At 57.0% G+C, this 55,670-nt stretch carries 58 protein-coding genes and 1 pseudogene (1 of these 59 only partly in view); 23 read left to right on the top strand and 36 right to left on the bottom strand.

Features of this window, described 5'->3' with window-relative positions:
- Nucleotides 1-107: 107 nt before the first annotated feature.
- The 6 genes from CE636_RS25270 to CE636_RS25245 form a co-directional block, all read right to left on the bottom strand.
- The gene (locus tag CE636_RS25270; protein WP_017898973.1) at nucleotides 108-707 is read right to left on the bottom strand and encodes a TIR domain-containing protein; all 600 of its coding nucleotides are present in this window, start codon (nucleotides 705-707) and stop codon (nucleotides 108-110) included.
- Between the two features lie 404 nt (nucleotides 708-1,111).
- The gene (locus CE636_RS25265; protein WP_017898972.1) at nucleotides 1,112-1,552 is read right to left on the bottom strand and encodes a PerC family transcriptional regulator; all 441 of its coding nucleotides are present in this window, start codon (nucleotides 1,550-1,552) and stop codon (nucleotides 1,112-1,114) included.
- A gap of 13 nt (nucleotides 1,553-1,565) precedes the next feature.
- Nucleotides 1,566-2,111, bottom strand: coding sequence for a replication protein P (locus tag CE636_RS25260; protein WP_162889620.1), 546 nt, complete (start codon nucleotides 2,109-2,111; stop codon nucleotides 1,566-1,568).
- Nucleotides 2,023-3,006, bottom strand: a complete 984-nt coding sequence (locus CE636_RS29455) for a DnaT-like ssDNA-binding domain-containing protein (protein ID WP_017898970.1) — start codon at nucleotides 3,004-3,006, stop codon at nucleotides 2,023-2,025. Before CE636_RS29455 ends, CE636_RS25260 begins: the two co-directional genes overlap by 89 nt.
- 51 nt (nucleotides 3,007-3,057) lie before the next feature.
- A complete protein-coding gene (locus tag CE636_RS25250) occupies nucleotides 3,058-3,612 on the bottom strand; it encodes a toxin YdaT family protein (protein ID WP_017898969.1) in 555 nt (184 codons plus the stop codon).
- 2 nt (nucleotides 3,613-3,614) lie between these two features.
- Complete coding sequence (locus tag CE636_RS25245) at nucleotides 3,615-3,836, bottom strand: transcriptional regulator (protein WP_004147982.1); 222 nt, start codon at nucleotides 3,834-3,836, stop codon at nucleotides 3,615-3,617.
- Nucleotides 3,837-4,016: 180 nt separating this feature from the next.
- Here CE636_RS25245 and CE636_RS25240 point away from each other — a divergent pair, with 180 nt between their 5' ends.
- A complete protein-coding gene (locus CE636_RS25240; protein ID WP_223168509.1) occupies nucleotides 4,017-4,361 on the top strand; it encodes a transcriptional regulator in 345 nt (114 codons plus the stop codon).
- Between the two features lie 320 nt (nucleotides 4,362-4,681).
- Here CE636_RS25240 and CE636_RS25235 read toward each other — a convergent pair whose 3' ends face one another.
- Nucleotides 4,682-5,140 carry a hypothetical protein gene (locus CE636_RS25235; protein ID WP_227661664.1) on the bottom strand — a complete coding sequence of 153 codons (459 nt, stop codon included), beginning with the start codon at nucleotides 5,138-5,140 and terminating at the stop codon, nucleotides 4,682-4,684.
- 246 nt (nucleotides 5,141-5,386) lie between these two features.
- On the opposite strand from CE636_RS25235, the gene CE636_RS25225 reads away from it, so the two are divergent.
- From CE636_RS25225 to CE636_RS25205, 5 genes are all read left to right on the top strand, one after another.
- On the top strand, nucleotides 5,387-5,581 hold the full coding sequence (locus CE636_RS25225; RefSeq protein WP_016160636.1) for a DUF1482 family protein: 195 nt from the start codon (nucleotides 5,387-5,389) through the stop codon (nucleotides 5,579-5,581).
- A 42-nt stretch (nucleotides 5,582-5,623) separates the two neighbouring features.
- Nucleotides 5,624-5,968: an Rrf2 family transcriptional regulator gene (locus CE636_RS25220; RefSeq protein ID WP_014228879.1), complete on the top strand. Its 345-nt coding sequence runs from the start codon at nucleotides 5,624-5,626 to the stop codon at nucleotides 5,966-5,968.
- Between the two features lie 141 nt (nucleotides 5,969-6,109).
- A complete protein-coding gene (locus tag CE636_RS25215; RefSeq protein ID WP_025999127.1) occupies nucleotides 6,110-8,248 on the top strand; it encodes an exonuclease in 2,139 nt (712 codons plus the stop codon).
- Nucleotides 8,249-8,300: 52 nt separating this feature from the next.
- Nucleotides 8,301-8,546: an excisionase gene (locus CE636_RS25210; RefSeq protein ID WP_012542206.1), complete on the top strand. Its 246-nt coding sequence runs from the start codon at nucleotides 8,301-8,303 to the stop codon at nucleotides 8,544-8,546.
- Nucleotides 8,527-9,654 (top strand): site-specific integrase, encoded by a 1,128-nt coding sequence (locus CE636_RS25205; protein WP_017898966.1) that lies wholly within the window; start codon nucleotides 8,527-8,529, stop codon nucleotides 9,652-9,654. Before CE636_RS25210 ends, CE636_RS25205 begins: the two co-directional genes overlap by 20 nt.
- A gap of 117 nt (nucleotides 9,655-9,771) precedes the next feature.
- Here the strand turns inward: CE636_RS25205 and icd are convergent, their stop codons facing one another.
- The gene (gene icd, locus CE636_RS25200; RefSeq protein WP_004150800.1) at nucleotides 9,772-11,022 is read right to left on the bottom strand and encodes an NADP-dependent isocitrate dehydrogenase; all 1,251 of its coding nucleotides are present in this window, start codon (nucleotides 11,020-11,022) and stop codon (nucleotides 9,772-9,774) included.
- 240 nt (nucleotides 11,023-11,262) lie between these two features.
- Between icd and rluE the strand changes: the two genes are divergently transcribed.
- The 5 genes from rluE to purB are packed head-to-tail and all read left to right on the top strand — an operon-like array spanning nucleotide 11,263 to nucleotide 15,621.
- Complete coding sequence (gene rluE / locus CE636_RS25195) at nucleotides 11,263-11,913, top strand: 23S rRNA pseudouridine(2457) synthase RluE (protein WP_017898965.1); 651 nt, start codon at nucleotides 11,263-11,265, stop codon at nucleotides 11,911-11,913.
- A 16-nt stretch (nucleotides 11,914-11,929) separates the two neighbouring features.
- Nucleotides 11,930-12,388, top strand: a complete 459-nt coding sequence (locus tag CE636_RS25190) for an NUDIX hydrolase (protein ID WP_004206639.1) — start codon at nucleotides 11,930-11,932, stop codon at nucleotides 12,386-12,388.
- A 56-nt stretch (nucleotides 12,389-12,444) separates the two neighbouring features.
- Nucleotides 12,445-13,551: a tRNA 2-thiouridine(34) synthase MnmA gene (gene mnmA / locus CE636_RS25185; RefSeq protein WP_012542211.1), complete on the top strand. Its 1,107-nt coding sequence runs from the start codon at nucleotides 12,445-12,447 to the stop codon at nucleotides 13,549-13,551.
- 54 nt (nucleotides 13,552-13,605) lie between these two features.
- A complete protein-coding gene (hflD, locus tag CE636_RS25180; protein ID WP_004140557.1) occupies nucleotides 13,606-14,247 on the top strand; it encodes a high frequency lysogenization protein HflD in 642 nt (213 codons plus the stop codon).
- A gap of 3 nt (nucleotides 14,248-14,250) precedes the next feature.
- Nucleotides 14,251-15,621, top strand: coding sequence for an adenylosuccinate lyase (purB, locus tag CE636_RS25175; protein WP_004150804.1), 1,371 nt, complete (start codon nucleotides 14,251-14,253; stop codon nucleotides 15,619-15,621).
- Nucleotides 15,622-15,675: 54 nt separating this feature from the next.
- Here purB and CE636_RS25170 read toward each other — a convergent pair whose 3' ends face one another.
- Together CE636_RS25170 and CE636_RS25165 are read right to left on the bottom strand one after the other, a co-directional pair.
- A complete protein-coding gene (locus CE636_RS25170; RefSeq protein ID WP_004206638.1) occupies nucleotides 15,676-16,038 on the bottom strand; it encodes a cupin domain-containing protein in 363 nt (120 codons plus the stop codon).
- An 83-nt stretch (nucleotides 16,039-16,121) separates the two neighbouring features.
- A complete protein-coding gene (locus CE636_RS25165; protein WP_004206637.1) occupies nucleotides 16,122-16,928 on the bottom strand; it encodes an AraC family transcriptional regulator in 807 nt (268 codons plus the stop codon).
- A gap of 282 nt (nucleotides 16,929-17,210) precedes the next feature.
- Here CE636_RS25165 and phoP point away from each other — a divergent pair, with 282 nt between their 5' ends.
- The 3 genes from phoP (at nucleotide 17,211) to CE636_RS25150 (ending at nucleotide 20,555) form a co-directional block, all read left to right on the top strand.
- Complete coding sequence (phoP, locus tag CE636_RS25160; RefSeq protein ID WP_004206636.1) at nucleotides 17,211-17,882, top strand: two-component system response regulator PhoP; 672 nt, start codon at nucleotides 17,211-17,213, stop codon at nucleotides 17,880-17,882.
- Complete coding sequence (gene phoQ, locus CE636_RS25155) at nucleotides 17,882-19,348, top strand: two-component system sensor histidine kinase PhoQ (protein WP_004206635.1); 1,467 nt, start codon at nucleotides 17,882-17,884, stop codon at nucleotides 19,346-19,348. Before phoP ends, phoQ begins: the two co-directional genes overlap by 1 nt.
- An 85-nt stretch (nucleotides 19,349-19,433) precedes the next feature.
- Nucleotides 19,434-20,555, top strand: coding sequence for a cupin domain-containing protein (locus CE636_RS25150; protein WP_004206634.1), 1,122 nt, complete (start codon nucleotides 19,434-19,436; stop codon nucleotides 20,553-20,555).
- Nucleotides 20,556-20,694: 139 nt separating this feature from the next.
- On the opposite strand, the gene pepT is transcribed toward CE636_RS25150, so the two are convergent.
- Nucleotides 20,695-21,927 (bottom strand): peptidase T, encoded by a 1,233-nt coding sequence (pepT, locus tag CE636_RS25145; RefSeq protein WP_004206633.1) that lies wholly within the window; start codon nucleotides 21,925-21,927, stop codon nucleotides 20,695-20,697.
- 257 nt (nucleotides 21,928-22,184) lie between these two features.
- On the opposite strand from pepT, the gene potA reads away from it, so the two are divergent.
- Genes potA through potD form a run of 4 tightly spaced genes read left to right on the top strand, consistent with a single transcriptional unit; the run spans nucleotide 22,185 to nucleotide 25,987 of the window.
- Nucleotides 22,185-23,321, top strand: coding sequence for a spermidine/putrescine ABC transporter ATP-binding protein PotA (gene potA / locus CE636_RS25140; protein WP_017898964.1), 1,137 nt, complete (start codon nucleotides 22,185-22,187; stop codon nucleotides 23,319-23,321).
- Nucleotides 23,305-24,162 carry a spermidine/putrescine ABC transporter permease PotB gene (gene potB, locus CE636_RS25135; protein WP_004150812.1) on the top strand — a complete coding sequence of 286 codons (858 nt, stop codon included), beginning with the start codon at nucleotides 23,305-23,307 and terminating at the stop codon, nucleotides 24,160-24,162. Before potA ends, potB begins: the two co-directional genes overlap by 17 nt.
- Nucleotides 24,159-24,938 (top strand): spermidine/putrescine ABC transporter permease PotC, encoded by a 780-nt coding sequence (potC, locus tag CE636_RS25130; RefSeq protein WP_017898963.1) that lies wholly within the window; start codon nucleotides 24,159-24,161, stop codon nucleotides 24,936-24,938. The genes potB and potC overlap by 4 nt, the downstream gene beginning before the upstream one ends.
- A 2-nt stretch (nucleotides 24,939-24,940) precedes the next feature.
- Complete coding sequence (gene potD, locus CE636_RS25125) at nucleotides 24,941-25,987, top strand: spermidine/putrescine ABC transporter substrate-binding protein PotD (RefSeq protein WP_017898962.1); 1,047 nt, start codon at nucleotides 24,941-24,943, stop codon at nucleotides 25,985-25,987.
- Between the two features lie 45 nt (nucleotides 25,988-26,032).
- Here the strand turns inward: potD and CE636_RS25120 are convergent, their stop codons facing one another.
- The 9 genes and pseudogenes from CE636_RS25120 to CE636_RS29035 all read right to left on the bottom strand — a co-directional run bounded on the left by CE636_RS25120 (nucleotide 26,033) and on the right by CE636_RS29035 (nucleotide 35,306).
- Complete coding sequence (locus tag CE636_RS25120; RefSeq protein WP_017898961.1) at nucleotides 26,033-27,757, bottom strand: aldehyde dehydrogenase family protein; 1,725 nt, start codon at nucleotides 27,755-27,757, stop codon at nucleotides 26,033-26,035.
- Nucleotides 27,754-29,381, bottom strand: a pseudogene (locus tag CE636_RS25115) (long-chain fatty acid--CoA ligase). The gene CE636_RS25120 and the pseudogene CE636_RS25115 overlap by 4 nt, the downstream one beginning before the upstream one ends.
- 282 nt (nucleotides 29,382-29,663) lie before the next feature.
- A complete protein-coding gene (locus CE636_RS25110) occupies nucleotides 29,664-30,008 on the bottom strand; it encodes a hypothetical protein (protein WP_017898960.1) in 345 nt (114 codons plus the stop codon).
- A 90-nt stretch (nucleotides 30,009-30,098) separates the two neighbouring features.
- Nucleotides 30,099-30,929: a Sir2 family NAD+-dependent deacetylase gene (cobB, locus tag CE636_RS25105; RefSeq protein ID WP_017898959.1), complete on the bottom strand. Its 831-nt coding sequence runs from the start codon at nucleotides 30,927-30,929 to the stop codon at nucleotides 30,099-30,101.
- Nucleotides 30,930-30,943: 14 nt separating this feature from the next.
- Nucleotides 30,944-31,855 (bottom strand): N-acetylglucosamine kinase, encoded by a 912-nt coding sequence (nagK, locus tag CE636_RS25100; RefSeq protein WP_004204591.1) that lies wholly within the window; start codon nucleotides 31,853-31,855, stop codon nucleotides 30,944-30,946.
- A gap of 48 nt (nucleotides 31,856-31,903) precedes the next feature.
- Nucleotides 31,904-33,148: a lipoprotein-releasing ABC transporter permease subunit LolE gene (gene lolE / locus CE636_RS25095; protein WP_017898958.1), complete on the bottom strand. Its 1,245-nt coding sequence runs from the start codon at nucleotides 33,146-33,148 to the stop codon at nucleotides 31,904-31,906.
- Nucleotides 33,148-33,849: a lipoprotein-releasing ABC transporter ATP-binding protein LolD gene (gene lolD / locus CE636_RS25090; RefSeq protein ID WP_004204584.1), complete on the bottom strand. Its 702-nt coding sequence runs from the start codon at nucleotides 33,847-33,849 to the stop codon at nucleotides 33,148-33,150. The genes lolE and lolD overlap by 1 nt, the downstream gene beginning before the upstream one ends.
- Nucleotides 33,842-35,041 (bottom strand): lipoprotein-releasing ABC transporter permease subunit LolC, encoded by a 1,200-nt coding sequence (gene lolC / locus CE636_RS25085; protein WP_004204582.1) that lies wholly within the window; start codon nucleotides 35,039-35,041, stop codon nucleotides 33,842-33,844. The genes lolD and lolC overlap by 8 nt, the downstream gene beginning before the upstream one ends.
- A 133-nt stretch (nucleotides 35,042-35,174) precedes the next feature.
- Entirely contained in the window at nucleotides 35,175-35,306 is a 132-nt protein-coding gene (locus CE636_RS29035; RefSeq protein WP_004140630.1) for a hypothetical protein, read from the bottom strand.
- Nucleotides 35,307-35,345: 39 nt separating this feature from the next.
- On the opposite strand from CE636_RS29035, the gene mfd reads away from it, so the two are divergent.
- Entirely contained in the window at nucleotides 35,346-38,792 is a 3,447-nt protein-coding gene (gene mfd, locus CE636_RS25080; protein WP_017898956.1) for a transcription-repair coupling factor, read from the top strand.
- 164 nt (nucleotides 38,793-38,956) lie between these two features.
- Nucleotides 38,957-39,910 (top strand): L,D-transpeptidase LdtC, encoded by a 954-nt coding sequence (ldtC, locus tag CE636_RS25075; RefSeq protein ID WP_017898955.1) that lies wholly within the window; start codon nucleotides 38,957-38,959, stop codon nucleotides 39,908-39,910.
- Between the two features lie 128 nt (nucleotides 39,911-40,038).
- Here ldtC and bhsA read toward each other — a convergent pair whose 3' ends face one another.
- On the bottom strand, nucleotides 40,039-40,296 hold the full coding sequence (gene bhsA, locus CE636_RS25070) for a multiple stress resistance protein BhsA (RefSeq protein ID WP_002900788.1): 258 nt from the start codon (nucleotides 40,294-40,296) through the stop codon (nucleotides 40,039-40,041).
- Between the two features lie 133 nt (nucleotides 40,297-40,429).
- Here bhsA and CE636_RS29030 point away from each other — a divergent pair, with 133 nt between their 5' ends.
- Nucleotides 40,430-40,549 carry a hypothetical protein gene (locus CE636_RS29030; protein ID WP_048294479.1) on the top strand — a complete coding sequence of 40 codons (120 nt, stop codon included), beginning with the start codon at nucleotides 40,430-40,432 and terminating at the stop codon, nucleotides 40,547-40,549.
- Nucleotides 40,546-41,181 carry a TetR/AcrR family transcriptional regulator gene (locus tag CE636_RS25065; protein WP_004204579.1) on the top strand — a complete coding sequence of 212 codons (636 nt, stop codon included), beginning with the start codon at nucleotides 40,546-40,548 and terminating at the stop codon, nucleotides 41,179-41,181. The genes CE636_RS29030 and CE636_RS25065 overlap by 4 nt, the downstream gene beginning before the upstream one ends.
- Before the next feature lie 52 nt (nucleotides 41,182-41,233).
- Here the strand turns inward: CE636_RS25065 and CE636_RS29025 are convergent, their stop codons facing one another.
- Entirely contained in the window at nucleotides 41,234-41,356 is a 123-nt protein-coding gene (locus CE636_RS29025) for a hypothetical protein (protein WP_004140642.1), read from the bottom strand.
- 69 nt (nucleotides 41,357-41,425) lie between these two features.
- Here CE636_RS29025 and CE636_RS25055 point away from each other — a divergent pair, with 69 nt between their 5' ends.
- Nucleotides 41,426-43,615 (top strand): TonB-dependent siderophore receptor, encoded by a 2,190-nt coding sequence (locus tag CE636_RS25055; protein WP_017898954.1) that lies wholly within the window; start codon nucleotides 41,426-41,428, stop codon nucleotides 43,613-43,615.
- A gap of 57 nt (nucleotides 43,616-43,672) precedes the next feature.
- On the opposite strand, the gene CE636_RS25050 is transcribed toward CE636_RS25055, so the two are convergent.
- From CE636_RS25050 to pabC, 14 genes are all read right to left on the bottom strand, one after another.
- The gene (locus tag CE636_RS25050) at nucleotides 43,673-44,212 is read right to left on the bottom strand and encodes a glycine zipper 2TM domain-containing protein (protein ID WP_002900781.1); all 540 of its coding nucleotides are present in this window, start codon (nucleotides 44,210-44,212) and stop codon (nucleotides 43,673-43,675) included.
- 193 nt (nucleotides 44,213-44,405) lie between these two features.
- A complete protein-coding gene (locus CE636_RS25045) occupies nucleotides 44,406-45,710 on the bottom strand; it encodes an NAD(P)/FAD-dependent oxidoreductase (RefSeq protein ID WP_008805997.1) in 1,305 nt (434 codons plus the stop codon).
- A gap of 244 nt (nucleotides 45,711-45,954) precedes the next feature.
- A complete protein-coding gene (gene ycfP, locus CE636_RS25040; protein ID WP_002900775.1) occupies nucleotides 45,955-46,497 on the bottom strand; it encodes an alpha/beta hydrolase YcfP in 543 nt (180 codons plus the stop codon).
- 35 nt (nucleotides 46,498-46,532) lie between these two features.
- Nucleotides 46,533-47,543, bottom strand: a complete 1,011-nt coding sequence (gene nagZ / locus CE636_RS25035; RefSeq protein ID WP_072140424.1) for a beta-N-acetylhexosaminidase — start codon at nucleotides 47,541-47,543, stop codon at nucleotides 46,533-46,535.
- Between the two features lie 23 nt (nucleotides 47,544-47,566).
- On the bottom strand, nucleotides 47,567-48,394 hold the full coding sequence (gene thiK / locus CE636_RS25030; RefSeq protein ID WP_004204574.1) for a thiamine kinase: 828 nt from the start codon (nucleotides 48,392-48,394) through the stop codon (nucleotides 47,567-47,569).
- Nucleotides 48,375-49,013, bottom strand: coding sequence for a penicillin-binding protein activator LpoB (gene lpoB / locus CE636_RS25025; RefSeq protein ID WP_072096711.1), 639 nt, complete (start codon nucleotides 49,011-49,013; stop codon nucleotides 48,375-48,377). The genes thiK and lpoB overlap by 20 nt, the downstream gene beginning before the upstream one ends.
- Before the next feature lie 21 nt (nucleotides 49,014-49,034).
- On the bottom strand, nucleotides 49,035-49,409 hold the full coding sequence (locus tag CE636_RS25020) for a YcfL family protein (RefSeq protein WP_004204572.1): 375 nt from the start codon (nucleotides 49,407-49,409) through the stop codon (nucleotides 49,035-49,037).
- A gap of 4 nt (nucleotides 49,410-49,413) precedes the next feature.
- Nucleotides 49,414-49,770 carry a purine nucleoside phosphoramidase gene (gene hinT / locus CE636_RS25015; protein ID WP_004204571.1) on the bottom strand — a complete coding sequence of 119 codons (357 nt, stop codon included), beginning with the start codon at nucleotides 49,768-49,770 and terminating at the stop codon, nucleotides 49,414-49,416.
- Nucleotides 49,771-50,031: 261 nt separating this feature from the next.
- Nucleotides 50,032-51,465 (bottom strand): PTS glucose transporter subunit IIBC, encoded by a 1,434-nt coding sequence (gene ptsG / locus CE636_RS25010; protein WP_017898953.1) that lies wholly within the window; start codon nucleotides 51,463-51,465, stop codon nucleotides 50,032-50,034.
- Nucleotides 51,466-51,761: 296 nt separating this feature from the next.
- Nucleotides 51,762-52,556: a metal-dependent hydrolase gene (locus CE636_RS25005; RefSeq protein WP_004204569.1), complete on the bottom strand. Its 795-nt coding sequence runs from the start codon at nucleotides 52,554-52,556 to the stop codon at nucleotides 51,762-51,764.
- Between the two features lie 10 nt (nucleotides 52,557-52,566).
- Complete coding sequence (gene holB, locus CE636_RS25000; protein WP_017900729.1) at nucleotides 52,567-53,571, bottom strand: DNA polymerase III subunit delta'; 1,005 nt, start codon at nucleotides 53,569-53,571, stop codon at nucleotides 52,567-52,569.
- Nucleotides 53,568-54,209 (bottom strand): dTMP kinase, encoded by a 642-nt coding sequence (gene tmk / locus CE636_RS24995; protein WP_004204566.1) that lies wholly within the window; start codon nucleotides 54,207-54,209, stop codon nucleotides 53,568-53,570. The genes holB and tmk overlap by 4 nt, the downstream gene beginning before the upstream one ends.
- Nucleotides 54,199-55,221, bottom strand: a complete 1,023-nt coding sequence (gene yceG / locus CE636_RS24990; RefSeq protein ID WP_004204565.1) for a cell division protein YceG — start codon at nucleotides 55,219-55,221, stop codon at nucleotides 54,199-54,201. Before yceG ends, tmk begins: the two co-directional genes overlap by 11 nt.
- 1 nt (nucleotide 55,222) lies before the next feature.
- Nucleotides 55,223-55,670, bottom strand: the 3' portion of a protein-coding gene (gene pabC / locus CE636_RS24985; protein WP_017900730.1) for an aminodeoxychorismate lyase. It continues 362 nt past the right edge of the window; the window shows 448 of its 810 coding nt (coding positions 363-810); its start codon lies off the right edge, out of view — the gene reads right to left on this strand; it ends in the stop codon at nucleotides 55,223-55,225.

Below are 55,670 nucleotides of genomic sequence, written 5' to 3'. Positions count from 1 at the left end.
AAGGCATCATTGATTGCTCTAAGCCAAACATCTTATTCAGAATAAGGCGTCGCGCATATCCGACCGTTCATCGAGAGTTCCTCCAGCAAAGAGGAGGAGCGCATAGACTAGCGGCCAGCAACTACGGCAGCTGCTTCAATCCACGCGGATATGTTTTCTCTGCCGTTCTGAGCTGCGTAATCATATCTCAGACAATGGTCTGAGATTCTCGTTACGGCTAAGGTAGTAGGGGCTTCAAACCACAGGTCGGATGCAGGAATAGCCAAGGTATAGTCCTCGTACTTTACCCACTTATTATTTTTAATTTCAGCAAAGTAAATCAGTCCATTCGAACAGTAAACCCCAACTTGGGAAAGTGGATCAGTTCCTTTTACCCCCAAAACCTGCATACTGTTTTTTACGCCGTGAATATCAACTGTCAGTAGGCCATTTTTCTTCAAAACGCTGCGTACAATCTCATATCGAACCCAACGTCTGCTAGCAGTGTACTGACCAGCCAAAACGCAAGTAACCGATGTGTTTTTTAGCCCGTCGCGTAGAAAATCTTTCAGAACGTTGTCACCTTCCTTCTGTGATGCTTCGAAAACGCTAGCATCATAGAATCCCTCAGATTCTTTCTCTTTAGGAACAACCCAGCTGTTTCTGACATTCCACGCACGCCATACATCTTCTTGATAGTGAAAAGAAAAAAAAGTTTTTCTCGGCATACCTTACCTCGTTCCAGATGAATTTCTATCTACGTATTCAGAGCATCCACTGTAAATGGTCAATACAGATCTAGCGAGGTACCATAAGTATGCTGCCCTGTATTGATAAAGACTTAGTGTTTATAAGGTATCACTAACCATACTCCTGCGGCATCATTCAGGCACGCAATATTAAAAATTTTTGTGCGCGTTCCTGCATAGGGTAAATTCGCTTCTAGTCTTCTGTAACTAAGTGCTCACTGAAGTGAAAATGCGAATCGGTTATCCCTTTTATAAATATTGATGCAACTATGCCAGAACTTCCGTTTCATGCTCTTAACGAACATTTCAGCTTTGCCTTTCACCGGGCATATGGATTTAACCTGAACATCTCGGGCCAGTTACAATTACTTTTTTTGGTATAATCAATACCTCGCTGCATTGCGTAGGCATCGGTTGCGCATTCTGGCAAGTAACCTGAGCTCGTTTGCTGTTGTCGTCATTCCAAGCATCGATGTGTAAACAGTCGCAGCCCGGCGCCACAGCTTTTTGTCTTCCAGGGTCTTCGCCAGGGACAGTGCGTCCTGGACTTTTTTCACATCTTCTTCAGATAATTGTGTTGCAGCCTGCGGCACGGCAACATCGGGAACCTTAACGCCAGCAACCACTCGATAGACATACTGGTAGCCGTTATGGGTACGATGGAGTTTTCCCGCGGCATGGAGCTGCCGCAGCAAGTTACCTGCTGTACTGGCTTGCAAGTCCAGCGCATCGCAGACATCCTGCAGGACGCATTCTGGCGTCCGGCTAACGATGGCAAGCACCATCTGTGCTTTGGTTACTTTGGTTTTTGATTGTTTGGTCATGGTCAAAACTCGTTTACTTGGTTAAACCTGCCGCCTTGCGGCGTTTGTACTCTTCCATCAGAACCTGCGCTGGCGTCGGCCCTGCTGGATGCCTCGGTGCTGCCAACTGCCGACGAATCGGGGGAATCGAAAACCCGTTAGCCAGGTGTTTGGTCCATTTCGTGAGTAAGTTTTCTGCCAGTTTTTTCAGCTCTCCCTCCGTCAGGTTCCTCTCAACTCCAGTTCTGCGCATCTCAATGCAAATGTGATACAGAACATCCTGTTTCCATGGGTATTTGTCGCTGCCCGAGTATCGATAAGATTCGTTTCTCCAGCGTTTGTACTCCGCCATCACTGCATCGGATGTCAGATTGAATGGATTAGCACCGCTGGCTGACACCAGCGCAACGAACTCAGCAAGATCCGGCGGCCATGTGTTTCCCGCCGCACAGCGCTCCATACACTGCCTGCAGACCAGCATAATCTGGGCATCACTCATCGATCCAATCTGGGCAATCCACATATCCGAGGGCGCCGCCCCGTTCTTCTGGGTCCACCGGTTCGAGAATATCTCCCCCATTACCGTCCATAGCCGCCAAGCCGTATCCGCCGCCAGCAAGTCCGTTTTGCTTTTCCCAGCGCTCTCTGGCTGCCTGAATTTCCTGAACAGCCCGGGATGCGGTGTTAACTGGTTGAATTCCTGCATGGTCTTTACCTCCGGTTGCTGGTTGTGGTTTAGATTTGGCTCTGGCACTTATCACGCTGCGGGCAAATTTCTGCTCCCACTGAATCTGAGTGAACACTTTCCCCTCGGATTTCCAGTACGCGATGAACTCTGCCAGCTCTGTCGGCAGGTATGCCGGTTCGGGAAGCGCTATACCCCAGGTAGCAGCCAGCCGCGGCCAGTCCTGTGACGGCAGCCAAAGGTCGTGCATGGCGAATTTCCCGATCGGAATATCCACTCCAGGCAGATACTGAGGTTGCTGGGGAAAATTTCTCTCCTGCGCATAGAGAGTGGGGTTTGATCCTTTTCCTTTCCCTTCCCTTCCTTTTCCGTCAGTGAGTCCTCCATGAGGATTCACTGAGTCCTCACTGAGCCCTCCTTGATTAGGAGCTCTCTTTTCTTCCTTTCCTGCCTTAGACTCAGTGAATTCTGGCGGAAGAGGTATTTTTGAGGCCGAAGGCCTGTTTATTTTTTGATGCTTAAGGAAACCTTTAATCTGCAAATAGCAGACATCATTCACTGAATACTCAGTGAGTAATCCATGAGTAATCAGTTCCTGTATTAGTGGTTCGCAATCGAGCGCGTCCGCAGGGAAGATTTGCATCTTCAACCGTTTTGGCGAACGCTCAAGGCATCCCATATCGTTGGCGAAGTTGAACAACCCGATAAACAGGAGACGCGCTGGAATTGAACATTCCACCACCTTCTCATCTGTCCAGAATTCAGGTTTAACTGTTCTGATGCGGGCCATCTGAAACCTCTTATTAACCAGCTGGTGCTGGTGGTCATTGTCAAAACTCGATTAGAAAAACTGCGGCGCTACGGCGCTAATGCTCGCCAGAAGTGGTCCCGCCGCATCTGCAGGAAGCATGTTAAAAAGTGCAATTGCTGCCTCCCGAATTTCACGCTCTAACTTCTGCAACGGAGCACCAAGCAATTTTGCCTGGTGCGCTTCGCTACACTCTTTGATTGCTTGAGCCACCAGCTCGCTTTCAGTCAATCCACGTTTCAATCCGTGTTTGCGCGCAATCTCAATAGGCATCGCATCAGCGATCGCTCCTGAAAGCTGCATGACGTAGCTGGTGTACTTCTCTGATCCGGATTCGTTTTTCAGGTAGCGGTACAGATTCTGTTTATTGACGTTTATTCCGCGACCGTTTTGTTTTCTCCATTGCTCATCCACCAGCTGCGCGATGTGGTCCTGTGCACGTCCAGGTAAAGTCGACTCCCATTCCTGAACGGCAGCAAAAATTGCTCTACTCTTCATCCGAGCCCGGCGTAGACCGGAAAACTGATTTTCTGAGTTCAGTTGCAGGCCCATTACCGGGTTATGATTTTTAAAAGAGATGGTTTGCATGCTTACTCCTTCGGTAATCCATCCGTTGGGTTTGGGTAGAGATCTGGTCTGAGTTCATGCGGAGTAACTTTCCACTCCAATGCCTTACTGACTTTCAGAACCAACTCGCCGGGAACTTTATGTTTGAACCAACCATTTACTGTTTGTGCTCGCCGATTAAGCCGCCGTCCGATTTCCGATTGGCTACACACGGCAAGTAATTTTTTTTGAAGTGATGGCTTCATACGTTGCTCCACTAAAAACTGTAAATTTGAATTACAGTTTAATCAGTTTATTTCGATAGTGTCAAATCATTCGATATGAGGCCTGAAGAAAAAATCTGTATAATCTTTCTCATGTGTTTGTTTGGGTGGATGAAGATGAACTTTGGTGTTCGACTGCAACGAGTCTTAGATGAGATAGGAATGTCTCAATCAGAACTGGGGCGGAGGATCGGTGCGACATCCCAATCAGTGAATGGCTGGTGTCAGGCTGGAATCCTTCCCAGAAAAGAAATGCTTGAGCAACTTCCTGATATAACAGGAAAACCTTTGTATTGGTTTTTCATGACAGATGAAGACGAAGAGACGCTGCAGCCGCCAAGATCGGAAGATATCTATGTCCTTACCCCGGAGACCAAAAAGCTCATAGAAATTTACGATCAGCTTCCTCAAGTGGAGCAAGAACGATTCGTCGGGTTAATGCAGTTAAGGTTGGAAGAACTCGATGCTTTCATGAACGAATATTTAATGAAACGAAAGAAAGACTAGAACAGCCTTCCCCCCCTTCATAAGCGCCGCCTTCGGGCGGTTTTTTTGTGCCTGCTCCCCACCTCACATCCAATTCTGAAATTTAAATCATCAGTTTTAATTGACAGCTGTAGTTTATATCGATAATACTATCTCCGTCCTATGACGTCATCGAGGCAGGAAGCCCACGTAGTAGCTGCCGGCGGCATACGAAACACCGGATGAGATGACGACAAGAAGAATTCGCAGCAGGTTATAACGTTCCGCCGGCCGGCGTTACAGGCATGAGATAGGGCATCACTATGAGAATAGATATATCCAAGATAGGGAAAATTTACTTTTTACTCGTCTCCCCAATCAAACTCTCTGTCGCGCAGGAATTGGAGGCCCGATTCGGAGACCGCGTAATCATTGCAGCTTTTGGTACTGATATCACGTCCATGGGCCTGGCACCAGGTGATGAAATCGTAAGTGCTGGCTACCACCTTCACAGCCTGGATACCGCTGTTTTCGTAGCGCTCCACCATGCTATCGGTGCGGATACGCCAGTCGTGGTAGTCAAAGGGAAGGACGTAAGCATCTGAAAGGATTTTTTGGAATTCTTCGTAGTGAGCGGGATTTTCGTACCAGAAGACAGGTATAGGGCTACGAGACATTTTGCTCTCTTTTATTTGGCTGTGTGAGAGCGCCAAGAATACCACCGAGCCTGAAGTGGTGAAAAGACAGGCATGACGACTATCAGGCTTTTCAATGCGGTGAATGCGGCTATGCGCACGCGACACAGTTAAAAAAGTAAACATGGCGGTTATTCACACGTTGTGGGGAAAAAGTTGTCGGCGGTAGTTGTTAACTGGCTGCCGTCACCGGGAGGCACCCGGCGCCGCATTGCAAAACCACATCCTAATACTGAGTTAACTGGAGATAACTATGAAGGATTTTGCCCGAGTACCTACCGGGAACCAGGCGACCCGCCTGAACTGGTTCGAGGTGAGACTACGTCAGCTGTGTTACTTGCTGGCGCAGAAAGGAAACCCTGAGGCTGAGGCATGAATACCCTGTTTGCCCTTGTCATCAGCGTTTGTGCTCTCACTGGTGAATGCTCTGATGTTCTGATCGGTGTTTATCCATCAGAGGCCAGTTGCAACAGCAACGCCGATGAACAAAAAGTACAGGGCCAGTGCCTCCCCTACCGAAATGCACAAAACATGGCTGACGACCAACAGCCTGCAGTGAGTTTTTGAATCGAGTTTTGACCAATGGCCGTTACGGCCGGAGAAGTGATTATGGAATTTGGAATGAAACGCGTTCTGGCATCTGTCCAGGCCGCCGCCACTTTGAATAAGCTCTATGACGGCTCGCCCGTTTCACTGACGGCCATCAGTAAAGAGTCAAAGCTGTCTACTTCATACCTTGAGCAGATCTTCAAAAAGCTGCGGGCGGGTAACCTGGTTATTTCACAGCGTGGCCCAGGTGGTGGTTATAGCCCCCGCGGCGATGACATCACCGTTACAGAAGTGATCACTGCGGTATCTAAACTGCCAGCCCATAAAACTTTTGAGCCTATCCTGCGAGCGCTTGACGACGTTCGCGTATCACAGCTGCTACGGGGCGATTCGCCAGCCCCATAAAGCACAAAACCCGCGCAAGGCGGGTTAAGTACCCGGTCAGCCGACCAAAGCTTTCCGGAATCGAGTTTTGACCAATGACCACCACCAGGGCGGCTGCCATCAGCTGCCGGGTATCTTACAATCCAAAGGAGCCCAAACGCAATGAACAACTACCCGTATCTCATTAAAGCGAAGGCAAAAGCAAACGAAGCGAAAAGTCTCTTCTGCTGGTTCTCTGCTAAATCCGATTCTCGCGCCGAGCGCAAAATCCTGGACATCCTGGAAGACGCTGAAATTAACGTTGGCCGCGGCGCCAGCCATCAGCTGCCGATCCGCACCAACTGGCTCATCGTTGATGACTTACCGGAAGAAGGTGTACTGGATGACACCTGGTGCGATCGTTACGAGCTTGGTGGTGAAGACGGGCTGACATGGCAAAAAATCGTTGCGCCGGCGGCTGCTGAACCACAGCCCTCCAGTAAACCAGAAAACGATATCTCTCCTGCAAATAGCGATGAAGAGGACTATTCGAACAATGAAGAAGCACTCTTCAACCTGGCAGAAATGTCATTCCGCACGCAGCTGCTTGCCCAGTATATGGCCGACGAACGTCACGTATATCACATTAGCATTCCTCATCGAAACCGCCTTTCAGCGATGGAAATGGATACGGATAATCACGGTGTGCAGAATCTGCTGCTGACGGCAGAAAATATTCCGGAGCTTAAAAAATATGATATGCCTGGCCTGTGGAAATTTACCAGTGTATTTAAGAGCGTATTTCCTGTGGGGAAACGCCATGAGCTCGGCAAGCAAATTCAGTTCGCCAAATTGTGGCTTGAAACGTCACACATTGACCGCGGGATCCTTACCAAGGAATGGGCTGCTGGAAACTATATCACCTCAATAAACAAAACCGATAGCGGCGCCAATGCTGGTGGCGGAAACAAAACTGACCGCAATCCGGATTATCAGCATTCGCTGGATACTCTGGATATAGAGATCGCCCTTGCGACGATGCCTATGGATTTTGATATCTATAATTTTCCGGCATCAGTCCACCGCCGCGCGAAGGAAATAGTACAGAAGAAAGAAAGTCCATTTAAAGAATGGTCTGCAGCATTACGGAGCACACCAGGCATCCTTGATTATTCCCGTGCAGCGATTTTTGCACTGATCAGGGAAGCATCCAGTGGAATAACTCCTTTTCCAGATCGGTTGCGTGGCTACATCAACGCGAATCTGACTGAACATAAGCATGATACCCCGAGCGCTGAAACGCTTGCCAAGGCGGGGCATATTCCATCTGCAGCAGTCACTCTGGATGCAATAAACCAAGCAATCGCCGGAGAGGATAGCAGCGCAAACCTGGAAACACTCTCCTCCGACTTTAAAGCAGTTGGTACCGAACTGGTAAAAGAGGCTCAAAAGCAACGTCCAGACGCTAATCAGGTTCTGGCCTCCGAGCGCGGCGAATATGTTGAAGGGATTAGCGACCCTACGGATCCGAAGTGGGTAACCGAAGACCTTACCAAGACCAGGCAGCCTGAAGTTTCAAAAATTGGGGACGGAGTATTTTCCATTGACGGTCTTGTTGATGTTAAGGGCAAGGTTAACCAAAAAGAAAAAACAGATGAAGTTGTTCATCAAATGGATGCTGTAGATATTGAATCCGGTCATCATAATAAGGATGAAGATCAGCCAATTGATTATGTTCACGTTATGGTTGATCTGGAAACCATGGGTAAAAAACATAACGCCCCTATCGTCGCTATTGGTGCGGTTGTTTTTGACCCGGCAACCGGCTCTATTGGAGAAAGTTTCTATAAAGTCGTATGCCTTGAATCCTCTGTGAACTGGGGCGCCGTAATCGATCCCTCTACTGTTATCTGGTGGCTTAAGCAGTCCTCCGAAGCACGCTCTGCGATCGTAAATGATGATGCTATCCCGTTGCAGGATGCATTACTCCAGTTCAGAGAATTTGTTTCTGATAATGTCGCTGGTGGGAGCAAAAAGGCGCAGGTATGGGGTAACGGTGCGTCATTCGACAACTCTATTCTGCGTTCTTCTTACGATTGCATTGCTGAAGATTATCCGTGGGAATACTGGAACGATCGGGACGTACGAACAATGGTAGAGCTCGGCCAGGCCATTAGCTTCGACCCCAAAACAACGATCCCGTTTGAAGGGTCTCGTCACAATGCCCTCGCTGATGCTATTCATCAGGCCCGCTATGTATCAGCGATCTGGCAGCGAATAATTGCCGGCAATCAGGTGCTGCAAAAATTGATGCAAAACTGATTTTTTATTTTCAGATACTGGCCCAGCAATGGGCCATAATGAGGTAAAACACATGCTTCAGATGTTAACCCTTGAAGAGTGGGCAAACGAGAAATATAGAAGCAATCCTCCAAGCGTTTCCACTCTCAGGAATTATGCTAAACAGAATATGTTTTCTCCCCCAGCCAAAAAAGAAGGTCGATTCTGGCGCGTCAGGGAGGATGCTGAGTTGGTCGGTACATTGACCACTCCTGTAGTAAAGAAAAGCGACCCTGTTCTTTTGCAGAGGATTTTGAACGATGGCTGCCAGACCACGTAAAAATAATATATCTATTCCAAATTTATACCCGCTCTACAGTAGAAAGGTTAATAAAGTATACTGGCGTTATAAGCACCCGATAACTGGTAAGTTTCATAGTCTAGGAACAGATGAAGCAGAGGCCACGGCAATAGCTATTGAAGCAAATAAAAGACTGGCGGAACAACAAACCCGCCAGATAATGGCAATCACTGACAGAATTTCCACCAGCTCAGGAAAATCAATATCAACTAACACCTGGCTTGAACGTTACTGGAAGATTCAGCAAGAAAGATTAAAGTCCGGAGATATTAAAGAAAACACTATCAAACAAAAAGCAAAACCAGTATCTCTGCTTAAGGAGCGGGTAGGAATGAAATTAATATCCGCTGTCAATGTTCGAGATGTTGCGCAAATTCTTGATGAATATTTAGCGGAGGGACAACCCAGAATGGCTCAGGTCATTCGCTCTGTCCTAATAGATGTTTTTAAAGAAGCTCAGCATGCGGGAGAAGTACCTCCTGGTTATAACCCTGCACTAGCAACTAAACAACCTCGTAGAAAGATCACTCGCCAGCGCCTCACTCTTGAGGAATGGCAAAAGATTTTTGATATAGCCGATGAAAATCACAAATACATGGGGAACGCCATGCTTTTAGCCATAGTAACAGGACAGCGACTAGGTGATATATCCCGTATGAAATTCTCGGACATCTGGGACGATCATCTACACGTTGAACAAGAGAAAACCGGAAGCAAAATCGCTATACCATTAGCTCTGCGTTGCAACGCAATCAACTGGAGCCTCCGAGATGTAATCAGTCGTTGCCGGGATTATGCAGTAAGCCCTTATTTGGTTCATTTCTTTAGAACCACCTCACAGGCTGAGCGAGGAGCACAGGTGAAACCCAGAACACTGACCATGAATTTCAGCAAGGCAAGAGACAGTGCAGATATCGACTGGGGACAAGGTACACCGGCAACTTTCCATGAACAAAGATCGCTTTCCGAGCGGTTATATAAAGCCCAGGGTATAAACACGAAAGATTTACTTGGACATAAAACTCAACAACAAACGGATAGGTACCATGATGATCGAGGGAAGGGGTGGACAACGGTGGCCTTATGAAGTTTTTCGGGAGGGGTTTTGATAACTTGTTTTGATAAAATTTTGATAACCGTTCGAAAACTAATAATAAAAACGGGAACCACCAGGTTCCCGTTCTGACATAATCTGGGGGCCAGATTACATGTTCGCGATAATCGCGTCGCCAAACTCGCTACATTTCAGCAGTTTAGCGCCTTCCATCAGACGTTCAAAGTCATAGGTCACGGTCTTGGCGGCGATAGCGCCTTCCATGCCTTTGACAATCAGGTCTGCGGCTTCGAACCACTGCATGTGGCGCAGCATCATTTCTGCGGACAGGATGATGGAGCCCGGGTTCACTTTGTCCTGGCCAGCATACTTCGGCGCAGTACCGTGAGTCGCTTCGAACAGCGCGCACTCGTCGCCGATGTTGGCGCCCGGGGCGATACCGATACCGCCAACCTGTGCCGCCAGCGCGTCAGAGATGTAGTCGCCGTTGAGGTTCATACAGGCGATAACGTCGTATTCCGCCGGACGCAGCAGGATCTGCTGCAGGAAGGCGTCGGCGATCACGTCTTTTACCACGATCTCTTTGCCGGTGTTCGGGTTCTTGATTTTCACCCACGGGCCGCCGTCGATCAGCTCGCCGCCGAACTCTTCGCGAGCCAGCTGGTAGCCCCAGTCTTTGAACGCGCCTTCGGTGAACTTCATAATGTTGCCTTTGTGCACCAGAGTGACGGAATCACGATCGTTGGTGATCGCATACTCAATGGCTGCACGAACCAGACGTTTGGTGCCTTCTTCAGAGCACGGCTTGATGCCGATGCCGCAATGTTCCGGGAAGCGAATTTTCTTCACGCCCATCTCATCGCGCAGGAATTTGATCACTTTGTCTGCTTCAGCAGAGTCGGCTTTCCACTCGATGCCTGCATAGATATCTTCGGAGTTTTCACGGAAGATAACCATGTCGGTCAGTTCCGGGTGCTTAACCGGGCTCGGGGTGCCCTGGTAGTAACGTACCGGACGCAGGCAGACGTAGAGATCCAGCTCCTGGCGCAGCGCCACGTTCAGGGAACGAATGCCGCCGCCGACTGGGGTAGTCAGAGGACCTTTGATAGCAACGCGGTAGTCACGAATCAGATCGAGGGTTTCAGCTGGCAGCCAGACATCCTGGCCATAGACGTGTGTCGATTTCTCACCGGTGTAAACTTCCATCCAGGAAATTTTACGCTCGCCCTTATAGGCTTTCTCAACGGCGGCATCAACCACTTTCAGCATCGCTGGGGTAACGTCAACGCCGATACCGTCACCTTCAATGAACGGGATAATCGGATTGTGAGGGACGTTCAGTTTGCCGTTTTGCAGGGTGATTTTTTGACCTTCCGCCGGAACTACTACTTTGCTTTCCATTAACCTCTCCTTCGAGCGCTTCTGGTTCTGCTCTTCCCTCTTCACGCGAGCCTGGTGTTGGCTGAGTCGGCCAGCTTCGGAGTACCGGGTCTTCCCGCTAACCGGAGCTATCGCGTCCGTGTCGCCTTCCTGCCTGTAGTGCGAATCGGTTTGAGCAATTTTTTGTTAATAATTTGTAATGAGCATGTCAATACTACCTGAATGTTTGCGTCCATGAAAGGCATTCGTAATTAGGCTATAATGCGGCAATTGATAGAGCCTGAAAATACCATGCAGAAAACTTCATTTAGAAAACATCGCGTTGAGCGATTCAGCACACAACAAGTCACCAGACAACGTAAAGAACGCCAGCCAAAAACTGTGATCTTGTTCAATAAACCCTATGATGTGTTGCCGCAATTTACCGACGAGGCCGGGCGCAGCACGCTGAAAGATTTTATTCCGGTGGCGGGCGTCTATGCTGCCGGTCGGCTCGATCGCGACAGCGAAGGCCTGCTGGTGCTGACCAACGACGGCGCGCTGCAGGCGAAGCTGACCCAGCCGGGTAAGCGCACCGGCAAGATCTACTATGTTCAGGTGGAAGGCGAACCCACGCCCGAGGCGCTGACCGCCTTGCGCGACGGCGTCACCCTCAACGACGGCCCCACCCTGCCTGCCGGCGTAGAACTTGTGGAGGAACCCGTCTGGCTGTGGCCGCGCAACCCGCCGATTCGTGAGCGCAAATCGATTCCCACCCGCTGGCTGAAAATTACGCTCTACGAGGGACGCAACCGCCAGGTGCGCCGGATGACCGCCCACGTCGGCTTCCCCACCCTGCGTCTGATCCGCTACGCCATGGGCGGCTATACGCTCGACGGACTGGCCAACGGCGACTGGCGCAAAGCCGAATAACTGAAAAGGAAAAGCGATGTTTAAACCTCATGTCACCGTTGCCTGCGTGGTTCACGCCCAGGATAAATTTCTCATCGTCGAAGAGACCATTAACGGCAAAGCGCTGTGGAACCAGCCGGCGGGCCATCTCGAGGCCAATGAAACGCTGCTGCAGGCCGCCGAACGTGAACTGTGGGAGGAGACCGGCATTCGCGCCACGCCGCAGCACTTCATCCGCATGCATCAGTGGCTGGCTCCCGATAACACCCCGTTTCTGCGCTTCCTGTTCGCTATCGAACTTAGCGATCCGTGCGCCACTGAACCGCACGACAGCGATATCGATCGCTGCCTGTGGCTCAGTGCTGAGGAAATTCTTAACGCGCCAAACCTGCGCTCGCCGCTGGTTGCCGAAAGCATTCGCTGCTACCTGCAGGACCCGCGGCAGCCGCTGTCGCTGATTGGCGCATTTAACTGGCCGTTCACAGGGGGTGAATGAACGGTGAGCGCGTGCTAGAATACGCCGCCTCGAAGTTCAATGTAGCGAGTATTTCCATGTCAGAAAGCCAGAAAAAAGTGATCGTCGGCATGTCCGGCGGCGTCGACTCCTCGGTCTCCGCGTACCTGTTGCTGCAGCAAGGGTATAAGGTGGAAGGCCTGTTCATGAAGAACTGGGAGGAAGACGACGGCGAGGAATACTGCACCGCCGCCGCCGACCTTGCCGATGCGCAAGCGGTCTGCGATAAGCTGGGCATTGAACTGCACACCGTTAACTTTGCCGCCGAATATTGGGATAACGTCTTTGAGCTCTTCCTGGAAGAGTACAAAGCCGGCCGCACGCCGAACCCGGATATTCTGTGCAATAAAGAGATCAAATTTAAAGCCTTCCTCGAGTTTGCTGCCGAAGACCTCGGCGCCGACTACATCGCCACCGGGCACTATGTGCGCCGCGCCGATGTCGACGGTAAAAGCCAGCTGCTGCGCGGACTCGACGGCAATAAAGATCAGAGCTACTTCCTTTATACCCTCAGCCACGAGCAGATTGCCCAGAGCCTGTTCCCGGTGGGTGAACTGGAAAAACCGCAGGTGCGTAAGATCGCCGAAGAGCTGGATCTGATCACCGCGAAGAAAAAAGATTCCACCGGCATCTGCTTTATCGGCGAGCGTAAATTCCGCGATTTCCTTGGCCGTTACCTGCCGGCGCAGCCGGGCAAAATCCTCACCGTCGACGGCGAGGAGATCGGTACCCATCAGGGGTTGATGTACCACACCCTGGGCCAGCGTAAAGGGCTGGGTATCGGCGGCACCAAAGAGGGTAGTGAAGATCCATGGTACGTGGTCGATAAAGACGTTGAGAATAATATTCTTATCGTCGCCCAGGGCCATGACCACCCGCGCCTGATGTCCGTCGGTCTGATTGCCCAACAGCTGCACTGGGTTGACCGTGAACCGCTGCAGGGCACCCTGCGCTGCACGGTGAAAACCCGCTATCGCCAGACCGATATCCCCTGCACCGTTACCGCGCTGGATGAAGACCGTATCGAAGTCCGCTTCGATGAGCCGGTCGCGGCGGTGACACCGGGCCAGTCCGCGGTATTCTATTTGGGTGAAGTGTGTCTCGGCGGCGGAATTATTGAACAACGACTGCCTCTGCAGTCCTGAACGCGCGTTATTTCCGCCGGGACGAACCGCCCCGGCGGCTGACAAGGAGTATGTGTGGCGAAGAATTACTATGACATCACCCTGGCGCTGGCTGGCGTTTGCCAGGCGGCGCGACTGGTTCAGCAACTGGCGCATCAGGGACATTGCGACAGCGATGCCCTGCATGTGTCGCTGAACAGCATCATCGACCTCGATCCCGAGTCGACGCTGGCGGTGTTCGGTGGCAGTGAAGCCAATCTTCGCCTCGGCCTTGAAACGCTGCTCGGGGTGCTCAATACCAGCAGCCGTCAGGGCCTCAATGCGGAACTCACCCGCTATACCCTGAGCCTGATGGTGCTGGAGCGCAAGCTCGCCGCCAGTAAAGGGGCGATGGACACGCTCGGCAACCGCATCGCCGGCCTGCACCGTCAGCTGGAGCACTTTGACCTGCAGTCCGAAACGCTGCTCAGCGCCATGGCGGGCATCTATGTCGATGTGATAAGCCCGCTGGGCCCGCGTATTCAGGTGACCGGCTCCCCTGCCGTGCTGCAAAGCCCGCAGGTGCAGGCGAAAGTTCGCTCAGCGCTGCTGGCGGGTATTCGCGCCGCGGTGCTCTGGCATCAGGTGGGCGGCGGACGTCTCCAGCTTATGTTTTCCCGTAATCGTCTGGTTAACCAGGCAAAGCAAATTCTTGCTCATTTAACCCCGGAGTTGTGATCTATGGAATTATCCTCACTGACCGCCGTTTCCCCTGTAGACGGCCGCTACGGCGATAAAGTCAGCGCGCTGCGCGGTATCTTCAGCGAATTCGGTTTGCTGAAATTCCGCGTTCAGGTGGAAGTACGTTGGCTGCAAAAACTGGCCGCCCACGCAGCGATCAAGGAAGTTCCTGCTTTTGCTGCCGACGCAAACGGTTTCCTTGACAAAATCGTTGCCGATTTCAGCGTCGAAGACGCCGAGCGCATCAAAACCATCGAGCGCACCACTAACCACGACGTGAAAGCGGTAGAGTACTTTCTGAAAGAGAAAGTCGCTGACATCGCCGAACTGCACGCCGTGTCGGAGTTTATTCACTTCGCCTGTACGTCCGAAGACATCAATAACCTCTCCCACGCGCTGATGCTGAAAACCGCCCGCGACGAAGTGGTTCTGCCTTACTGGCGCAAACTGATTGACGCGGTAAAAGATCTGGCGACCCAGTACCGCGATGTGCCGCTGCTCTCCCGTACCCACGGCCAGCCAGCGACACCGTCCACCATGGGTAAAGAGATGGCCAACGTCGCCTACCGTATGGAGCGCCAGTACCGTCAGCTGAACCAGGTGGAAATCCTTGGTAAAATCAACGGCGCGGTGGGTAACTACAACGCCCACATCGCCGCCTACCCGGAAGTCGACTGGCATCAGTTCAGCGAAGAGTTTGTTACTTCGCTGGGCATTCAGTGGAACCCGTACACCACGCAGATCGAGCCGCATGACTATATCGCTGAGCTGTTTGACTGCATCGCGCGCTTCAACACCATTCTGATCGACTTCGATCGCGACGTGTGGGGCTACATCGCGCTCAACCACTTCAAACAGAAGACCATCGCCGGGGAAATCGGCTCCTCCACCATGCCGCACAAGGTGAACCCAATTGACTTCGAAAACTCCGAAGGCAACCTCGGCCTGGCCAATGCGGTCATGCAGCACCTGGCCAGCAAACTGCCGGTTTCCCGCTGGCAGCGCGACCTGACCGACTCCACCGTCCTGCGTAACCTCGGCGTGGGCATCGGCTATGCGCTGATCGCCTATCAGTCCACCCTCAAAGGGATTAGCAAGCTGGAGCTGAACCAGGATCGCCTGCTGGATGAACTGGATCACAACTGGGAAGTACTGGCTGAGCCGATCCAGACCGTGATGCGTCGTTACGGTATCGAAAAACCGTACGAGAAGCTGAAAGAGCTGACCCGCGGCAAACGCGTGGACGCGGAAGGGATGAAGCAGTTTATTGACAGCCTCGCCCTGCCGGAAGAGGAAAAAGTGCGTCTCAAAGCGATGACCCCGGCCAACTATATCGGTCGGGCAACCACCATGGTTGACGAGCTGAAGTAATCGCCCTGCCCCTCTTTCCGCCGGAAAGAGGGGCGTTTTATCGCCGGAAAGCGATCAGATCCAAACGTCGTTCACCGCCGTCCGCTCGCCGCCCTCGTGGCCGGTATTTAACACCCCGCGCGGTTCAATCAGCATCAGCTTCGCTTCCGTCTCCGTCGAGGTCTTATGTTCCACCCCGCGCGGCACGACGATCATCTCCCCGGCCTTCACCAGCACATGTCCGTCGCGAAAGTCCACGCGCAATACCCCCTCCACCACCATCAGCGTCTCATCGGTTTCCGGGTGGCTGTGCCAGATAAAGTCGCCGGCGATGCGCACGATCTTGAACTGATAGTCATTCATTTCGGCCACCACTTTGGGCTGCCATTGTTCGCTGAACAGGGAAAATTTCTGAGCAAGATTAACGAGTTGATACATAGGCTGTCTCCTTGTGATAAAGGCAGTCAGCATAGTTCGCCTCGCCGCGTTGACGCTTGAACGATTGTGCAACCTGCGCCGCCTTAGCCGCGGATCGCCCGCAGCCAGCGCCCCGGAGAGAGGCCAAAGCGGCTGATAAACTGGCGCGTCATGTGGCTCTGGTCGGCAAAGCCCGCGTCAGCGGCAATATCCACCAGACGCTCCCCGGCGCGCATCCGCTGGCGACAAAAATCGAGCCGGCGCATCATGACGTAGCGCCACGGGCTGGTGCCGTACAGCGTTCTGAAATCACGGCTCAGGCTCCAGCGGTCCCGGCCGCTGACCTGCGACAAGGTGTCGAGGGTCATATCCTGCATAAAACAGGCATGGATATACTCCCGAGCCCTCTCCGCCGCCTGATAATCAAACGCCTGGCGACGGGAACGCTGCCCGCCGACCACGGCCAGGGTCTGCGCCAGGTCGTACAGGGCGTCTTCTTCCTCCAGCGGCTCGAAGGTATCCGTAACCGCTTTCAACAGCGGCTGCACGGCGCGACCTAGCCGTGGATCCGCCGACAGGCCGCCGGGGATAAACGGCAATGGCCTGCCGCCGAGTATCTTCTGGATCAGCGCTGGCTCAATGTAGACCATGCGGTAGTGAAACCCCGCCTCGGTGCCCGCCTCGCCATCGTGTATTTCGTCCGGGTGAAGGACCATCGTCCCGCCGGGCAGACTGTGCTGTAGCCCGCCGCGATAGTGAAAGCTCTGCACGCCGGCGATCGTCTGGCCGATGGCGTAGGTATCATGCCGGTGCGGCTCGTAGCCGTGGCCGCCGAAGAAGGCTTCGATGCGCTCCGTGCGGCTGGGCGATTGCGCCAGCCTGACCCAATCCGCGCTCTGCTGTTGAGACATAATGAATAACCTGCGGCGTTCTTGAGGGAGGATTCGAGCACTATTACACAAAAAATTAACATCACCAACCCGCTCACTGCCGCGCCCAGCCGCTGGGCGTTTGCTGAAATTACGCATAGAATGAAGGAGTTCCATACCCGCTGCGCAAAAGGCGCCGCTCAACGCCGGCCTGCCCGGCGATGCTCCACGCCGTTTGTATAAAAAGCTTTATTTAACAGCTGTTTATATTTTGCGTATATAATAAGCGTCAGACTACTTTCGAAATTGCAAGGGAGAACAGCCATGCGCGTACTCGTGGTTGAGGATAATGCCCTGCTGCGTCACCACCTCAAAGTTCAGCTCCAGGAGCTGGGCCATCAGGTCGATGCCGCAGAGGATGCCAAGGAAGCGGATTACTATCTGGGCGAACATCTCCCGGATATCGCCATCGTCGATCTCGGCCTGCCGGACGAAGATGGATTATCGTTGATCCGTCGCTGGCGCAGCCACGACGTGTCGCTGCCGGTGCTGGTGCTGACCGCCCGCGAAGGATGGCAGGATAAAGTCGAAGTGCTCAGCGCCGGGGCGGATGATTACGTCACCAAGCCTTTCCATATTGAAGAGGTTGCCGCTCGCATGCAGGCGCTGCTGCGCCGCAACAGCGGCCTGGCCTCGCAGGTGATCTCTCTGCCGCCGTTTCAGGTCGACCTCTCCCGGCGCGAGCTGTCGGTGAACGATCAGCCGATCAAGCTGACGGCCTTTGAGTACACGATTATGGAAACCCTGATCCGCAACCGCGGCAAAGTGGTCAGTAAAGATTCCCTGATGCTCCAGCTTTACCCGGATGCCGAACTGCGTGAAAGCCATACCATCGACGTGCTGATGGGCCGGCTGCGTAAGAAAATTCAGGCTGAATACCCGCAGGACGTCATCACCACGGTGCGCGGCCAGGGCTATCTGTTCGAACTGCGCTGATGAAGGGACTGTTGCGGCATATTTTCCCGCTGTCATTACGGGTTCGCTTCCTGCTGGCGACCGCCGGGGTGGTGCTGGTGCTCTCCCTGGCCTATGGCATGGTGGCGCTGGTGGGCTACAGCGTCAGCTTCGATAAAACCACCTTCCGTCTGCTACGCGGCGAGAGCAATCTCTTTTATATGCTGGCCAAATGGGAGAACGGCGCCATTGATGTCGATATCCCGGAAAATCTGAATATGGAAAGCCCGACGGTGACCCTTATTTACGATGAGAAGGGCAAACTACTGTGGGCGCAGCGCGATGTCCCCTGGCTGACGAAGCGCATTCAACCGGATTGGTTGAAACGCAATGGCTTCCATGAAATTGAAGCCGATGTCGACAGCAGCAGTATGCTGTTGCGCAATAACCATGAGGTTCAGGAACAGCTGGACGCCATCCGCGAACAGGGCGACGATTCGGAGATGACCCACTCGGTGGCGATCAACTTCTACCCAGCCACCAGCAAAATGCCCCAGCTCAGTATCGTGGTGGTCGACACCATCCCGGTGGAGCTCAAGCGCAGCTATATGGTGTGGAGCTGGTTTATCTACGTGCTGGCCGCCAACCTGTTGCTGGTGATCCCCCTGCTGTGGGTCGCCGCCTGGTGGAGCCTGCGCCCCATCGAGTCGCTGGCCAAAGAGGTGCGCGAGCTGGAGGAACATCACCGCGAGAAGCTCAATCCCAACACCACCCGCGAGCTGACCCGACTGGTGAGCAACCTTAACCGGCTGGTTCGCAGCGAGCGTGAACGCTATGACAAATACCGCACCACCCTCACCGATCTCACCCACAGCCTGAAAACGCCGCTGGCGGTGATGCAGAGCACGTTGCGCTCGCTGCGCGGCGAGAAGATCAGCGTCGACGAGGCGGAGCCGGTGATGCTGGAGCAGATAAGCCGCATTTCGCAGCAGATTGGTTACTATTTGCATCGCGCCAGCATGCGCAGCGGCGGTACCCTGCTGAGCCGGGAACTGCACCCGATCGCCCCCCTGCTCGACAGCCTGACCTCCGCCCTCAATAAGGTCTATCAGCGCAAGGGGGTCAATATCTCGCTCGACATCTCGCCGGAGATCAGTTTTGTCGGCGAGCAGAACGATTTTATGGAAGTGATGGGCAACGTTCTCGATAACGCCTGTAAGTACTGTCTGGAGTTCGTGGAGGTTTCCGTGCGCCAGACCACCGACAGTCATCTGCACATCCTGGTGGAAGACGATGGGCCGGGGATCCCACCGAGCCAGCGCCGCGCCGTCTTCGACCGCGGCCAGCGGGCGGATACTCTGCGTCCCGGCCAGGGGGTGGGGCTCTCCGTCGCCCGGGAAATCGTCGAACAATATGACGGGGAGATCATCGCCGGCGAGAGCCTGCTCGGCGGCGCCTGCATGGAGGTGGTGTTTGGCCGCCAGCTGATGGAAGATAAAGAGAGTTAATCGTTGAGTTTTTTCACGGCGCCTGCATCGCCGGGACGCCGCATCCGTTATAATCCCTGTCAGACACCTGCAGTGGAATATCAATATGGATTATCAATTAACGCTTAACTGGCCCGACTTTATCGAACGCTACTGGCAAAAACGGCCGGTGGTATTGAAGCGCGGCTTCGCCAATTTTATCGACCCGCTGAGCCCGGACGAACTGGCTGGACTGGCCATGGAGAGCGAGGTCGATAGCCGCCTTGTCAGCCATCAGGATGGAAAATGGCAGGTCAGTCACGGTCCCTTCGAAAGCTACGATCACCTGAGCGAAAACAACTGGTCCCTGCTGGTGCAGGCGGTTAACCACTGGCATGAGCCGTCTGCGGCGCTGATGCATCCGTTCCGCGCCCTGCCGGACTGGCGTATCGACGACCTGATGATCTCCTTCTCAGTACCGGGCGGCGGCGTCGGCCCGCATCTGGATCAGTATGATGTGTTTATCATTCAGGGCACCGGCCGTCGACGCTGGCGCGTCGGGGAAAAAGTGCCGATGAAACAGCACTGCCCGCATCCGGACCTGCTGCAGGTTGACCCCTTCGAGGCGATTATCGATGAAGAGATGGAGCCGGGGGATATTCTCTATATTCCGCCAGGATTCCCGCATGAGGGGTATTCGCTGGAAAACTCGCTCAACTATTCGGTCGGCTATCGCGCGCCGAATGCCCGCGAGTTGTTCAGCGGATTTGCCGACTACGTTCTCCAGCGCGAACTGGGCAGCCAGCGCTACGCCGATCCGGACGTGCCGTCGCGCGACCATCCGGCGGATATTTTACCGGCCGAACTCGACCGCCTGCGCGAGATGATGCTGGGGCTGATTAACCAACCGGAGCACTTTAAGCAGTGGTTCGGCGAGTTTATCACCCAGTCGCGTCATGAACTTGACGTCGCGCCGCCGGAGCCGCCGTATCAGCCTGACGAGATTTATGATGCCCTGCAGCAGGGCGATACCCTGGAACGCCTGGGCGGCCTGCGGGTGCTGCGCATTGACGGCGAGGTGTTCGTCAATGGGGAGAAGATCAACTCCCCGCACCGTCCGGCGCTGGACGCCTTAGCTACCCACCTGACGCTGCGCGCCGACCATTTTGGCGATGCGCTGGAAGATCCTTCCTTCCTCGCCATGCTGGCGGCGCTGGTCAACAGCGGCTACTGGTTCTTTGGCGACTGAGTCTCCATCCTGCCCGGCGGCGCTGCGCTTGCCGGGCCTACGGGTTCTGCAGTCACCGGCTGGACCGTATGCCGGATAAGGCAAAGCCGCCATCCGGCATCTTATGCGACAAGCAGAATGACCGGCCTGGTTGCGAAGGCTATTTCCCTGTTCGTGCCGCCGTCAGCTCGGCGATACGCACGATCACCTGCACCGCTTTCTCCATCCCTTCCAGGGTGACAAACTCATGTTTGCCGTGATAGTTGTAGCCGCCGGTAAACAGGTTCGGGCACGGCAGTCCCATAAACGAGAGCTGCGCGCCGTCGGTACCGCCGCGGATCGGTTTCATCTGCGGTTCGATATCGCAGTCCACCATCGCCTGGCGGGCAATATCGACCACGTGCGGGTGGGCGATCACCTGCTCATGCATGTTGTAATAACTGTCCTCGATCACCAGCTCGATATAGCAGTCCGGATGTAGCCCCTTGCCCACCTTTTTGGCGATCTCCATCATCTTGCGCTTGCGCGCCTCAAAGTGCTTGCGGTCAAAATCGCGGATGATGTAGTGCATCTCGGCCCGATCGACGCTGCCTTTGATGCTGGTGAGGTGATAAAAGCCTTCATAGCCTTCTGTGGTCTCCGGCGCCTCGTCGGCCGGCACTTCGGCATGAATGCGCGCGGCCAGCGACAGCGCGTTGACCATCACCCCTTTCGCGGTGCCGGGGTGCACGTTGTTGCCGACGATCTTAATGGTCACCGAGGCGGCATTGAAATTTTCAAACTCCAGTTCGCCGACCCCGCCGCCATCTACGGTGTAGGCCCAGCGGGCGTCAAAGGCCTCGACGTCGAAATGCTTCGCCCCTTTTCCCACCTCTTCATCGGGGGTGAAGGCCACGCGGATATCGCCGTGGGGGATGTTTTTCGCCTGCAGGGTCGCCAGCGCGGTCATGATTTCGGCGATGCCGGCCTTGTCGTCCGCCCCCAGCAGCGTCTTCCCGTCGGTGGTGATCAGCGTCTGCCCCAAAAGCTGATGCAAAACCGGGAACATCACCGGAGAGAGCACCTCATCGCCAATGCCGAGCGCGATATCGCCGCCGCGATAGTTTTCGACAATCTGCGGGTTAACGTTTTTGCCGCTGAAATCCGGGGAGGTGTCGACGTGAGAGATAAAGCCGATGGCCGGGATATCGCCCTCAACGTTGGCGGGCAGGGTTCCCATTACCGTCCCTTTTTCACTCAGCGTTACCTTGACCAGTCCCATTTCTTCCAGCTGCGCCTGCAACAGGCGTAACAGCTTCCACTGCCCTTCCGTGCTGGGGACCTGACGAACGCCAGGCTTCGACTGCGTGTCCAAAGAAACGTACTGCAAAAAACGCTCAAGCAATTTATCCATGTAGCCACCCTCTTCTTTTGTGACAACATTATTGATAAGCCAGAAAAGACAAATATTGCGTCAGGTCATTTTTAGCCCGTAAAGCGAAATTTAATAACGGAACCGACGTTATGGTGTAAAGGTAGACTATGCGGGCGTATCAAGGATTGGCGATTACCCTCGTTTGCCGTAGAATGCTGGCCCTTATTAAAAACGTGCAACCCCAAAGGTGGTTAATCACAAACCCCGCAGCGGCCGGAAATTTCCGTTGCGTCTACATGGGACAGAGTCAAAAATTGAATATACAACCGCGTTCGCGCTCGCCGCTGGTGCAACTGGCGGGAATTCGCAAAAGCTTTGATGGTAAAACGGTCATCGATAACCTTAACCTGACCATCAACAATGGTGAGTTTCTCACCCTGCTTGGCCCCTCTGGCTGCGGTAAAACCACCGTTCTGCGCCTTATTGCCGGCCTGGAAAACGTCGACAGCGGACGGATCCATCTCGAAGATCACGATATCACTCATGTTCCGGCGGAAAACCGCCACGTTAATACCGTATTCCAAAGCTACGCCCTGTTTCCGCATATGACGGTGTTCGAGAACGTCGCCTTTGGCCTGCGGATGCAGAAAACCCCGGCGGCGGAAATCACACCGCGGGTGATGGATGCCTTAAAGATGGTGCAGCTGGAGGCCTTTGCCCAGCGCAAACCGCACCAGCTCTCCGGCGGCCAGCAGCAGCGCGTGGCCATCGCCCGCGCGGTGGTCAACAAACCGCGCCTGCTGCTGCTCGATGAGTCCCTTTCGGCGCTGGATTACAAGCTGCGCAAGCAGATGCAGAACGAACTGAAAGCGCTGCAGCGTAAGCTCGGCATCACCTTCGTCTTCGTCACTCACGACCAGGAAGAGGCCCTGACCATGTCCGATCGCATCGTGGTGATGCGTGATGGCAAAATTGAGCAGGACGGCACCCCGCGCGAGATCTACGAAGAGCCAAAAAACCTGTTCGTCGCCAGCTTTATCGGCGAGATCAATATCTTCGACGCCACGGTCATTGAACGCCTCGACGAACAGCGCGTGCGGGCCAGCGTGGAAGGGCGTGAATGCAACATCACCGTCAATTTTGCGGTGGAGGCCGGCCAGCGCCTGCATGTCCTGCTGCGCCCGGAAGATCTGCGCGTCGATGAGATCCACCACAACAGCGACGCCGACGGCCTGATCGGCTATGTCCGCGAGCGCAACTATAAGGGCATGACCCTCGAGTCGGTGGTGGAGCTGGAAAACGGCAAAATGGTGATGGTCAGCGAATTCTTTAACGAAGACGACCCGGATTTCGACCACTCTCTTGATCAGAAAATGTCTATCAATTGGGTAGAGAGCTGGGAGGTGGTGCTGGCCGATGAAGAACACCAGTAAATTCCAGAATGTGGTGATCGCCACCATCGTTGGTTGGCTGGTGCTGTTTGTCTTTCTGCCCAACCTGATGATCATCGCCACCAGCTTCCTGACCCGCGACGACGCTAACTTCGTCAAGCTGGTCTTCACGCTGGACAACTACTCGCGGCTGCTGGATCCGCTCTATTACGACGTGCTGCTGCATTCGCTGAACATGGCGCTGCTGGCGACCCTCGCCTGCCTGGCGCTGGGCTACCCGTTTGCGTGGTTCCTTGCCCGGCTGCCGCAGAAGGTGCGCCCCCTGCTGCTGTTCCTGCTGATCGTTCCCTTCTGGACCAACTCGTTGATCCGCATCTACGGGCTGAAGATTTTCCTCAGCACCAAAGGCTACCTTAACGAGTTTCTCCTGTGGCTGGGAGTGATCGACACGCCGATACGCATTATGTTCACCCCGTCGGCGGTGATTATCGGCCTGGTATACATCCTGCTGCCGTTTATGGTGATGCCGCTCTACTCCAGCATTGAGAAACTGGACCGTCCGCTGCTGGAAGCGGCGAAAGATCTCGGCGCCAGCAAGCTGCAGACGTTTATCCGCATCATCATTCCGCTAACCATGCCGGGGATCATCGCCGGCTGCCTGCTGGTGATGTTGCCGGCGATGGGGCTATTCTACGTTTCCGACCTGATGGGCGGCGCCAAGAACCTGCTGATCGGCAACGTGATCAAGAGCCAGTTCCTCAATATTCGCGACTGGCCGTTCGGCGCGGCAACCAGCATTACCTTAACCCTGGTGATGGGCCTGATGCTGTTGATTTACTGGCGCGCGGCGCGCCTGCTGAATAAAAAGGTGGAGCTGGAATGATCGGTCGACTGCTGCGCGGCGGCTTTATGACCGCCATCTACGCGTATCTCTACATCCCTATTATTATCCTGATCGTTAACTCATTTAACCGGTCGCGCTTCGGCATCAACTGGCAGGGGTTCACCACCGACTGGTATAGCCTGCTGATGAACAACGATAGCCTGCTGCAGGCCGCCCAGCACTCGCTGACCATGGCGGTGCTTTCGGCGACCTTCGCCACCCTTATCGGCTCGCTGACCGCCGTGGCGCTGTATCGCTATCGCTTTCGCGGCAAACCGTTCGTTAGCGGTATGCTGTTTGTAGTGATGATGTCGCCAGATATTGTCATGGCTATCTCCCTGCTGGTGCTGTTTATGCTGATTGGCGTCCAGCTTGGCTTCTGGTCGCTGCTGTTTTCGCATATCACCTTTTGCCTGCCGTTTGTGGTGGTCACCGTATACTCTCGGCTGAAAGGCTTTGACGTGCGGATGCTGGAGGCGGCGAAAGATCTGGGCGCCAGCGAGATGACCATCCTGCGTAAAATCATCCTACCGCTGGCCCTGCCGGCGGTGGCCGCCGGGTGGCTGCTGAGCTTCACGCTGTCGATGGATGACGTGGTGGTCTCCTCGTTCGTCACCGGTCCGGGGTATGAAATCCTGCCGCTGAAGATCTATTCGATGGTGAAGGTCGGCGTTTCGCCAGAGGTGAACGCCCTGGCAACGATACTGTTGGTTCTGTCGCTGGTGATGGTCATCGCCAGTCAGTTAATTGCACGTGATAAAACTCAGGGGACGTAAAAATGAAAAAATGGTCACGCCACCTGCTCGCGGCGGGCGCTCTGGCAATCGGCATGAGCGCTGCCCACGCGGACGACAGCAAAACGCTCTACTTCTACAACTGGACCGAATATGTGCCGCCGGGCCTGCTGGAGCAGTTCACCAAAGAGACCGGCATCAAGGTTATTTACTCGACCTACGAGTCGAACGAAACCATGTACGCCAAACTCAAGACCTATAAAGACGGTGCGTACGACCTGGTCGTCCCGTCGACCTACTTCGTCGACAAGATGCGCAAAGAAGGCATGCTGCAGAAGATCGATAAGAGCAAGCTGACTAACTTCAGCAACCTCGATCCGCAGATGCTGAACAAACCGTTCGACCCGAATAACGACTACTCCATCCCCTACATCTGGGGGGCGACGGCCATCGGCGTCAACAGCGACGCTATCGATCCGAAAACCGTCACCAGCTGGGCCGACCTGTGGAAACCGGAATACAAAAGCAGCCTGCTGCTGACCGACGACGCACGCGAAGTGTTCCAGATGGCGCTGCGTAAGCTGGGTTATTCCGGCAACACGACCGACCCGAAAGAGATTGAAGCCGCCTATAACGAGCTGAAAAAACTGATGCCCAACGTCGCGGCGTTTAACTCCGATAACCCGGCGAACCCGTATATGGAAGGCGAAGTGAACCTCGGGATGGTATGGAACGGCTCGGCTTACGTCGCACGCCAGGCCGGTACTCCGCTGGAAGTGATCTGGCCGAAAGAAGGCGGCATCTTCTGGATGGACAGCCTGTCGATTCCGGCAAATGCTAAGAACGTCGACGGCGCGCTGAAGCTGATTAACTTCCTGCTGCGCCCGGATGTCGCCAAACAGGTCGCGGAAACCATCGGCTATCCCACGCCAAACCTGGCGGCGCGCAAAATGCTCAGCCCGGCAGTGGCCAACGATAAATCGCTCTATCCGGACGCCGCCACCATCGAAAAAGGCGAATGGCAGAATGACGTCGGCAGCGCCAGCGCCCTTTATGAAGAGTATTACCAGAAGCTGAAAGCGGGCCGCTAATCCCGCAGGGCGGAACCGCGGTTCCGCCCTTTTTTTGCCCTCACTTTAGCCTCTCAGCGCGCGCCAGAGGATCGCCGGCAGCTTGCGCCAGCGCGGCCGATGGTAAAAATCCGCCAGCCGCTGCGCCACCGCTTCCTGCCCCCGGTGGGTAATAAACCAGGGCGGCAAAGGCATCAGCGTCAGTTCGCCATGCCACAGACTGCGCGGAAACGGCCGAAACGGCGCCTCAATCACCGTGCGCTCGGTTTTCTCCAGCATAAAGCTGTTATGCACCTTGCCCCGCCCGCTCTGAATATCGTCGAGCGTATGGCCAGGGAACGCCCCCCACGGGCAAGGGGCTAACAGGAAGGCCACCCCGCTCCAGCAGTTGATCGCCACCGTGCCGTAGCGCAGCTCGGCGATCAGCGCGTTAAAACGCTTACGCCCTATCGCTTTACGGGTGCGCGGGTGGATCACAATATTGGCTCCCAGCGTGCCCTGCAGCCGCTGATTGGCATAGCCGATCGCCTGACGCAGAAAGCTTTCCGCGCTGTCGGCCTCAAGGCGGGTGATCGACAGCCCCGGACCAAAGACCTCCTGCTGGCAGAAGTCGGGGTCATCCTCGGTGTTCGCCACAATCAACGGCAGCGCATCGCCGCGCGCTATCTCCAGCGGCTGGCGGGCGCGCAGGCGAAAGTTAGTCAACCGGTTTTCCGCACCTGGGTAATAGTCCTGGCGGGTATTGGCGGCGATCAGCCGGTACAGCTGGTTAAGCAGAGCCGACGCCGGCTCCCAGCCCTGCTGCAGGATCAACACCTGGCTGGCCACGCAGTTAAACCCGCCGTTGTTCATTTTCTGCGTCGCCAGCTGCTGCGCCTGAAAAGCGATATCCGCCTCGCTCCATGGCCCGGGGACGATAATGGTGGGGCTGACCCCGCCCAGCTCTGAGGTCACCCGGCGCGGGTTCAGCGGCATCCCGGCGGCCCGACGCTGGCGAGCGGCCTCCCCGTCGCCCCAGACGATGGCGTCATGGCTCTCCCGCGATCCGGTGATATGGATCTCATCGACAGCGGGATGGGTGGTCAGCCACGCCCCCGCCCGGGCGTCGCCGGTGACGATGCGGAGCGCATCCATGGCGATCAGCGGCGCCAGAGCCTGAGCCAGCAGATCGTGCAGATAATCATTCACCGGGTTGAGCTTCAGCAGGCAGACCTGATTTTCAATAAACAGCTTGTGTAACACGTCCAGCGGCGCGATAGAGGCCACATTTCCGGCGCCGAGCACCAGCGCCAGCTTGCCCTGCCGCGCGGCCGGCGGGATGTCGTATGCGGCTGCCGCGCAGCGATCGAGATTGCCCCGGGTGACTCCCGGCTGCATCCAAATTTCAGCGCGAATACCGGAGAGCAGCAGCCGATCCCAGAGCGTGCCGGGCACCACCCGCAGCGCCAGCCGGCCGTCCGCCAGCGTCCTCAGCGGGATCCGCCGCAGAAAGGTTTTCTCCTCCAGTTGCTCCAGGGTGGCGATAAGCCCGTTGCAGCCGACCATTAGCGCGCAGGGGCCCGCCAGCCATTCTTCGCCCGTCAGCGGATCCCCCGCCGGCAGCCCTTTAGCCCTCGCCGCCGCCTCCACCCACGCCGGCGCTATGCTGGCCAGGGCATCCTTGATCTGGCGCAGGAGCGCCAGACGACGGTTCACTGAGGTTTCCGCCCAGCGCTGGCGCGCCGCCGACAAGGCGTGCAGCGCTGCGTCATACTGAGAGCAGGTCGTCAGACCGGGTCGCGCGTGGCTCATTGTCCCTCACTCATTAAAATTTCCCCGTAGGCCTGGCGCAGCTGGTTTTTAAGCACCTTACCCGTGGCGCTGACCGGCAGCGCATCGACAAATATCACCCGGTCCGGGATCTGCCATTTAGGCACCCGTTTCTCAAACCAGGCCAGCAGATCGCTCTCCTCCACTTCCCCCCTTCCGCGCGGACGCACAGCAGCACCGGCCGTTCGTCCCAGCGCGGGTGGCGGGCGGCGATGGCCGCCGCGCTGCGTACCGCCGGATGCGCGATGGCAATATTCTCCAGCTCAACGGTGGAGATCCACTCGCCACCGGACTTGATAATATCCTTTGCCCGATCGCTGATCACCAGATAACCATTGGCGTCGAGCGTACCGATATCGCCGGTATCAAACCAGCCTGCCGCGGTCAGGGCGCTGTCGTCCTGACCATAGTATTGCTCTACCACCCAGTGCCCCCTCACCTGCAGATACCCCTGACTTTGACCATCCCGGGGCAACGGTTCGCCATCCACGTCGACCACCTGCAGCTCGATGCCAAAAATAGGCCGCCCCTGACCGGTACGCTGCTTTTGCTGCTCCTGTGCCGGGAGGGCGTCATGTTTGCTCAACAGCGTGTTGATGGTGCCGATAGGCGATGTTTCGGTCATTCCCCAGGCGTGGGTCAGCGCAATGCCGTAATCGCGCTGAAAGGCCTCGGCCATCGACGGCGGCAGCGCGGAACCACCAACCAGCGCACGTTTGAATTCAGGCATTCTCACGTCTGTCCGACGCATCGCCGCCAGCAAGCCGGCCCAGATCACCGGTACGCCAAACCCCACGGTTACTTTCTCGGCAGCCAGCAGCTGCAGCAGGCTGTCGCCATCGAGGTGCGGCCCCGGCAGCACCAGCCGCGCCCCGACCATGGCGGCGATAAACGGCGTCCCCCACGCGTTGACATGGAACATCGGCACCACCGGCAACAGACTGTCCCTGGCCGATATCCCGGCGGCGTCCGGCTGATTGCCGCTCAAAGCGTGCAGGACCAGCGAACGATGGGTATTCAACACCCCTTTCGGCCGGCCAGTGGTTCCCGAGGTATAGCAGAGCGAGGCCGGCGTCAGTTCATTCAACTGCGGCCAGCGGTAGTCTACTGTCCCCTGCTGCAACAGATCGTCATAAAACAGCAATGAGGGCAGCTGGCTGAGCGCCGCTTCGCTGCGCGGCTCCATCAGCACGACGTGTTTCACCGTCGGCAGCTGCGCCAGCAGCTGCGTCACCAGCGGCAAAAAGGTCTGATCAAAGAACAGCACTTCGTCGGCAGCGTCGTTGAGGATATACAGTAGATGGTCAACCGATAGCCGCGGATTGACGGTATGCGTTACCCAGCCGCCGGAGGCGACGGCAAAATAGATCTCCAGGTGGCGACGGTTGTTCCATGCGAGGGTGGCGCAGCGGGCGCCCGGTGGCAGCCCCAATGATGCCAGCGCCGACGCCAGCCGCTGAGCGCGGCAGGCCACCTCCCCCCAGCTGCTGCGCTCCTTCTCACCGCCAGCGCTCACCGAGACGATCTCGGTCTCGCTGTGGTATTGCGCCGCATGGTTGAGCAGCGCGGTGGTGGTAAGATCCTGATAAATCATCGGTGACGGCATGGCGGGGTCTCCTTTGCAGACTTCCGGGCGGGGGAACAGGGTCGCGGCGCGAACGTGCGGACGCCTATTGAATCTGGTCTACATTTGCCGGTATGCACAAAAAAACGTACAGAAATCAGCGGCCACGCACAAAATAGAGTAGGGAATCGCTCAGAAAGGAGAAGCCGAGAATGGCAGGATGGAGGTCATTGCCCGGCGCCGGTCCGGGCGATATCGTCAGAGCGACCGCCGGGGGCTGACGGTAGCCAGGAGAAAGTTATGCGCGTCTCAGGGGGAAGCGGATCAGCGTCGACCGCCGTCGCGCTGGTCTTTGCCCTTCCCTTTTGCGGCTCGCCGATGCACAAAATCTTCAATGATGCCGAAGATCCCGTTGAGAGGTTTCCACAGCACCACCAGCAGCAGCAACGGGCCGTATATTCGCACACCGCCGGTCGCTATCTGGCCGGTTAGCAACAGGGCTAAACCATCCAGCAGCAGGCACAATGCGCTGCCGGTGCCGACGAACAGACACAGCAGGAAGAGGATCGGTCGGCTGTCGGCGTGTAGCGGTAAAGCACGCTGGCTCCAGACGCCAACGAGAATGGCCGCGATCAAGGCGATCGATTCAATGACCAGGGGATTATGCATGGTCTGACTCCTGTCATGACGTATCATCCTTGTCAGCAGCGCTGCCGGAGGCGGCGGGCGTCGCCCTCGTCCCCGGCAGGCTGCTTCAGTTTACAGCGCGTTTTCCTGCAGCAGCTTATCGATAAAGGCGGGCACCACTTCGCTCGCCAGTCCGTAGTGCTTTTCGGCAAACTCGCTGCCCACCTGGCTGGGCTCCAGGTTCAGTTCAACGGTGTGGGCGCCGTGCAGCCGCGCCTCGTGCACAAAGCCGGCCGCCGGATAAACGTGGCCGGAGGTGCCGATGGCGATAAAGATATCCGCTTCGGCCAGCGCGCTGTAGATCTCGTCCATCCCCAGCGGCATTTCGCCAAACCAGACCACGTGGGGACGCAGCGCCGCCGGGAACTGGCAGCAGTGGCACTTGTCCTCTGCGGTGACGTCGCCGGTCCACTCCAGTACCTGGCCACTCCACGAACAGCGCACCTTCAGCAGCTCGCCGTGCATATGGATTACCCGGCGGTTGCCGGCGCGTTCGTGCAGATTATCGATATTCTGGGTGACCAGCAGAAAATGGTCGCCCAGCAGATCCTCCAGACGCGCCAGCGCCAGATGCGCCGCGTTCGGCGCGATCTCCGGACTCTGCAGCTGACGACGGCGGGCGTTGTAGAACGCCTGCACCAGCGCCGGGTCGCGGGCAAAACCTTCCGGCGTCGCCACATCTTCCACCCGATGCTCTTCCCACAGGCCATCGGCCGCGCGGAAAGTTTTGATCCCCGACTCCGCCGATATCCCCGCGCCGGTTAACACCACCACTCTCGGTTTGGCCATCGCTTCAGGCTTCATCCTGTCCTCCCTAAAGAAAATCCGCTGACGCAGACGGTCACGCAACTGACGTTTATTGCGACGAAAACGGCTCAATCGATGTAAACGGCGCGACTGCATAGCTACCTCTGTGATTAATGAGTCAGATGAAGGAAGGCCGCACCGCGCATTCCCCCGGCATCGCCGTGGCGCGCGCGCTCAATGCGCGGTACTCTGGCGACCGGCAGAAGATGGCGCGGCAATCGCTGCGCCAGCCCTTCGCTAATGGCCGTAAAGTTAGATAATCCACCGCCGAGCACCAGCAAATCCGGGTCGACAATGGTCAGTATATTCCCCAGACACACCGCCAGCAGATCGAGATAGCGCTCTACGTGCGCCAGGGCGCGCGGATCGTGCTGCTGCCACTGCGCCACAATCTCCGGCGAGGTGAGCGGTTGCTGATAAAAATGTTCATACAGCCAGGCAAAACCGCGGCCGGAGAGATAATTTTCAATGCAGCCCAGCTGGCCGCAGCCGCAGCGAAGCAGCGGAAAATCACGCCCGACCACCTCCAGGGCATCCACCGGCAGACGAATATGACCAAACTCGCCGGTGATATAGCTATGTCCGGTAATCGATTTACCGTTCAACACCAGGCCGCCGCCCACGCCGGTGCCGAGGATCAGCCCCATCACCAGCGGGTATTGCGTAAACTCATCGTCCCACGCTTCCGACAGCGCGAAGCAGTTGGCGTCATTATCGAGGCGCACATCGCGTCCCAGCCGCGCGCTGAGGTCGGCGCGCAGCGGCCGGCCGCTGGCGGCAGGCACGTTAGCGGCATACAGCGTGCCGTCCGCCGTTTCCGGCATCCCCGGGATACCGATCCCAACCGACCCCTGCTGGTCGAAGCGCTCATCGGCCTCGCGGACCAGCGCCTCTACTGCCTGGAGAAAATCCTCATAACTGCTTTTCGGCGTGGCGACGCGTTTTTCCCACTGCAGCCGCCGCTCCTGATTAAATACGCCCAGCGCTATCTTGCTGCCGCCAATGTCAAATCCATAGTACATTTCAGCAATTCCTCTTGTGTCGTCAGCCAGGCCGACGATGACGATAAATTACTGGCCACTCAGCACCCTCGCCGGGTCGATACGGCTGGCGCGGCGGGCGGGATACCAGCTGGCCAGCAAACTCAGCAACAGTGCTGTCACCAGCACATAAAAGACGTCCAGCCAGTGCAGTTCTGACGGCAGGAAGTCAATAAAATAGATGTCGCCGGAGAGGAATTTATGCCCAATCAGGTATTCGATGCCGTTGATGATTGACGTCAGGTTCAACGCGCAGATCACGCCGATCACCACCCCAAACAGGCTGCCTACCGATCCGGCTAATAAACCATACCACACGAAAATCGCGCGAATTAAGCCGTCTTTTGCGCCAAGCGTGCGCAGCACCGCAATATCGCCGCTCTTGTCTTTGACCGCCATCACCAGCGTCGAGACGATGTTAAAGCAAGCCACGCCGATCACCAGCACCATTGCCAGGTACATAATGGCGCGGATCATCTGGATATCGCGATACATATAGCCGTAGGTGCCGATCCAGCTCTTGATATATACGTAGCTGTTGGTCACCTCGCCGGCGTCGCGCACCAGCTTGTTAGCATGGAAAACGTCCGTGACCTTGATGGCGATACCGGTCACGCTGCCGCCCATCTCCAGGTACTGCTGCGCATCCTGCATCGGGATCATGGCAAAACTATGATCGAGCTGGCCGCTCAGCTGCAAAATACCGGTCACGTGCAGCCTGACGCGTTTCGGCTGCAGCAGCTGATGGTCGGCGTCGGCGTTAGGGATCATGATCGACACCCAGTCTCCCTGCTTCACGTGCAGCGCATCAGCGACGCCTTTACCCAGAATCACCTGCTGTTCACCGGCCTTGAAGCCGGCCCACGCGTTATTCTGCACAAAGGTGGGCAGCGCGCTGAGCCGGGTTTCCTGCTGCGGGTCGCCCCCTTTCACCTGGATGGCGCGCATATTGCTGCCGCTTTCCACCAGGCCGGTGAAGTTAATATAGGGCGCCGCGGCGACTATCCCCTTCACTTTCTGCACCTTAGCCAGCGCCTCCTGCCAGTTATTCCACGGCTGGTTCACGGGTTCGATTTCACCGTGCGGCACCACCGCCAACACGCGGTTATTCAGCTCGCGCTCAAAGCCGTTCATCGCGCTGAGGCCGACGATCAGCACTGCCACCCCCAGCGCAATACCGATGGTGGAGATCACCGAGATCAGCGACACCATGCCGCCGCGCCGCCGGCCGCGGCTGAAACGCAATGCAATCAGTAACGATAACGGAGAGGCCATTACTCGGCCCCCATCAGGGTCAGGTCGGCGGTCAGGCGGCCATCGCGCATCTCCAGCTGGCGGCTCATCCGCTTCGCCAGCTGCAGGTCGTGGGTCACCACCAGAAACGCGGTGCGCTGCGCGAGGTTCAGTTCGCCCAGCAGCTGGAAGATGCTGTCGGCGTTGCGAGCGTCGAGGTTACCGGTCGGCTCATCCGCCAATACCAGTCGCGGTTTGTTCACCAGCGCGCGGGCAATCGCCACCCGCTGGCGTTCGCCACCGGAGAGTTCCGACGGACGGTGATGGCTACGGTGTTCAAGCCCGACCGCCTGCAGCATCGCTTTCGCCTGGCGTTCAATGTCCGCCGGCTTCTTTTTGCCAATCAGCAGCGGCATCGCCACGTTCTCCAGTGCGCTAAAGTCCGGCAGCAGATGGTGGAACTGATAGATAAAGCCCAGCTCGCGGTTACGCAGGTCGGCGCGCGCGGCGGTGGAGAGCTTGCTCATCGGCTGGCCGGAGAAAATCACGTCGCCAGAGGTGGGGGTATCGAGGCCGCCCAGCAGATGCAGCAGGGTACTTTTGCCGGAGCCGGAGGTACCGACGATGGCCATCATCTCGCCTTCATCAATGCTGAAGCTGACATTGTGCAGGACATCGGTTTGCACATTGCCTTCCTGATAGCGTTTGCACAGGTTGTCGCATTGCAGCAGGATCTTATTCATAACGTAAAGCCTCAGCGGGTTGAGTGGCGGCAGCGCGCCAGGAAGGGTACAACGTAGACAACAATGCCAGCGCCATCGCCACCAGGGCGATAACGACGACCTGCAGCGGCTCAATCGCCACCGGCAGCGCCGCGCCGTCAAGGAAGGCGCCGATGATCGGCATTAAATTATTCAACTGGCTGGCCAGCAGCGCACCAAGCACCGCTCCCAGCAGCGCGCCGACGATCCCTGCGCTGGCGCCCTGCACCATGAAGACGGCCATAATCTGCCGCGGCGTCAGCCCCTGGGTCTGCAGGATCGCCACTTCGCCCTGCTTTTCCATCACCATCATCCCCAGCGAGGTAATAATGTTGAAGGCCGCGACGGCGACGATCAGGCTGAGCAGCAGGCCCATCATATTTTTCTCCATGCGCACCGCCTGGAACAGTTCACCCTTGCGCTCGCGCCAGTCCTGCCACTGGGTGCCCGGCGGCAGCGTCTGCTGGCTGAGGGTATCCACTTGCAGCGGTTTATCCAGCCACAGGCGCCAGCCGGTGATATTCCCCAGCGGATAGCGCATCAAACGGGAAGCGTCGTCGATGTTGGTCAGCATCTGATAACCATCGACTTCGCTGTTGGCAGCGAAGGTGCCGATGACCGTAAACAGGCGCTGGCTCGGCACGCGGCCCATCGGCGTAAACTGGCTGGCGGAAGGAACCATCAGACGAATTTTATCGCCGCGATTAACCCCCAGCTGACCCGCCAGCTGCTCGCCGAGAATAACGTTATATTTACCCGCCTGCAGATCGCTCTGTTTGACGTTCACCAGATACGGGGTCAGGGGATCGTTCTGCGCCGGGTCGATGCCCAGCATGACCCCGACCGCCACGCTGCGCGCGCTCTGCAGCACCACGTCGCCGGTGGTGATCGGCGCCACCCGGGTTACGCCCTGGAGTTTCGCCTCGCGCTCCGGCAGCTGTTGGGGATTCACCGAACCTTGTTTGGCGCTAAGTATGGCCTGGGGCATCAGCCCCAGGATGTTGTTTTGCAGCTCGCGTTCAAAGCCGTTCATCACCGACAGGACCGTCACCAGCGCCATGACGCCGAGGGTAATACCGATGGTGGAAAGCCAGGAGACGAAGCGACCGAAGCGGTCGGCTGCTCGCCCACGCATATAGCGCAGGCCGATAAAGAGTGCGGCAGGTTGATACATGTCATCCATCTGGTTGCTGATAGCCGATTCCCGAGTATATAAGCGATTAGGGGCAGCGTAAATGACTGATACCTGACGACTTTATTAGCAAAAATCCTAAAACCCAAGCAAATACAAACGGATAGATAAGTACTTACTTATTTATCTTTACGCTTATCGACAGCGCTGACCTTTCTTCACCCAACACGCGATGGCAATTCGGGTTGGCGAATCCAGACCAATCGCGGATAATCTCACTATTGAATATCAGCGAGTTGCCCTCCATATCGGCAGAGCGAATCCCTAAGAGACCATGAAACCGTCTATGCCTGAACAATATCGATACTCATTGCCGGTGAAAGCCGGTGACCAGCGCCAGCTTGGCGAGTTGACCGGCGCAGCCTGCGCCACCCTGGTGGCGGAGATGGCCGAACGCCACAAGGGCCCGGTGGTGCTGGTGGCGCCTGACATGCAAAACGCGCTGCGTCTGAACGACGAGATCAGGCAGTTCACCGACAGCATGGTGATGGGGCTGGCGGACTGGGAGACGCTCCCTTATGACAGCTTCTCACCGCATCAGGACATCATCTCCTCCCGTCTTGCCACCCTTTACCAGTTACCCACCATGCAGCGCGGCGTGCTGATCGTCCCGGTCAGCACGCTGATGCAGCGCGTCTGTCCGCACAGCTTCCTTCACGGCCACGCGCTGGTGATGAAAAAGGGTCAGCGCCTGTCGCGCGATGCGCTGCGCGATCAGCTTGAGGGGGCCGGCTACCGCCATGTCGATCAGGTGATGGAGCATGGCGAATATGCTACCCGCGGCGCGCTGCTCGATCTGTTCCCGATGGGCAGCGACCAGCCCTACCGCCTCGATTTCTTTGACGATGAAATCGACAGCCTGCGCCTGTTCGACGTCGACAGCCAGCGCACGCTGGAGGAAGTGGCGGCCATTAACCTGCTCCCGGCGCACGAATTCCCCACCGATCAGACCGCCATCGAGCTGTTCCGCAGCCAGTGGCGCGACCGCTTTGAAGTGAAACGCGATGCCGAGCATATCTATCAGCAGGTCAGTAAAGGGACGCTGCCTGCCGGTATCGAATACTGGCAGCCGCTGTTCTTCAGCGAGCCGCTGCCGCCGTTATTCAGCTATTTCCCGTCCAGCACGCTGATCGTCAACACCGGCGATCTCGAGGCCAGCGCGGAGCGTTTCCAGAATGAAGCCCGCGCCCGTTTTGAAAACCGCGGCGTCGATCCGATGCGCCCGCTCCTGCCGCCGGAACTGCTGTGGCTGCGCAGCGATGAGCTGTTTAGCGAACTGAAAAAGTGGCCGCGCGTACAGCTGAAAACCGAGCGCCTGGCGGACAAAGCGGCAAATACCAATCTGGGCTACCAGACGCTGCCGGACATCGCCGTCCAGGCACAAAACAAAGCGCCGCTGGATAATCTGCGCCGCTTCCTCGAAGCGTTTACCGGCCCGGTTATCTTCTCGGTGGAAAGCGAGGGTCGCCGTGAAGCGCTGAGCGAAATGCTGGCGCGGATTAAAGTTGCGCCAAAACACCTGCTGCGCCTGGAGGAAGCCACCGGCAACGGGCGCTATCTGATGATTGGCGCCGCCGAGCACGGGTTTATCGACAGCCAGCGCGGCCTGGCGCTGATTTGCGAGAGCGACCTGCTCGGCGAGCGCGTCGCGCGCCGTCGTCAGGATTCCCGTCGCACCATTAACCCTGACACACTCATTCGCAACCTTGCCGAACTGCATATCGGCCAGCCGGTCGTTCACCTGGAACACGGCGTGGGACGCTATGCGGGGATGACCACCCTGGAGGCGGGCGGCATCACCGGCGAATACCTGATGCTGACCTACGCTAACGATGCCAAATTATACGTTCCGGTCTCCTCCCTGCATCTTATTAGCCGCTACGCCGGCGGAGCGGAAGAGAACGCGCCCCTGCATAAGCTGGGCGGCGATGCCTGGACCCGGGCGCGGCAAAAAGCGGCCGAGAAGGTACGCGACGTCGCGGCCGAATTGCTGGATATCTACGCCCAGCGCGCAGCGAAAGCCGGTTTTGCCTTTAAACACGACCGCGAACAGTATCAGCTGTTCTGCGACGGTTTCCCGTTTGAAACCACGCCGGATCAGGCGCAGGCGATCAACGCCGTCCTCAGCGATATGTGCCAGCCGCTGGCCATGGACCGCCTGGTGTGTGGCGATGTGGGCTTCGGCAAGACCGAAGTGGCCATGCGCGCCGCCTTCCTCGCTGTGGAGAACCACAAACAGGTGGCGGTACTGGTGCCGACCACCCTGCTGGCTCAGCAGCACTATGACAACTTCCGCGATCGTTTCGCCAACTGGCCGGTACGCATCGAAATGCTCTCCCGTTTCCGCAGCGCTAAGGAGCAGGCGCAGATCCTCGAGCAGGCCGCGGAAGGCAAAATCGATATCTTGATCGGCACCCACAAGCTGCTGCAGAGCGAGGTGAAGCTCCGCGATCTGGGGCTGCTGATCGTCGACGAAGAGCACCGGTTTGGCGTGCGGCATAAAGAGCGTATCAAAGCGATGCGCGCCGATGTCGATATCCTGACCCTCACCGCCACGCCGATCCCGCGAACGCTGAACATGGCGATGAGCGGGATGCGGGATCTGTCGATCATCGCCACGCCGCCGGCGCGCCGCCTGGCGGTAAAGACCTTCGTTCGCGAATACGATGCGCTGGTGGTGCGCGAGGCGATCCTGCGTGAAACGCTGCGCGGCGGCCAGGTTTACTACCTGTTTAATGACGTCGAGAACATCCAGAAAGCCGCCGACAAACTGGCGGAGCTGGTGCCTGAAGCGCGGATCGCCATCGGCCACGGTCAGATGCGGGAGCGTGAGCTGGAGCGGGTGATGAATGACTTCCATCACCAGCGCTTCAATGTGCTGGTGTGCACCACCATCATCGAAACCGGGATCGACATTCCCACCGCCAACACCATCATCATCGAACGCGCCGACCATTTTGGCCTCGCCCAGCTGCACCAGCTGCGCGGCCGCGTTGGCCGCTCCCATCACCAGGCCTATGCCTGGCTGCTGACGCCACATCCAAAGGCGATGACCACCGATGCGCAAAAGCGCCTTGAAGCCATTGCCTCGCTGGAAGATCTCGGTGCCGGCTTTGCGCTAGCTACCCACGATCTGGAGATCCGCGGCGCCGGGGAACTGCTGGGCGAAGATCAGAGCGGTCAGATGGAGACCATCGGCTTCTCCCTGTATATGGAGCTGCTGGAGAATGCGGTGGATGCGCTGAAAGCCGGGCGCGAGCCGTCGCTGGAGGATCTCACCAGCCAGCAGACGGAAGTCGAACTGCGCATGCCTTCCCTGCTGCCTGACGATTTCATCCCCGACGTCAATACCCGCCTGTCGTTCTATAAGCGCATTGCCAGCGCCAAAAACGAACAGGATCTGGAGGAGATCAAAGTCGAGCTGATCGATCGTTTTGGCCGCCTGCCCGACGCCGCCCGCAACCTGCTGGATATCGCCCGTCTGCGTCAGCAGGCGCAGAAGCTGGGGATCCGTAAACTGGAAAGTAACGAAAAAGGCGGCGTGATCGAATTTAACGAGAAAAACAACGTCAATCCGGTGTGGTTAATTGGCCTGCTGCAGAAGCAGCCGCAGCACTTCCGCCTGGACGGGCCGACGCGCCTGAAGTTCATGCAGGATCTCGAGGAGCGTAAGACGCGGATGGACTGGGTTCGCCAGTTCATGCGCCAGCTGGAAGAGAACGCCGTCGCCTGATCGCGGGGGGATATGGCCGTTACGCCGTATCCCCCTTTCCACATATCTGGCAATCTTTACAAACATTTTGCAATCCGCCTGGATTTCCCCACACAGACTCACGCCATAATCTCATCTCCTTTTTCATATAAAAATAACCACTTATATATTTTGGAGTTATGGTAATGAGAATCCGTTTCCCCTTGATGCTGGCGCTGGTCGCGCTGGTTGCTGCGCTGGCGCTGCCCGCGCGCGCTAACACCTGGCCCCTACCCCCGCCGGGCAGCCGACTGGTGGGGCAGAATCAGTTCCATGTGGTGCAGGATAACGGCGGTTCGCTGGAGGCGATTGCCAAAAAGTACAATGTCGGCTTCCTGGCCCTGCTGCAGGCCAATCCCGGGGTGGACCCCTACGTTCCGCGCGCCGGCAGCGTGCTGACCATCCCCCTGCAGACGCTGCTGCCCGATGCGCCGCGCGAAGGGCTGGTGATTAACCTTGCCGAACTGCGCCTCTACTATTACCCGCCGGGCAAGAATGAAGTGACCGTCTACCCGATCGGCATCGGCCAGCTGGGCGGAACCACCATCACGCCGACAATGGTTACGACCGTGTCCGACAAGCGGGCCAATCCGACCTGGACGCCAACCGCCAACATTCGCGCGCGCTACAAAGCGATGGGGATTGAGCTGCCGGCGGTGGTGCCTGCCGGTCCTGACAACCCGATGGGACATCACGCCATCCGCCTCGCCGCCTATGGCGGAGTCTATCTCCTGCACGGCACCAATGCCGATTTCGGCATTGGTATGCGCGTCAGCTCCGGCTGTATTCGTCTGCGCGACAACGATATCAAGGCGCTGTACAACGCCATCTCGCCGGGCACGAAGGTGAATATTATCAACACGCCGATCAAGGCGTCGGTAGAGCCGGACGGTCGCCGTCTAGTTGAGGTCCATCAGCCGCTGTCTGAGCATATCGATGATGACCCGCAGACCCTGCCTATTACGCTTAACGCGGCCATGAAGGCGTTCAAACAGGCGCCGCAGACCGACGGAACAGTGATGGAGCGCGCGATGAATTACCGCTCGGGCATGCCCATTGACGTCACCCGTCATGCGGACCCCGGCCCGCAGTCGCTGTAACCTCACGCTGCAGAAAACAAAAAACCCGCCTGAAGGCGGGTTTTTTGTTGGCAAGGGTCAAACAGGGGTACAACAGGGTATTACTCATCGCTGACCGGTGAAGGGGGCCGGGCAGCGACGCATCGGGTTTACTTGTAGATAACCGCGGTACCGTGAAGGGTATTCGGACCGGTTACCGAAGTAATACGGTATGAGGTGGCGCCCATCTCATCCGCTTTCTGCGCCAGCTGGTCTTCCAGCGAACCCAGGTTAGTCCCTGCGGAAGCTGAGATAGTACCCACTTTATGCTGGCCGGCTGGGGTGGACTGCACCTCAACAGCGGCAAAGCTGGCGAAAGAGAGGGAGCTAAGAACGGCGGCAATAGCCAGAGTATTAACGGTTTTCATGATTATTATACCTATGCAGATGAATTTTATAGTAGGGTCGTAAGCATTAACTTAACGATCGATAGGTAAATATTAATGTGATCTAAGTCACACGTCAACGCATTTTTATAACGATCGTTTAACTATTTATAAAATGCTTAATTTTCATACGCATATGAATTATTTATTTTTGAACCAACAGCGCTGGCCCCGGCGATCGTTTATTTTTATAATGACGATTCACCAAACCAACATAGGTACAACGGCATCATGACAACTGACGTTCAGAGTTGCGCCAAAAAAAGCCGTGGCCGACCGAAGGTGTTCGACAGGGATGCGGCGCTGGACAAAGCCATGACACTCTTCTGGCAGCACGGCTATGAGGCGACCTCGCTCGCCGATCTGGTCGAGGCGACAGGAGCAAAAGCCCCCACCCTGTATGCGGAATTTGTGAATAAAGAAGGACTGTTCCGCGCAGTATTGGACCGTTACATTTCGCGCTTTGCCGCGAAGCACGAAGCCGTGCTGTTTGCTGAGGGAAAATCCGTCGATCGGGCGTTGCGCGACTACTTCACCGCGGTCGCCACCTGTTTTACCAGCAAAGAGACACCGGCCGGCTGCTTTATCATCAATACCTCCGCCGCGCTGGCCGCCTCCTCGACGGATATCGCCAATACCATCAAATCCCGCCATGCGATGCAGGAGCAGGCGCTAACCCAGTTTCTGCAGCAGCGGCAAGCGCAGGGCGAACTGCCCGCGGGCCGCGACGTGGGGCAGCTGGCGCAGTTTCTCAACTGTGTCCTGCAGGGGATGTCCATCAGCGCACGGGAAGGCGCCGATTTTGACAAACTGATGCAAATCACTGACACCACCCTCCGTCTCTGGCCGCTGGTCCTCGAGTCCTGATGCGCCCCGCTTCCGGCGGTGTTCAACCGCCGGAACCGCCCGCCGTTTCGCTTTATCCCCACAAAATAGATTGATTTTTATTACCTTTTCTCGCGCAAGATAAACGCAAATGATATTGATTGCGATATTCATTATGTGCAAAATCCTTTTTTGAGTTTTTCCAGATGTTTCGCATTGTAACGAATACCGGCCCGACGCCGGCCCATAACAACGACAAAACAACTTGCTCATAAAAGGAATGGATATGAAAAAGCGCCTCTGGGTGCTCCACCCTCTGCTGCTGGCCAGCGCGCTGCCTGCGCTGGCGGCTCAGTCTGAAGAAGACAGCATCATCGTTAGCGCGAACCGCACCCATCGCACCGTAGCCGAAATGGCCCAAACCACCTGGGTCATTGAGGGCCAGGAAATTGAGCAGCAGGCCCAGGGCGGAAAAGAGTTCAAAGACGTGCTGGCGCAGCTGATCCCGGGCATCGACGTCAGCAGCCAGGGGCGCACCAACTATGGGATGAACATGCGCGGGCGCGCCATCGTCGTGCTGATTGACGGCGTCCGGCTCAACTCTTCCCGCACCGACAGCCGCCAGCTCGACGCCATCGACCCGTTCAACATCGAACATATCGAAGTGATCTCCGGGGCAACCTCGCTGTACGGCGGCGGCAGTACCGGCGGACTTATCAACATCGTCACCAAAAAAGGGCAGCAGGATCGCCAGGTCGATCTTGAGGTGGGCAGCAAGAGCGGGTTTGCAAACAGCAACGATCATGATGAGCGCGTCGCGGCGGCGGTCAGCGGCGGGACAGACCACGCGTCCGGGCGTTTATCGGTAGCCTATCAGCGTTTCGGCGGTTGGTACGACGGCAATAACGATGCGCTGATCCTCGATAACACCCAAACGGGGCTCCAGCACTCTGATCGTCTGGACGTCATGGGGACGGGGACGATCGAGATCGACGACAACCGCCAGCTGCAGCTGGTCACCCAGTACTATAAAAGCCAGGGCGATGATGACTATGGCCTGTGGCTCGGGAAAAATATGTCCGCGGTCACCAGCGGCGGCAAAGCGTACACCACCGATGGGCTCAATTCCGATCGTATCCCCGGCACCGAGCGCCATCTGATCAGCCTCCAGTACTCCGATGCCGATTTCTTCGGCCAGAATCTGGTGAGCCAGGTGTACTATCGCGATGAGTCCCTCACCTTCTATCCATTCCCGACGCTCAGCAAAGGTCAGGTCAGCAGCTTCTCCTCGTCGCAGCAGGATACCGATCAGTACGGGGCAAAGCTGACCCTCAACAGCCAGCCGCTGGCGGGATGGGATCTCACCTGGGGTCTCGACGCCGATCATGAGACCTTCAATGCCAACCAGATGTTCTTCGATCTGCAACAATCGCTGGCGTCCGGCGGGCTGCACAACGAATCGATCTACACCACCGGCCGCTATCCGGGATACAGTATCTCCAACGTCGCACCGTTCCTGCAGTCGAGCTATGATCTGAACGATATCTTTACCCTCAGCGGCGGTGTTCGCTACCAGTGGACCGAAAACCGGGTTGACGACTTTGTCGGCTACGCCCAGCAACAGGATATAGCCAACGGCAAAGCGCGCTCCGCCGACGCCATCAAAGGCGGAAAAACCGATTATGACAACTTCCTGTTTAACGCCGGGATCGTGGCCCATCTGACCGAGCGTCAGCAGACCTGGTTTAACTTCTCGCAGGGCGTTGAGCTGCCGGATCCGGGTAAATACTATGGCATCGGGAAATACGGCGCGGCGGTCAATGGTCATCTGCCGCTGCTCTCCAGCGTCAACGTCGATGACTCGCCGCTGCAGGGGATCAAAGTTAACTCGTATGAGCTGGGCTGGCGCTATACCGGCGATAACCTGCGCACCCAGCTGGCGGCGTATTACTCGACTTCGGATAAGACCATCGTCGTCAACCGTACCGATATGACCATCGATGTTCAGTCCGACAAACGGCGTATTTACGGCGTTGAGGGTGCGGTCGATTACTTTATTCCGGACAGCGACTGGAGCGTCGGCGGCAACTTCAACGTGCTGAAATCACAGGTGCAGACCGATGGCCGCTGGCAGAAGTGGGACGTCACCCTCGCCTCGCCGTCCAAAGCCACCGCCTGGGTGGGCTGGGCGCCGGATCCGTGGAGCCTGCGCGTGCAGAGCCAGCAGGTGTTTGACCTCAGCGACGCCGCCGGCAACAAGCTGGAAGGCTATAACACCGTCGATTTTATCGGCAGTTACGCGCTGCCGGTGGGGAAACTGACCTTCAGTATCGAAAACCTGCTTAACGAAGACTATATCACCATCTGGGGCCAGCGCGCGCCGCTGCTCTACAGCCCAACCTACGGCAGCTCGTCGCTGTATGAATACAAGGGCCGCGGCCGCACCTTCGGTCTGAATTACGCGTTAACCTTCTGATAAAAAAAGCCCCTCAGCCTGAGCGATTGAGGGGCTAATCAATACACAAATCTGTTTTTAGATTTTGTTGTTCAGGACCAGCTGGCCGTTGTTGTCCAGCGGGATCTGGCTGCCAGGATCGTGATCCATCCGGATTTTCCCCTGCTGATCGCCTATCTTATAGGTCACATCGTAACCCAGCATTTTGTCGGATTTGTCATACACCGTTTTGCAGCGCTGCTGCGTGGTGGTGTAGGTGTCGTTGTCCTGCATCGCGCCCTGGATCTGGTTACCGGCATAGCCGCCGCCCAGCGCGCCCACCACCGTCGCCACGCTGCGTCCGTGACCGCCGCCGAACTGGTGGCCAATCACCCCGCCCGCCACCGCGCCCAGCACGGAACCGGCGATGCGGTTTTCATCCTGTACCGGACGACGATGGGTCACGGTGACATTGCGGCATTCCTGGCGCGGGGTTTTCACGGTTTCTTTAATCGGTGTACTGGAGACCACTTGCGCATACTGCGGGCCGCGATCTAACACGTTGAGACCAGCGACAGCTGCAACGCCCAGCGCGGCAGCCACGCCTATCCCTATACCCGCCAACATAGATTTATTCACGGGAGATCCTCCTTTGTTGCTGTTGATACAATTTTGCAACCGGACCCGGGAAGGCGCAAATCAGATAGCGGATGAAAAGTGCGAGAATTCGCTGCAAATCAAAGGGATTCAGAGGATTCCGAGCGGGATCGCCGCCGGTTCAGCAGAAGAGCCCGGAGGCGCCGCCAGGGCGCGCTCCGGGTCGCAACAGCGATTAATGCAGCTTGAGGCGCGGACGAATGATGCGGTTGATGCGCCCGACCAGCATCATCAGGCCGGTTTTGAAATAGCCGTGCAGGGCGATCTGGTGCATACGGTACAGGGAGATGTACACAAAGCGCGCAATGCGCCCTTCCACCATCATCGAGCCGCGCATCAGGTTGCCCATCAGGCTGCCGACGGTGGAGTAGTTGGATAGCGACACCAGTGAGCCATGGTCTTTATAGGTATACGCCTTCAGCGGTTTACCTTTCATCTGCGCGAGGATGTTATTCAGCGCGCAGGTAGCCATCTGGTGCGCCGCCTGGGCACGCGGTGGCACAAAGCCGCCCTCCGGACGGGCGCAGGAGGCGCAGTCGCCAATGGCGAAAATATCCGCGTCGCGGGTGGTCTGCAACGTCGGCTCAACCACCAGCTGATTGATACGGTTGGTTTCCAGGCCGCCGATCTCTTTCATGAAATCTGGCGCTTTGATCCCGGCCGCCCAGACCATTAGATCCGCTTCAATATATTCGCCATCTTTGGTGTGCAGGCCGCCCGCATCGGCGCTGGTGACCATGGTCTGCGTCAGCACCCGTACACCCAGCTTGGTCAGCTCATTATGCGCCGCCCCGGAAATGCGCGGCGGCAGCGCCGGCAGAATGCGTTCGCCCGCTTCGACCAGCGTGACGTTCAGCGCTTCGTTGGTCAGCCCTTTGTAGCCGTAGCTGTGCAGCTGTTTCACGGCATTATGCAACTCAGCGGAGAGTTCCACGCCGGTGGCGCCGCCGCCGACGATGGCAATGTTTACTTTACCGTTAGCGCCGAGGTTCGCGGAGTATTTAAGGAACAGGTTGAGCATTTCCTGATGGAAACGACGCGCCTGGTGCGGGTTGTCGAGGAAAATACAATTCTCTTTAACGCCAGGGGTGTTGAAGTCATTCGAGGTACTGCCCAGCGCCATCACCAGCGTGTCGTACGGCAGTTTACGCTCAGCCACCAGCAGCTCGCCTTTTTCATTGCGCAGCTCGCCGAGGGTGATGGTCTTCCCTTCGCGATTGATATCGACCACCGACCCCAGCTGGAACTGGAAGCCGTGGTTGCGGGCATGGGCCAGATAGCTCAGCGCATCGACACCTTCATCCAGAGAACCGGTGGCCACTTCGTGCAGCAGCGGCTTCCACAGATGGCTGTGGTTACGGTCCACCAGGGTGATTTTCGCTTTCTTATGGCGCCCTAACTTTTTCCCCAGCTGAGTTGCCAGTTCCAGTCCGCCTGCGCCGCCACCCACAATTACGATTTTTTTCAATGGCGTAGTCATGTGTACCCCTAAAATTATTAACCAATTGTTAAATAAAAGTTATTAAAATAGCCTTTATTTAACAACAAGTTACGTCAATGAAACCATTCAGCACTGTCGAGAATACCATGAACGGTGCATTGGTCATACCAAAATTGATGTGCATCAAGTTTTGTCGCGTATTTTTTCAGCGAAACCAATAAGTGTAGACATGAAAAAACCCGCGCGGTGAACCCGGCGCGGGTTTGGAGACAGGGGAAAAGGCTTAACCGAGGGTTTTAAACGCTTTCAGCCGCTGCAGGTGCGGCGAAATGTTTTTAAACTTATGGGTCTGCTCTTCATCCCAGATAATTTCATAATAGTGGTGCAGAAGGTCGGCGGAACGCTGGCTGTCCAACGCTTCGTCCTGTCGGGAAAGCACCACCAGGCAGCGATCGCGGTTCTTTTCGCGGAAGTTGGTCACGCATTTGGTGGCGATGTCAGCATACTCTTCCGGTCGGTCGATTTTGCCTTCCATATTCTCATGCGGAAACAGGTTCGGATTGAACACCGCCTGACGGATATCGCACAGGAAACCAATCCGCTCCGCCCAGTAACCGCCGAGTCCAACGCCGCAGATCAGCGGCCGGTCATCGGCGGTAAGCTGCAGCATTTTATCAACCTCTTTCAGCAGATGCTGCATGTCGTGCTTGGGATGGCGCGTGCTGTAGCTTATCAACCGCACGTCAGGGTCAATAAACTGCAACTGCATCACCTTCTCGTGGTTACCGGGGCTGTTCGAGTCAAAACCGTGTAAATAGATAATCATCGCATCCTCACCAGACAACAACGCCCCGCAGAGCGTTACGCGGACTTCGCCTCTTGCCAGCGCGCATGAAGCTGCTCCAGCTGGGCACTCACCGTTTTCCAACGGGCTGAATCCCTTAACTCCTGACGGGAAAAGGAACCTTTATGATACAATTTCGTAACACGCTCTGCTTTGATCGGCGACAGGTTATCCAGCACACTGACCGCGCCCTTACGATTATTGCAGACGAGTATCATATCGCAACCGGCGTCGAGCGATGCCTGGCCGCGTTCGGCATAGCTGCCCATGATCGCCGCCCCTTCCATCGACAGATCGTCGGAGAAAATCACCCCATCGAAGCCCAGCTCGCCGCGCAGCACCGTTTTCAGCCAATAGGCCGAACCGCTCGCCGGACGCGGGTCGAGCTCCGGGTAAATCACATGCGCCGGCATAATGGCATCCAGACGCTGCTCGGCGATAAGGCTTTTGAATACCGCCATATCGTGGTCGCGGATAACCGATGCCGGACGCGGATCGAAGGGGGTTTCTTTGTGCGAATCGGCAGTCACCGCCCCGTGTCCCGGGAAGTGTTTGCCGGTGGTTTTCATGCCCGCGGCGTGCATGCCGTCAATGACGTGACGCGCCATCGTCAGCGCTTTCTGCGGATCTTCATGATAAGAGCGTTCGCCGATTGCGGCGCTGATGTGACCGACGTCCAGCACCGGCGCAAAGCTGATATCGATGTCCATGGCGATCATTTCGCTGGCCATCAGCCAGCCGGCCTCGGCGGCCAGTTTGCCCCCCTCTTCCATCCCCAGCAGCGCAGCGAAAGACTGGGCCGCCGGTAAACGGGTAAAGCCTTCGCGGAAACGCTGAACGCGTCCCCCTTCCTGATCGACCGCCACCACCAGATGGTTACGGGAGGCTTCGCGGATCTGGCGCACCAGCTCCCGCAGCTGCGCCGGATCGTGATAATTTCGGGTGAAGAGGATCAACCCTCCCACCAATGGATGCGCCAGAATCTCTCGCTCTTCCGCATCCAGTTCATACCCTTCTACATCCAACATCACTGGGCCCACACTGACCTCTCTTATCCTTTGCGTTCGTTGTCTAACTGACACCATGTTTCATCTGCCAGCATGATAAATTGCCGATCCCCGCTCTGCCGCCAGCGCATTTCATACCAGCCCGCCATGAGCAGCAGTACCCACGGACGCCAGCGCGCCACCTGCCGCCATAGCTGCTGCGCGTCGATAGCCGCCCGTCGGGCATATGCCGCCACCAGCTGGCGGCGCTCGTCCGGGGCGATCCACACGGCGGCCAGCTCCAGCGCGATATCGCCATCGCCGGCATATTCCCAGTCAATCAGCTTCAGACCGGCGTCGCTGTGGATAATATTGCCGGCATGGACATCCATATGCAGCGGCGCCAGCCGCAGAGGACGAGGCTCTCCCCGGCGGCACAGCCGCTGATGCCAACGTAGCCAGCGCGGCGTGCGCCGGGCCGGATCGCTCCTCTGCCAGTACTGCGCCAGCAGCGGCCCGAGACTAACACGCCAGCCGAACCGCGGTTGCTGATGCAAATCATACAATAAGCCAGACAGTTGCGGGCAGTCAGGTAACTCGCTTTTCACCTCACCCGCGCAATACTCCACCACCATCCAGCAGGGCGAGTAAAACAGAGGATTGGGCGCCAGCCTGGCAGGCAGCCGGCGCAGCGCACGATACTGACGGCGAAAATAACAGGCAGCGGCAGACGGGTCGTGCGGCTGACGCAGCACTCGTCGCTGGTCGCCATCGCTGATAATCACACTGCCGCCGCTGAGGCCGGTCTGGCTCAGCGAGGCGACAGGATGATAGTGGGGAAAGAAGCGCGACAAGAGCTCGTCGCGCGTTAGCTTATTGTTGCTGAACCGCACCTTTACCTGACCAGATAATCTCGCCGGTTTGCACCAGCATCAACTGCATCTTCAGCTCGGGCGCGTTGACGTTGCCAGTGGCATTGGAATAAAGCACATACTGCGCGCCCACGTTGCGGGCGATGCCCATGGCTTTGCTGCGGCTGCCGAGGCTGTCCTGCGGCGACAGGCCCAGCTGCTGCTTGGCGACCGCCAGCTGCTGCGGTGAAACAAGGGTAAATTTGCCGTTGCCCGCCAGCGCGTTACGTAACGCGGTGGTGGCTTCTCCGGCATTCAGCGAACCGTTGGTGCGGTTGTTCACGCTGTCAACCAGCAGAATACTGCCGGCATTGACCCCGCCCGCCTGCAGCATCTGTCCCACCATCGGCTGCACCGCGCCGTTCCAGTCATAATGACGCACGCGCGGCGCCGGCTGACCCGACTGCTGATCCTGATGCTCAATCGGTCCTGGCTGCGACGGGACGGAGGGCACCGCCGGTACCGTCGGCACCGTGGGCTGCGGCTGCGCAGGCTGCTGCGGCTGCGGTTTGGCCTCTTCTACCGGCGCGGGCTGCTCACGCAGCCCCGCACAGCCTGCGAGGAATATCGCCAGTGCTGTGATTAACGCATAGCGACACATTTTCATCATTATAATTACCCCTTACAGATAAAGATAAAGGCGGGCCTTATGCGCCCCCAGGATATTGGCGCTGCCATACAACGTCACCGAGGAGCGAGCCGGGACCACGATGGTGCGCGGCGCCTCCAGGGGGTGCATCTCCAGCCCTCGGGCGTCATACCAGAAAAAACGATAATGCACGGTGACCGGCTGTTGGCGCTCGTTATACAGCGTAGAGGAGGCGGTAGCCTGTATCTCCGTCGCCACGACGACAGGCTCGCTGGCGCTGATCCCGGCGGCCAGCACGCTCGACTCCATCACCAGCGCTTGCTGGTCAGAAACCGGGATCTCCGGGTGTGAACTACATCCGGCCAGCAGCCCCGCCGCCAGACACGCGCCCAAAAGGGTCCTTAGCATGGCGTTAGCCTTTGTGCGCCAGCATCGGACCCAGCGGACGACCGCCCAGCAGATGCATATGGATATGGTAAACTTCCTGGCCGCCGTGGCGGTTGCAGTTGACGATCAACCGGTAGCCATCGTCGGCGAGGCCTTCATCGCGGGCAATCTTCGCCGCGACGGTCATCATCCGGCCCAGGGCCAGTTCATGTTCGGTGGTGACGTCATTTACGGTAGGAATCAGAACGTTCGGGACAATCAGAATGTGGGTGGGCGCCTGCGGGGAGATGTCGCGAAAAGCGGTCACAAGCTCATCCTGATAAACAATATCCGACGGGATCTCCCGGCGAATGATTTTGCTGAAAATCGTTTCTTCTGCCATGACTGATTCCTTATTAGTTTTATCCCGTACGCTGGCCTGCTTCTGCAGATAAACGCAGACGCACAGGTTCCGGTAAGAGTATGAGCGACATCCTCCCTCTCTTTCAACCTGAAAGCTCTTTTTCTTATTCAACTATAGACTTAGCTGCTGAGGGAATAAGCATTTGGCGGACAGTTAGCAGGGTTATCGCCTCTGGAAGGCCTATCTTGTCACGTAAAAAAGGCAGCCAGTTGGCTGCCTTAGTCTCCCCGATACTACGTCTTAACTGTTACGGATGTACTCATCCATTTCAGTTTTCAGGTTATCGGACTTGGTACCGAAGATGGCCTGTACGCCAGAACCTGCCACTACCACGCCAGCGGCGCCCAGTTTTTTCAGGCCAGCCTGGTCAACTTTCGCTACATCCGCCACGCTAACACGCAGACGAGTAATACATGCGTCGAGGTTGGTGATGTTCTCTTTACCGCCGAAAGCGGCGATCAGAGCCGGAGCCATCTCGCTGGTTGCGCCAGCTTTGCTCTCTACGGTGGTATCTTCACGACCCGGTGTTTTCAGATCCAGGGCTTTAATCAGCACGCGGAAAATGACGTAGTACACGATCGCATAGCAGATACCGACGATCGGGAACAGCCACAGCTTGCTGCTGTTACCGGACAGCACGATAAAGTCGATCAGGCCGTGAGAGAACGAAGTACCGTCACGCATACCCAGCAGGATACAGATCGGGAACGCCAGACCCGCCAGGATGGCATGGATAACGTACAGGATCGGCGCCACGAACATGAACGAGAACTCGATCGGCTCGGTGATACCGGTCAGGAACGAGGTCAGCGCGGCGGAGATCATGATACCGCCCACTTTGGCGCGGTTTTCCGGTTTAGCAGAGTGCCAAATCGCGATAGCCGCTGCCGGCAGACCGTACATTTTGAACAGGAAGCCGCCAGACAGTTTGCCCGCGGTCGGGTCGCCTGCCATGTAGCGCGGGATATCGCCGTGGAATACCTGACCAGCCGCGTTGGTGTATTCGCCGATCTGCATCTGGAAAGGAACGTTCCAGATGTGGTGCAGACCAAACGGCACCAGGCAACGCTCGATGAAACCGTAGATACCAAACGCCACCACCGGGTTCTGATAAGCAGCCCACTGGGAGAAGGTCTGGATCGCGGAACCGATCGGCGGCCAAATGAAGGAGAGGATCACGCCGGTGAAGATAGCGGCCAGACCAGAGATAATCGGTACAAAGCGCTTGCCCGCAAAGAAGCCGAGATATTCTGGCAGCTTAATGCGATAGAAGCGGTTAAACATGTACGCGGCGATAGCACCGGAGATAATACCGCCAAGCACGCCGGTATCAGCCAGGTGTTTTGCCGCAATCTCGTCAGCAGGTAAATGCAGCACCAGCGGCGCAACCACCGCCATGGTTTTCACCATGATGCCGTAAGCTACCACTGCAGCCAGTGCGGATACACCGTCGTTATTGGTGAAGCCGAGGGCCACACCGATAGCGAAGATCAGCGGCATGTTGGCGAAAACTGAACCGCCTGCTTCTGCCATAACGTGGGAGACCACGGCTGGCAGCCAGCTGAAGTTTGCGGAACCGACGCCCAGCAGGATACCTGCGATAGGCAGTACGGATACCGGCAGCATCAGCGATTTACCGACCTTCTGCAGGTTAGCAAATGCATTCTTAAACATAATTGAGAGTGCTCCTGAGTATTTGGTACTTTTTTACGTTTTCACGCATTGGCCCGGGGGGAGAACCGCGCCGTGGACAGGACATCTAAGCGCCCTTTATTTATTACACAGAGTAAAATAATTAACGGGATGATTGTTTGACGGCTATCACGTTTCAATCAGCCTTCCGGTAAAAATTTACATCAGCTTACATAAGTTGTATCCAGATGTTGCCAAAAAACCTTCACCGCCACTTTTGTGGCGGTGAACTTTACTCGCTTTGGCTATTAATTACGAGCCTTAAAATAATAAGCAGATCAAGCAGGTTGCAAGCGGGCGGGGTCAATGTGGAACAGCGTGGCAAAATTGTCGGTGGTCTGCTGAGCCAGTTGCTCCAGCGACACACCCTTCAGTACCGCCATGTATTCAGCAACGTCACGCACCAGCGCCGGCTGGTTCTCTTTGCCGCGATGGGGTACCGGCGCCAGGTATGGCGAATCGGTCTCCACCAGCAGACGATCCAGCGGAACATAGCGCGCCGCATCGCGCAGCTGCTCGGCGTTACGGAAAGTGACGATACCGGAAAACGAGATATAGAACCCCATGTCGAGCAGCTTACCCGCCGTCTCCCTGTCCTCAGTGAAACAGTGTAGTACGCCTCCGCAATCCGTCACCTTTTCTTCGCGTAAAATGGCCAGGGTATCGGCGCGAGCGTCACGGGTATGCACGATCACGGGCTTGTTCAGCTCCCGGCCGATGCGGATATGGTCACGGAACGAAGTTTGCTGCTGGACTTTGGTTTCCGGGGTATAAAAATAGTCCAGTCCGGTCTCTCCCATCGCGACGACGCCCTCTTCCGCCGCCAGCGTGCGCAGTGTCTCCACCTCGTAGGGCTCATCCTGGTTTAACGGGTGCACGCCGCAGGAGAAGACGACGTTGTCACGCCTTCCTACCAGCTCGCGCATACTGCGGTAGCCAGGCAGCGTCGTGGCGACCGCCAGGCAAAATTTCACATCGCGTGCGGCCGCTTTTGCCAGTACGTCATCGACGTTTTTGTGCAGGGTTTGATAATCCAGACCATCAAGATGGCAGTGGGAGTCGACTAAAAACATAATGTCTCACTCAGAGGTGGGAGACGGGTAAAACCGTCCCGGGTTGCAGGTAATGTTCCCAGCGCAGCAGGCGCTCGGTGAGCAGCAGTTCGCGGTTGACGCCGACGACGTTCAGCAATTGCTCGCGGCAGGTACAGACGTCATGGGCAATCGCCTGCAGCCGGGCGGCGGGCAGACTGTGCGCCAGCTGCTCCAGCAGCGGCCAGACATCCGGGTTACTCACCAGGGCAATTCCCTGCTGTCGTTTTTGCGCATCGACCAGCAGCGATGCCAGCCAGTGCAGGCGAACCGCCGCCTGTTCATGATTGAGTATCGGCAGCAGCGCCAGCCAGTCACCGCTCGCCAGTGTGGTCGCCAGCGCCTGACACAGCTGCTGTCGCGCCGTCCACTGCGGCTCTTTAAGCAGTTCGAGCGCGGCGGCCGGCGCGCTGGCGCACAGACGTAACGCGGTCAGCAGCGCCTCCTGCGGCAGGTTCACCTCACGCTCCAGCCAGGCCAGGGCATAAGATTCCGTCGGCGGCGACAGGTGGTGCAGGCGGCAGCGACTGCGCAGGGTGGTCAGCAGACGCGCCGGCTCCTCGCAGGCGAGGAAGAACCAGGTATTTTCCGGCGGCTCCTCCAGCGTTTTCAGCAACGCGTTGGCGGCAGCATCGGTCAGCAAGGCGGCATCGCTAATCCATACCACCTTCGCCCCACCGAGGCGCGCGCGCTCATAGAGCTTGTCGTTGACATCGCGCACCGCGTCAATACCCAGCGCGCTCTTGCCTTTCTCAGGGCTCAGCGGATAGTAATCGGGGTGCGTACCGGCCTGCATCAGCTGGCAGCTGTGGCAGTGACCGCAGCTTTTATGCCCTTCAGGCTGGCGGCACATCAGGAAGCGGCACAGCGCATAAATCAACGCCTCGCCGCCCATCCCGCTCAGAGACTGTAACAGTAAGGCGTGGTGGCCACGTCCGGCCTGATAGCTACCGACCAGTTGTTCGAACGAGGGGCGCAGCCACGGATACCATTTCATGCCGGTTGCTCCGCCATCCACTGGGCGATCGTGGCGCGAATATCGCGCGCGACGGCATCCAGCGGCTGCGTCGCATCCACCGTGCGGATAGAAGGATCTGCCGCAGCCAGCTCAAGGTAGCGCGCGCGGGTACGATTGAAGAAGTTCATCGACTCCTGCTCAATGCGATCCAGTTCACCGCGGGCGCGGGCGCGCTGCAGCCCCACTTCCGGCGTAACGTCGAGGTACAGCGTCAAATCGGGACGAAAATCGCCGAGAACGGCGTCGCGCAGCGTCGCCAGCATCGTGCGGTCAATGCCCCTGCCGCCGCCCTGATAGGCCTGGGTGGAGAGATCGTGACGATCGCCGATCACCCACTGGCCGCGAGCCAGAGCAGGCTTAATCACCGTCTCCACCAGCTGGACGCGCGCCGCGTAAAACATCAGCACTTCCGCTTTATCGTTAATCACTTCATCGCCCGTGGACTGGATATCCAGCACCAGGCTACGCAGTTTTTCAGCAAGGATTGTGCCCCCCGGCTCACGGGTAAACACCATATCGTGAATACCTGCCGACTGCAGCGTCTCCACCACCAGTTGACGTGCGGTGGTCTTCCCGGCGCCCTCGAGCCCCTCGATGACGATATAGTTACTGCGCATTTTTTTCCTTAAGTACTTTCAGATAGTCCTGCACCGCGCGGTTATGGCTGACCAGGTTTGTGGTAAACGTATGGCCCCCTTTCCCGTCGGCGACAAAATAGAGGTATGGTGTTTTCGCCGGATGGGCGGCCGCCTTCAGCGACGCTTCGCCCGGCACCGCGATAGGGCCTGGCGGCAGGCCGCTGATGGTATAGGTATTGTACGCGGTCGGCGTCTCCAGATCCTTACGCGTTAACTTTCCATTATACCCTTCGCCCATCCCGTAGATCACCGTTGGGTCGGTCTGTAAGCGCATGCCGATGCGCAGGCGGTTGATAAATACCGACGCGACGCGATCGCGCTCTTCCGCCACCGCGGTCTCTTTCTCAATAATCGAGGCCATGGTCAACAGCTGATTCTGATCGGCATAGGGCAGATTATCCATCCGTCCTTCCCAAATCTTCGCCACTTCAGTGACCATTTTCTGATGCGCGCGCTTGAGGATGGCGATGTCGCTAGTATTGGCGGTGTACATCCAGGTGTCCGGCCAGAACCAGCCTTCCACCCAGTCGGCATGGTCAAGACCTAACGCCTTAGCCACCGTCGCGTAGCTATCGTCTTCAAGCGTGTGCTTCACGTAGGGAGCATCGCGCAGCTGACGAAGGTAGTCGCTGACGCGCATGCCTTCGACAAAGCGCAGCGGAAACTGCGCCTCTTTGCCGCTGGCCAGCAGCTGCAGCATCTCGCGCACCGTCATTTGCGGCGTGAGGCGATAGGTCCCGGCCTTGAAGTGAGACAGCTCAGGCTCCATCCGCAGCAGCCACTGGAACACGCGCGGGCGATTGATCACCTTCTCGCGATAGAGATCCTGCCCCAGCGCCAGCCGGCCGGTGCCGGCTTCGAGGGTAAAGATGGTCTCTTCTTTAATCAGCAGCTTGCTGTCCGCCAGCTGGCGTACCTTCCACATTCCTGCCGCCGCGGCGATGCCCAACAGCACCACCAGCAACAGGATAAAACGTAACATTTTCTTCATACTAACCAGACAGCTCACACAAAGGGGCTAAAAAATGGTAAAGCTCGCGCGATGACCAGACGGTCTCATCCCAGCGACGAACCGGCACCAGCGGCATCAGCGCATTGCAGATCAGCACTTCATCGGCCTCCCGCAACGCCTCGGGACGCGCTGTCACTTCGACAACGCGAAACGTCGATGGTGCCAGCTGCGCGATACAGCGCTGCCGCATTATGCCGTTGACCCCGGCATAATCGAGTCGCGGAGTAAATACATCCCGTCCCTGACGCCAGAATAAATTCGCGGCACAGCATTCCGTAAGCCACCCGTCACTGTCAAGGACCAGCGCCTCATCGGCGTCCGTCTGTTCAAGATGAGAGCGAATCAGCACCTGCTCCAGACGATTAAGATGCTTCAGGCCAGCCAGCCAGGGGTTGCGCCCCAGGGTCACCGGGCTCCGGGTCAGGGTA

The organism is Klebsiella sp. LY, from assembly GCF_004010915.1.
GTDB classification, from domain to species: domain Bacteria; phylum Pseudomonadota; class Gammaproteobacteria; order Enterobacterales; family Enterobacteriaceae; genus Klebsiella; species Klebsiella quasipneumoniae.
Note: the sequence above shows the minus strand (reverse complement) of the source record. Positions and strands in the feature narration are given on the sequence as shown.

Excerpts from the sequence above, each read along its gene's own strand:
- mfd (WP_017898956.1), top strand. The coding sequence starts at position 35,346 with ATGCCTGAACAATATCGATACTCATTGCCGGTGAAAGCCGGTGACCAG.
- hinT (WP_004204571.1), bottom strand. The coding sequence starts at position 49,770 with ATGGCAGAAGAAACGATTTTCAGCAAAATCATTCGCCGGGAGATCCCG.
- CE636_RS25150 (WP_004206634.1), top strand. The coding sequence starts at position 19,434 with ATGGATTATCAATTAACGCTTAACTGGCCCGACTTTATCGAACGCTAC.
- CE636_RS25260 (WP_162889620.1), bottom strand. The coding sequence starts at position 2,111 with ATGGGGGAGATATTCTCGAACCGGTGGACCCAGAAGAACGGGGCGGCG.
- phoP (WP_004206636.1), top strand. The coding sequence starts at position 17,211 with ATGCGCGTACTCGTGGTTGAGGATAATGCCCTGCTGCGTCACCACCTC.
- lolD (WP_004204584.1), bottom strand. The coding sequence starts at position 33,849 with ATGAATAAGATCCTGCTGCAATGCGACAACCTGTGCAAACGCTATCAG.
- ycfP (WP_002900775.1), bottom strand. The coding sequence starts at position 46,497 with ATGATTATCTATTTACACGGTTTTGACTCGAACAGCCCCGGTAACCAC.
- bhsA (WP_002900788.1), bottom strand. The coding sequence starts at position 40,296 with ATGAAAACCGTTAATACTCTGGCTATTGCCGCCGTTCTTAGCTCCCTC.
- potC (WP_017898963.1), top strand. The coding sequence starts at position 24,159 with ATGATCGGTCGACTGCTGCGCGGCGGCTTTATGACCGCCATCTACGCG.
- CE636_RS25120 (WP_017898961.1), bottom strand. The coding sequence starts at position 27,757 with ATGAGCCACGCGCGACCCGGTCTGACGACCTGCTCTCAGTATGACGCA.
- CE636_RS25110 (WP_017898960.1), bottom strand. The coding sequence starts at position 30,008 with ATGCATAATCCCCTGGTCATTGAATCGATCGCCTTGATCGCGGCCATT.
- CE636_RS25225 (WP_016160636.1), top strand. The coding sequence starts at position 5,387 with ATGAATACCCTGTTTGCCCTTGTCATCAGCGTTTGTGCTCTCACTGGT.
- CE636_RS25005 (WP_004204569.1), bottom strand. The coding sequence starts at position 52,556 with ATGTTTTTAGTCGACTCCCACTGCCATCTTGATGGTCTGGATTATCAA.
- potD (WP_017898962.1), top strand. The coding sequence starts at position 24,941 with ATGAAAAAATGGTCACGCCACCTGCTCGCGGCGGGCGCTCTGGCAATC.
- CE636_RS25220 (WP_014228879.1), top strand. The coding sequence starts at position 5,624 with ATGGAATTTGGAATGAAACGCGTTCTGGCATCTGTCCAGGCCGCCGCC.
- CE636_RS25245 (WP_004147982.1), bottom strand. The coding sequence starts at position 3,836 with ATGAAGCCATCACTTCAAAAAAAATTACTTGCCGTGTGTAGCCAATCG.
- nagZ (WP_072140424.1), bottom strand. The coding sequence starts at position 47,543 with ATGTTGGATGTAGAAGGGTATGAACTGGATGCGGAAGAGCGAGAGATT.
- CE636_RS29035 (WP_004140630.1), bottom strand. The coding sequence starts at position 35,306 with ATGGAGGGCAACTCGCTGATATTCAATAGTGAGATTATCCGCGATTGG.
- holB (WP_017900729.1), bottom strand. The coding sequence starts at position 53,571 with ATGAAATGGTATCCGTGGCTGCGCCCCTCGTTCGAACAACTGGTCGGT.
- potA (WP_017898964.1), top strand. The coding sequence starts at position 22,185 with ATGGGACAGAGTCAAAAATTGAATATACAACCGCGTTCGCGCTCGCCG.
- nagK (WP_004204591.1), bottom strand. The coding sequence starts at position 31,855 with ATGTACTATGGATTTGACATTGGCGGCAGCAAGATAGCGCTGGGCGTA.
- CE636_RS29025 (WP_004140642.1), bottom strand. The coding sequence starts at position 41,356 with ATGCGAAACATCTGGAAAAACTCAAAAAAGGATTTTGCACATAATGAA.
- potB (WP_004150812.1), top strand. The coding sequence starts at position 23,305 with ATGAAGAACACCAGTAAATTCCAGAATGTGGTGATCGCCACCATCGTT.
- CE636_RS25215 (WP_025999127.1), top strand. The coding sequence starts at position 6,110 with ATGAACAACTACCCGTATCTCATTAAAGCGAAGGCAAAAGCAAACGAA.
- CE636_RS25190 (WP_004206639.1), top strand. The coding sequence starts at position 11,930 with ATGTTTAAACCTCATGTCACCGTTGCCTGCGTGGTTCACGCCCAGGAT.
- yceG (WP_004204565.1), bottom strand. The coding sequence starts at position 55,221 with ATGAAGAAAATGTTACGTTTTATCCTGTTGCTGGTGGTGCTGTTGGGC.
- CE636_RS25045 (WP_008805997.1), bottom strand. The coding sequence starts at position 45,710 with ATGACTACGCCATTGAAAAAAATCGTAATTGTGGGTGGCGGCGCAGGC.
- CE636_RS25235 (WP_227661664.1), bottom strand. The coding sequence starts at position 5,140 with ATGTTTACTTTTTTAACTGTGTCGCGTGCGCATAGCCGCATTCACCGC.
- phoQ (WP_004206635.1), top strand. The coding sequence starts at position 17,882 with ATGAAGGGACTGTTGCGGCATATTTTCCCGCTGTCATTACGGGTTCGC.
- lolE (WP_017898958.1), bottom strand. The coding sequence starts at position 33,148 with ATGGCCTCTCCGTTATCGTTACTGATTGCATTGCGTTTCAGCCGCGGC.
- CE636_RS25210 (WP_012542206.1), top strand. The coding sequence starts at position 8,301 with ATGCTTCAGATGTTAACCCTTGAAGAGTGGGCAAACGAGAAATATAGA.
- rluE (WP_017898965.1), top strand. The coding sequence starts at position 11,263 with ATGCGGCAATTGATAGAGCCTGAAAATACCATGCAGAAAACTTCATTT.
- CE636_RS25165 (WP_004206637.1), bottom strand. The coding sequence starts at position 16,928 with ATGTCTCAACAGCAGAGCGCGGATTGGGTCAGGCTGGCGCAATCGCCC.
- icd (WP_004150800.1), bottom strand. The coding sequence starts at position 11,022 with ATGGAAAGCAAAGTAGTAGTTCCGGCGGAAGGTCAAAAAATCACCCTG.
- mnmA (WP_012542211.1), top strand. The coding sequence starts at position 12,445 with ATGTCAGAAAGCCAGAAAAAAGTGATCGTCGGCATGTCCGGCGGCGTC.
- CE636_RS25170 (WP_004206638.1), bottom strand. The coding sequence starts at position 16,038 with ATGTATCAACTCGTTAATCTTGCTCAGAAATTTTCCCTGTTCAGCGAA.
- CE636_RS25250 (WP_017898969.1), bottom strand. The coding sequence starts at position 3,612 with ATGCAAACCATCTCTTTTAAAAATCATAACCCGGTAATGGGCCTGCAA.
- CE636_RS29455 (WP_017898970.1), bottom strand. The coding sequence starts at position 3,006 with ATGGCCCGCATCAGAACAGTTAAACCTGAATTCTGGACAGATGAGAAG.
- lpoB (WP_072096711.1), bottom strand. The coding sequence starts at position 49,013 with ATGTGTCGCTATGCGTTAATCACAGCACTGGCGATATTCCTCGCAGGC.
- lolC (WP_004204582.1), bottom strand. The coding sequence starts at position 35,041 with ATGTATCAACCTGCCGCACTCTTTATCGGCCTGCGCTATATGCGTGGG.
- ptsG (WP_017898953.1), bottom strand. The coding sequence starts at position 51,465 with ATGTTTAAGAATGCATTTGCTAACCTGCAGAAGGTCGGTAAATCGCTG.
- CE636_RS29030 (WP_048294479.1), top strand. The coding sequence starts at position 40,430 with ATGCTTAATTTTCATACGCATATGAATTATTTATTTTTGAACCAACAG.
- cobB (WP_017898959.1), bottom strand. The coding sequence starts at position 30,929 with ATGCAGTCGCGCCGTTTACATCGATTGAGCCGTTTTCGTCGCAATAAA.
- CE636_RS25205 (WP_017898966.1), top strand. The coding sequence starts at position 8,527 with ATGGCTGCCAGACCACGTAAAAATAATATATCTATTCCAAATTTATAC.
- purB (WP_004150804.1), top strand. The coding sequence starts at position 14,251 with ATGGAATTATCCTCACTGACCGCCGTTTCCCCTGTAGACGGCCGCTAC.
- CE636_RS25065 (WP_004204579.1), top strand. The coding sequence starts at position 40,546 with ATGACAACTGACGTTCAGAGTTGCGCCAAAAAAAGCCGTGGCCGACCG.
- CE636_RS25265 (WP_017898972.1), bottom strand. The coding sequence starts at position 1,552 with ATGACCAAACAATCAAAAACCAAAGTAACCAAAGCACAGATGGTGCTT.
- CE636_RS25020 (WP_004204572.1), bottom strand. The coding sequence starts at position 49,409 with ATGCTAAGGACCCTTTTGGGCGCGTGTCTGGCGGCGGGGCTGCTGGCC.
- CE636_RS25270 (WP_017898973.1), bottom strand. The coding sequence starts at position 707 with ATGCCGAGAAAAACTTTTTTTTCTTTTCACTATCAAGAAGATGTATGG.
- CE636_RS25240 (WP_223168509.1), top strand. The coding sequence starts at position 4,017 with ATGTCTCAATCAGAACTGGGGCGGAGGATCGGTGCGACATCCCAATCA.
- CE636_RS25055 (WP_017898954.1), top strand. The coding sequence starts at position 41,426 with ATGAAAAAGCGCCTCTGGGTGCTCCACCCTCTGCTGCTGGCCAGCGCG.
- pepT (WP_004206633.1), bottom strand. The coding sequence starts at position 21,927 with ATGGATAAATTGCTTGAGCGTTTTTTGCAGTACGTTTCTTTGGACACG.
- tmk (WP_004204566.1), bottom strand. The coding sequence starts at position 54,209 with ATGCGCAGTAACTATATCGTCATCGAGGGGCTCGAGGGCGCCGGGAAG.
- ldtC (WP_017898955.1), top strand. The coding sequence starts at position 38,957 with ATGAGAATCCGTTTCCCCTTGATGCTGGCGCTGGTCGCGCTGGTTGCT.